Here is a 56064-nt window from a genome sequence, read left to right as displayed (position 1 = left end):
ACGCCCTGGCCTGGCACCGGGTGTTCGACGACCCGGAGGTGATGGAATTCCACGGCGGCCGCTCGGCGGAGTTCTCCGTGTACGAGGAGTTGACCGCCCGGCAGCGCCGGCACGACGCGGAGCTCGGCCACTGTCTGTGGACGGTGCTGGACGACGCCGGTGAGGTCCTCGGTTTCACGGGCGCCCAGCCGTGGCCGCACGAGTCGTTCGGCCCGGTGGGCGAGATCGAGATCGGCTGGCGGCTGGGCCGCGCCGCGTGGGGACACGGCTACGCGACCACCGCCGCCCGCACCACGCTGGAACGGCTGCGGGACGCAGGCGTACGGGAGGTCGTGGCGATGATCAACGAGCGGAACGAGCGCTCGATGGCGGTGGCCCGGCGGCTCGGCATGCGACAGGCCGAGACGTACACGACGCCGGTCTCCCGGCTGACGGCGTACTGCTTCCGACTGGAGCTGTGAGCCGGGCGGGGCCCCGCCCGCGCACGGTGAGCCGGCGGCCCCCGCCCACGAGCCGCGAGCGGGCGGCCCCCGGTCGAAGAACGCCCCTCAGTCGCGCACGCCCCGGTGCAGGGCGACCACACCGCCCGTGAGGTTGCGCCAGGCGACCTTCGACCAGCCGGCCTTCTGCAGACGGGCGGCGAGGCCGGCCTGGTCCGGCCAGGCGCGGATCGACTCGGCGAGGTAGACGTACGCGTCCGGGTTGCTGCACACCGTGCGGGCGACCGGCGGCAGCGCCCGCATCAGGTACTCGGTGTAGACCCGGCGGAAGGGCTCCCAGGTCGGTTGCGAGAACTCGCAGATCACGACCTTGCCTCCGGGCTTCGTCACCCGGTACAGCTCGCGCAGTGCCTCGTCGGTGTCCTGGATGTTGCGCAGCCCGAAGGAGATCGTGACCGCGTCGAAGGTCTCGTCCTTGAACGGGAGTTTCGTGCCGTCGCCCGCGGTGAACGGCATCCACGGGTGGCGCTCCTTGCCGACCCGGAGCATCCCGATGGAGAAGTCGCAGGGGACCACGTAGGCGCCGGCCTGCGCGAAGGGCTGCGAGGAGGTGGCGGTTCCGGCGGCCAGGTCGAGGATCTTCTGGGCCGGCCGGGCGTCCACGGCCTTCGCTACCTCCCTGCGCCAGAGCCGGGCCTGCCCGAGGGAGATCACATCGTTGGTGAGGTCGTAGTTCGCCGCCACGTCGTCGAACATCGAGGCGACTTCGTGCGGCTGCTTGTCCAGGGATGCTCGGGTCACCCTCCCATTCAAGCAGCCCCGCCACCGGCGCCTCCCGGCGGCTTGAAGCGGACTGTGACCTTTCCGGCCCGGCGGCACTCTGTAACGGGTGAGGCACCGAGGAACCGGAGAGGCGGGCCGATGCCCGTCCCCCCGTGACCGCGCGACAACTCCTCGAAGGCGTACGGGAATGCGTACGGGAAAGCGGGCGGGAAAGCGGTTCACCCTCCGGGGTGGCTGAGCACCGCTCACCACAAGATCACAGATACTGACGGGAATATGCACACGGACCATGCGCATCGAATACGGACCGCTGCCGCCACCCGCCGCCCGGCGGGCAGGGCAGCTCCCGCCCCGCCCCGCTCCCCCGGGCGCAGGCAGTCCCGGCAGCAGGACCGGCAGCGGACCCGGGTCCGCCGCAGACGCCGGCAGAGACGCTCGATGCTCCTCCTGGTGACGCTCGCGGGCGCGGTCGCCGCGGTGTTCCTCTCCTTCGACCCGCCGTGGCAGCGGGACACCGGCCCGGCTTCCGCCGCCGACCGGGACGCCTCCCCTTCGCCCGCCCCGCCCTCCCCCACGACAGCACCCGAGGCCCCGGCCCCTCCGGAGGCCGCCGCCTCACCGAGCGTGAAGCCGTCCGCAGCGCCGTCGGTGCCCGCGTCCGGGCCCGGCACCTTCACCGTCGCCCGTCAGGGCGTGACCCCCACGGGCAAGGGCCATGCCTACCGCGTCGAGGTCGAGGACGGAAGTGGGGTCGATCCCGACCGTGCCGCCCGGGACGTCGCCGACGTCCTCGCCGACCCGCGCGGCTGGAGCAAGGGAAAGGCCCGTTCCTTCCGCCAGGTCGCCGACGGTTCCGCCGGGCTGGTGATCCGTATAGGTACCCCGGGGACGACCGACCGGCTCTGCGGCGGCTACGGCCTGAACACCCGCGGTGAGCTGAACTGCCGCGGTTCCGAGAACGTCATGGTCAACCTGCGGCGCTGGCAGCTCGGTTCACCTCAGTTCGACGGCTCACTCGCCGACTACCGTGCGCTGATCGTCAATCACGAGGTCGGCCACTGGCTGGGCCACGGCCATGAGACCTGCCCGGGTCCCGGCCGCCCGGCCCCGGCGATGATGCAGCAGATCAAGGGCCTGAAGGGCTGTGTGTCGAACGCCTGGCCCTACACGACCGGCGGAGAGTACCTGGGCGGCCCCTCGGTCCCCTGACCTCCGCGCCCGGTGCCCGCTCAGCTCGCGCGGAAGACCAGCCGCCCGCCCAGAACGGTCGCGACACACGAGGCCGCCCCTGTCCCCGCCAGCTCCCCGGCATCCCGTACGCCGAACACGGCCAGGTCGGCCGGGTCCCCGACGGCCGGTGGCCGACCGGTGTGCGCCCGCAGCTCCGCCGGGTCGCGTACGCCCGCGAGCGGGTCGAGGCGGGGCGGCCGGTCCGCGCCCGCCGCGGCGGGCCGGCGGACCCGGAGCCCGGACCGGGACACCGCCAGGCGTACCGAGGGCCGGGTGAACTCCCCGGCGACGGCGGTCGTCCCGTGCCGCAGCATCCGCTGGAGCCCGCGCCGGGCGCTCGCGCCCCACCGGGCGTCGTCCGGCGCGAGTGCGGCGACCGCGTCACCGGTCAGCGGCTCCGTGCCCAGCTCGTCCGCCTCGCGTGGGTCCGGGTGGTAGGCCGTCTCCAGCAGAGCCGTCGCCCAGGGGTTGACCAGGCCCGGGGTGATCAGCCCGGACCAGCGCCGCACCCGGGCCCGCGGGAACGCCGCGGTCACGTCCGCGTACGGGCCCACCGCGACGACGGAGCCGCCGTCCACGGCCACGGAGTCCGCCCCTTCGGGGGCGCCCAGGACCGCGTCGGCGGCATGGATCGTCAGCACGGAGAGGCTAGTTGGCGTTGAGGAGCTTGAGCTCCGGGTGCGCCGTGCCGCCCGCGATCGCCGTGGAGGAGATGTGCGAGACGACGCGCTCGTCGACCGGGTCGTTCGCCGGGTCGTCGTGGACGACGAGGTGTTCGTACGTCGTGGCGCGCTGTGCGGGCACCCGGCCCGCCTTGCGGATCAGGTCGATGATCTCCATGCGGTTCGAGCGGTGCCTGGCACCGGCCGAGGAGACGACGTTCTCCTCCAGCATGATCGAACCGAGGTCGTCCGCCCCGTAGTGCAGGGAGAGCTGGCCGACCTCCTTGCCCGTGGTCAGCCAGGAACCCTGGATGTGGGCGACGTTGTCCAGGAACAGCCGGGAGATGGCGATCATCCGCAGGTACTCGAAGAGCGTGGCCTGCGTCTGGCCCTTCAGCTTGTTGTTCTCCGGCTGGTAGGTGTACGGGATGAAGGCGCGGAAGCCGCCCGTACGGTCCTGTACGTCGCGGATCATCCGCAGGTGCTCGATGCGCTCGGCGTTGGTCTCTCCGGTGCCCATCAGCATGGTGGAGGTGGACTCGACGCCGAGGCCGTGGGCGATCTCCATGATCTCCAGCCAGCGCTCGCCGGACTCCTTGAGCGGGGCGATCGCGGTGCGCGGCCTGGCGGGCAGCAACTCGGCGCCGGCGCCCGCGAAGGAGTCGAGACCGGCGGCGTGGATCCGCTGGATGGCCTCCTCGGCCGACACCTCGGAGATGCGGGCCATGTGCTCGATCTCGGAGGCGCCCAGCGAGTGGATGACCAGCTGCGGGAACGCCTTCTTGATCGCGGAGAAGTGCTCCTCGTAGTACTCGACGCCGTAGTCCGGGTGGTGACCGCCCTGGAACATGATCTGCGTGCCGCCGAGTTCGACCGTCTCCGCGCAGCGGCGCAGGATGTCGTCGAGGTCGCGGGACCAGCCCTTGGCCGTGTCCTTGGGTGCCGCGTAGAACGCGCAGAACTTGCAGGCCGTGACGCACACGTTCGTGTAGTTGATGTTGCGCTCGATGATGTACGTCGCGATGTGCTCCGTACCGGCGTAGCGGCGACGGCGCACGGCGTCCGCGGCTGCCCCCAGCGCGTGCAGCGGTGCCGACCGGTACAGGTCGAGCGCCTCCTGGGGGGAGATCCGCCCGCCTTCGGCGGCGCGGTCGAGGACGGGCTGAAGGTCGGCCTTCTCGGTCACCGGGCTGTCACCTTTCGGCGGTTTTTCTACGGATCCGCGGACCGATCCAGCGTACGCCAGCCCTTGCCGGTGTCAGCCGCCGGACCGGGTGAGTACCCCCTTCGGCGTGCCCGCCGCGTCCTCGTGGGACTGGTAGAGGAGGGTGCTGCCGGAGGTGAGGGTGAAGTCCAGGTCGGACTCGCTGCCCGTGCACAGGGTGGCGTCGGTGCTGTCCGGGTCGGTGCGTTCGCGGACCTCGATCGCCGTTGCCTCACCGGAGACGAGCCTGCCGATGCTCTTGCACACGACCTTCGTCCCGAGCACCTCCAGCGCGTACGTCAGCCGCACCACGTCCTGGCCCTTCTTCCCTTCGGTGAACACGGCGGTGACGTCGCCGTGCGGGAGGCCGCCGCGTTCGGTGACGGGGCCCTTCCAGGTGCCGGTGAACGCCTTGGGCAGCGTGCTCACCGCGCCGCTGCCGGCCGGGGGCGACTCCTCGGGCCGGGGCGTCGCCGACGGGCTCGGGCCGCCGGTGGCCGCCGGGGGCTGCGCGGCACCGTCGTTGCTGTGGGTGTCGTCGTCGCCGCTGCGGAAGAGGTCCCCCATCGTCCCGGCGCCCAGGGTCACCGCGGCGAGGGCGCCGGCGACGGCCAGCGCGACGGTGCAGCTCACCCGCCTGCCCCTGCGTTCCCCGGGCCGGGAATCGGCGTTCATGGTGACGGCGATACGGGCGCCCGATCCGTTCCCCTCGGCGGAGGAACCGGCGGAGGGACCGGCGGCCGGACCCGCGGACGGCGGTACGGAAGGCGGGGGCGGCAGCGGCGGACCGAACGTACCGAGCTCCGCGCTCCCCAGTGACGCGTTGCTGAACGGCACCGGACCCGACTGCACCGGAGCCTCCTGCGGCTCCAGGTCGAGCAGGGCCACCGCCGACCGGCTGACCTCGCGCACCAGGGAGCCGGGCAGCCATCCCGCCGCCACCAGCACGGCGGCCCCGCCCGGTGCCAGACTGCGCGCCAGCTCCGCCGGGGCCGGCCGGTCACCGGGGTCCTTGGCGAGGCACCCGGCCACCAGTTCGCGCAGTTCGCCCTCCAGCTCCCCCAGTTCGGGTGCCTCGTGCACCACCTTGTAGAGGAGTACGGCGGAGGAGTCGCCCACGAAGGGGGCACTGCCGGTCGCGGCGTACGCGAGGACCGCCCCCAGGGAGAAGACGTCGGCGGCGCCGGAGATGTCCAGGCCCCTGATCTGCTCCGGGGCCATGTATCCCGGCGAGCCGACCGAGACGCCGGTGGAGGTGAGGGAGACGGTGGCGCCGAGGGCACGGGCGATCCCGAAGTCGATCAGCCGCGGGCCGTCCAGGGCGAGCAGGACGTTGGACGGCTTCACGTCCCGGTGGATGAGGCCGTGCGCGTGCACCGCGTCGAGCGCCTCGCCGAGGCCGGCGCCCAGGGTCCGTACCGCGTGCTCCGGCAGGGGGCCGTGCCGGGTGACTGCGTCGGAGAGCGGCGGCCCGGCCACGTAGCCGGTCGCCACCCAGGGGATGGGCGCGTCCGGGTCGGCGTCCAGGACCGGGGCGGTCCACTGCGCGCCGAGCCGTCGTGCGGCGTCCACCTCGCGCCGGAACCGGGCACGGAACTGCTCGTCGAGGGCGAAGTGGGGGTGCACGACCTTGACCGCGACGGTACGTCCGCCCGCGCTGCGGCCCAGATAGACGCGGCCCATGCCGCCGACGCCGAGCCTGCCGAGCAGCCGGTAGGCACCGATCGCGTGCGGTTCGCCCGCTTCCAGCGGCTGCATATGGCGTCTCCCCGTGTGAATCCGCGTACCTCCGACCGCAGCCTAGGCCGCCGGGGTCACAGGGTCACGGGAAGCCTTCTGCCGATTTCGCCCCTAAGGGCACGAAGCATGGTTTTCGCCACTGCGAAAGGCGCAAATACATCGTTCACCGGCGTTCATCCGTGTTCACCGATGCGATACCGGAACGCACACCGGATGCGTTCCGGGCGCCATCCGCTATTCGGCGCCGGGATGTTGGTGACGGGCACCCGGCCATTCATCCGCTTTCACGGGAACGCGTCGGGAAGGGTTCGGGAACACATCGGGAAGGCGGCGGGAACACGCCGCGAACGCACCCGCGGCGGAATGCCCGATCCGCCGCCCACCGGGCGATAAACGGACGGCCCGGGGAAGGCGGCGTAAGGCACGCGGAATGGTTCGGGATTCATCTATTCCCGCACCATTCCCGATGCGCCGGGCACGGCCGTACGCCGGCCGTCGTCAGCCGCCGAGCAGCTCGACCGTCACGTCCGCCGGGAAGCCGGTCGTCGGGCCGGTCCGGCGGGCGAACTCACGCACCCCGGCCAGCTGGTCCGGGCCGAAGCGGAAGTCCAGCGTGGTGAAGTAGCGCTCCAGGACCTCGGCGTCGAAGGCCTCCCAGCGCGCCGCCTGCTCCGCCACCTTGGTGACCTCCTCCAGCGAGACGTCCCGCGAGGCCAGGAATGCCTCGTGGACCTTCTCCACATAGAGGGGGTGCGAGGCCAGGTAGTCCTTGCGGGCGGCCCAGACCGCGAAGACGAACGGCAGCCCCGTCCACTCCTTCCACATCTGGCCCAGGTCGTGGACCTGCAGCCCCAGCTTCGGGGCGTCGTGCAGATTGGCGCGCAGCGCCGCGTCGCCGATCAGCACCGCCGCGTCGGCCTCCTGCATCATCAGCCCGAGATCGGGCGGGCAGGTGAAGTAGTCGGGTGTGACGCCGTAGCGCTCGGCCAGCAGGAGCTGCGCCAGCCGTACGGAGGTGCGGGAGGTGGAGCCCAGTGCCACCCGTGCGCCGTCGAGCCGGTCGAGCGGCAGCTGGGACACGATCACGCACGACATCACGGGTCCGTCGCAGCCGACCGCGATGTCGGGGAGCGCGACCAGGTCGTCGGCGTTGCGCAGGAACTCGACGAGGGTGACGGGGCCGATGTCGAGATCGCCCCTGATCAGCTGCTCGCTGAGTCTCTCCGGGGTGTCCTTCGAGAGCTCCAGGTCGAGCAGGGTTCCGGTCCGCGCCAGGCCCCAGTAGAGGGGGAGGCAGTTCAGGAACTGGATGTGGCCGACGCGCGGCCTGCTGCGACGGTCGTCGCCTTCTACGGGAGAGACGGTTGAATTGTCCACATCGCGAGGCTAGACCCGTGCCCTCCGGCGGGCATCATCGGGGCGTCCGGACGGCCCCCCGGGGCCTTGTCCGTCAGCTCTCCGACGGGCCGATGAAACATCCGGGTGAAGTGATCTTTCCCTCTACCGCTCCCCCGAGACTGCGTGCTAGGCTCGCCCGCAAGTTGCAGTTTGGTTTCCCTTGCAGTACAGAGCCTGCGGAGCATGTAACCCGCAGGCTTTTGTAGTTTTCAGACTTGTTTGCAGGTTCTGGAGCAGGGCAACCCTTTGGCCCAAGGAGGGCTTATGGCTACCGGAACCGTCAAGTGGTTCAACGCTGAAAAGGGCTTCGGCTTCATCGCCCAGGACGGCGGCGGCCCGGATGTCTTCGTCCACTATTCCGCGATCAACGCGTCCGGGTTCCGCTCCCTCGAGGAGAACCAGGTCGTGAACTTCGACGTCACTCAGGGACCCAAGGGTCCGCAGGCTGAGAACGTCACCCCGGCCTAGTTGCCCGGGTCGGCCGATCGCGGCCGGCTATGCAGTACCCAAGGAGCCCCGTTCCCCCGCCCCGGCGGAGGAACGGGGCTCCTGCCTTTTTCCGGAACGCCGGAACGCCGGAACGCCGGAACACCGGAAGACCGGAACGCCGGAAGACCGGAACGCCGGAAGACCGGGAACGCCGAAGACCCGGGCACCGGAACAACGGGTGCTTGACCTTCACACCGTGTGAGGCCGTGCTGTGGGAGCCATCATGTTCACCATCGGAGACTTCGCCCGGTACGGGCGGGTGTCGGCCCGGATGCTGCGCCACTACGACGCCGTCGGGCTGCTGCACCCGGACCGTACCGACCCCGCCACCGGATACCGCTACTACGGCGCCGCCCAGTTGGCCCGCCTCAACCGCGTCATCGCGCTCAAGGACCTCGGCTTCACGCTCCAGCAGGTGCGGGCCGTCCTCGACGAGCAGGTGGGCACGGAGGAGCTGCGCGGGATGCTGCGCCTTCGGCGCGCGGAGCTGGAGGCCGCCATGGCCTCGGCGGCGGCCCGGCTGGCACAGGTCGAGGCGAGGCTCCGGTCCATCGAGAGCGAGGGACGCATGCCCACGGAAGACGTCGTGATCAAGCTGGTTCCGGCCGTCCGGGTCGCCGAGCTGACCGGCACCGCCGCGAGTTACCAGCCGCAGGACATCACTCCGGTGATCGGCCCGCTGTACGAGAGGCTGTTCGCGCTGCTCGGCACGGCGGGGGTCCGCCCGTCCGGACCGGGCGTCGCACGGTACGAGGACGACCCGGCCCGCGGCGGTGCGGTCACCGTGCACGCCGGTGTGACGGTCTCCGGACCGGAGGCACCGCCCGGACCGCTCGGCGACACCGGGATCACCGTGGCGGAACTGCCCGCGTTCCGGGCGGCGACGATCGTCCACCGGGGTCCGATGGACGGCGTCCTGGCGACCGAGCAGATCCTGGCCCACTGGATCGAGGTCCATGGACACCGGCCTGCGGGCTACTCCCGGGAGATCAGCCTGGAGTGCCCGCCGGACCAGGAGAGCTGGGTGACGGAGCTGCAGCAGCCGGTCACGGTCTGACACGGCGTCATCATCCGTACGGGCCCTCGCCCCCGAATCGTTGTCGAGGGCCCTGTGCGGAGGAACACCCAGTGCTGACGAGTCCGCCTATTACAAGGCAGACTGTTGAGCGCGGTACGAGGTAGGCGCAGAGCGGGATCAGCAGCACCGGCGGGGCAAGCAGGACAGGGGGCATCAATGGACCGTGACAACGGACCTGTGCGCGTGCCGGACCAGCGCGCACCACGGGAACGGACGGCCGGGAGCGAACTCCGCTTCGAGGTGCTCGGTCCGGTGCGCGCCCGGCGCGGCGGCCAGGTGCTCCCTTCCGGATCGCCGCAGCAACGGGCCCTGCTGGCAGCCCTGCTCCTGCGTGACGGCCGCACGGCCACCGCGGCCGAGCTCATCGACGCGCTGTGGGGCGACGACCCTCCGTCCCAGGCGCTGGCGACGGTCCGTACGTACGCCTCGCGGCTCCGCAAGACCCTCGGCCAGGACACGCTGGTCAGCGAGTCCGGGGGCTACGCGGTGCGCATCCACCGCGATGCCCTCGACCTCACCCATGCCCAGGACCTCGCCGCCGAGGCGGAGAAGGCCCGCAGCGGCGGGGACCGCTGCCAGGCCCGCACCCTGATCAACAAGCTCCTCGGACTGTGGGACGGCCAGGCGCTGGCCTCCGTCCCCGGTCCGTACGCTGACAACCAGCGCACCAGCCTGGAGGAGTGGCGCCTCCAGCTCACGGAGACCCGGCTCGACCTCGACCTGGAGGTCGGGTGCCACGCGGAGGCGGTCTCCGAACTGACCGCGCTCACCGCCGCGCACCCCCTGCGCGAACGGTTGCGCGAGCTGCTGATGGTCGCCCTGTACCGCAGTGGCCGACAGGCCGAGGCGCTCGCGGTGTACGCGGACACCCGCCGGCTGCTGGCCGAGGAGCTGGGTGTCGACCCGCGCCCCGAACTGGCCCAGCTCCAGCAGCGGATCCTCCAGGCCGACGAGGACCTGGCCCGCCCCGCGGACGAGCCGGCCCCGGCTCCCGCCCCGGTCCGCCCCGCCCAGCTCCCCGCCACCGTGCCGGACTTCACCGGCCGCGCCTCCTTCGTACGCGAGCTGGGCGACCGGGTGGCGACCTCCGAGGGCTCCGTCATGGCGGTCTCCGCACTGGCCGGCATCGGCGGCGTCGGCAAGACGACCCTGGCCGTGCACGTCGCCCACCAGGCCCGCCCGCACTTCCCGGACGGCCAGCTGTACGTGGACCTCCAGGGCGCGGGCGCCAGGGTCGCCGAACCCGAGACCGTCCTCGGCTCGTTCCTGCGTGCCCTGGGCACCCCGGACTCCGCGATCCCGGACTCCCTCGACGAGCGGGCCGCGCTCTACCGCTCCACCCTGGACGGCCGCCGCATCCTGATCCTCCTGGACAACGCCCACGACGCGGCCCAGATCCGCCCGCTGCTGCCCGGTACGGCGGGCTGCGCCGCCCTGGTGACCAGCCGCGTCCGCATGGTCGACCTGGCGGGCGCGCACCTGGTGGACCTGGACGTCATGTCCCCCGAGGAAGCCCTCCAGCTCTTCACCCGGATCGTCGGCGCGGAACGCGTCAACTCCGAGCGCGAGGCGGCCCTGGACGTCGTGGCGGCCTGCGGCTTCCTGCCGCTGGCCATCCGTATCGCCGCCTCCCGGCTGGCCGCCCGCCGCACCTGGACGGTCTCGGTCCTGGCCGCGAAGCTCGCGGACGAGCGCCGCCGGCTGGACGAGCTCCAGGCGGGCGACCTCGCGGTCAAGGCCACCTTCGAGCTCGGCTACGGCCAGCTGGAGCCCGCCCAGGCCCGCGCCTTCCGCCTCCTGGGCCTCGCGGACGGCCCGGACATCTCCCTCGCGGCCGCCGCCGCCCTCCTGAACCTGGAGACGCACACGGCGGAGGACCTGCTGGAGGCCCTGGTCGACACGTCCCTCCTGGAGTCGGCCGCACCCGGCCGCTACCGCTACCACGACCTGGTGCGCCTCTACGCGCGTGCGTGCGCGGAACGTGACGAACAGGCCCCGGCGGAGCGGGAGATGGCCCTGTCGCGGCTGCTGGACTTCTACCTGGCGACGGCGGCGGGGGTGTACGCGCTGGAGCGGCCGGGTGACCGACTCGCGGACCACCGGGAAGCCACTCAGTACGCAGGTCTCACCTTCGCCGACCGGCACGACGCGCAGGACTGGCTCTACACCGAAGCCAACTCCCTTCTTGCCTGCGTGCGTCAGTCCTCCGGTCGAGCCACGCTCCGCCGCGCGGTCGATCTGCTCTGGGCGGCCAAGGACCTGGCGGAGTCGGGGGCGAACTCCAAGCAGTACGAGACAGCGGCGACCGCCGTGCGTGATCTGGCACGCGGAATGGGTGACAACCGGGCGGAAGGGCGCGCCCTCACCACCCTGACCAACGTGCGGCTCGTGGCAGGACGGTTCGACCAGGCCAAGCAGGATGCCCAGCGTGCCATGGTGCTCGCGCGAGCGGCTGACGATCCGCTTCCGAACTGCTGGGCACCCAACGACCTGGGGATCATCGCGCTCTACCAGAACCGCCACGCCGAGGGGGAGGCGTACCTCCAGCAGGCCATAACGAACTTCCGGGCCGACGAGAACAGGCCCGGCGAGGCCAGCGCCCTGTGCAATCTCTCGCGTATCCATCTCGCGATGGGCCGTACGTCGAGTGCGGTGACACTGGCCCAGCAGGGCATCGACATCTACGACGGCCTGGGCCACGCGCTGCGTGGCGCCAACGGACGGTACGCGCTGGGGCTGGCGCTCACCGAGCTCGGACATCTCCCCGACGCTGCGGAGCGGCTCACGGAAGCTCTGGCCATCTTCCGTGACAGCAGGCAACGCCTCTGGGAAGGCATGACGCTCTTCCGTCTGGCCGAGGTGGACCTGGCGGCACACGTACCGGCGCAGGCAGCGGTCAAGGCCGAGCAGGCGCTCGCCGTCCTGCGTGGCATCGGCGGGGAGTGGCGGAGAGGCAACGTGCTCACGGTGCTCGGAAAGGCTCTGCGTGACATCGGCCAAGCCGGCCGTGCCCAGGTCTGCTGGCACGAGGCTCTGGTCATATACGAGGGTCTGGGTTCGTCCGAGGCAGGAGAGGTGCGCACGCTGCTGGCCCCGGTGGCCGCTGCCTGACTGCGCTGCGCAAGGCGTTCATCGTTCGTTTATCACGACCCGGCACTCTCGTCCTTGTCGATCCGTCGCGTCGGGGGGCAGGCGGGCCGGCACAGGCCGCAGGGATATGTTGAGCGGCCACGAAGGCCCGCCCGGGGACCCACGGGGGAGTTGCCGGGCGGGCCCGCCGAACGCAGATCAGCAATTCAGGGAGCTGAGGACGATGACTGACGCCAAGAAGAAGACCGTCGGCGCCAAGCCGCTCGACAACCACGCCACCGGCGAAGAGGTAACGACGCTGGACAACCACGCGACCGGTGGCGAGGCCAAGCTGCTCGACAACCACGCGACCGGTGGCGAGGCCAAGCTGCTCGACAACCACGCGACCGGTGGCGAGGCCAAGCTGCTCGACAACCACGCGACGAGCGAGCCGGCCAACTAGACCTCACCTGCACGGGGAGCGGCCGCGGCGGCGCGGAGGGGGCGCCGTCGCGGCCGCTGTACGTCCGTGTTCCGCTCGCCGGTCACACCGAGGTTCGATCGCTGCACACCGCAGGGGTACCGTCGTCGCCCCGTCGTGTGCACGCCATCTGAGCCGCCCGCGCACCGCAGGGCCCGAGCCGACCGGCTCGGGCCCTGTCCGTATGCCCCGTCACAACGCCCGCACCTCCGGCCGGCACAGCTTCCGCATGTCGTCCTCGTCCGAGGTGAGGGCCACGGCCCGCTGCCGGCCCGCGAGCGCCGCGTCGACGGCGCGCCTGCCGCCGTGCGTACCGACCGGAGTCAGTAGCGCGGCTCCGCCGTCACCAGGCAGCGCTTCACGCGGGAGACCGAGCGCGGGTTGTCCATGGGCACCTGGAAGATCTTGGACGCTCCGGCGTCGACCTCGACGTCGGCCTCACCCGTGTCGACGGTCAGGCCCTTGGCGTCGACGAACGTCACGTCCACCTCGTACACGCGCGTGACCGCCGCGGTCGAGCGGATCTCGACCGACGAGGAGGTCGTCGCACGGCGCTTGCCCTTCCTGGGCGACACGCAGCGGATCACGCGCAGGCCGGGCGACTCGGAGGCGGTCGAGCCGGGGGTGGCCGACTCGTACGAGGAGCCGCCGGACGAGCTCGACGAGCTGTCGTAGTCGTCATCGTCGTAGTCGTGGTAGCTGCCGTTGCTCTTCTTCGAGTTGGAGCAGCCGCCGCCGCTCGATCCGCTGCGGCTCTTGCCTCCGCTGCTGGAGGTCGAGAATCCGGTGAGCGCGAGCACCACCACGACCAGAACCGCTGCGAACCTGATCCGTCGCCGCATCATCGATGCAGCCCCCCTTGTTGTCGTCGGCTTCACGGCCGTCACGCAGCCGCGCGACACCGTAGCGCACAGCTTCTCCCGCACGACCCTCGGCCCGGTCATGGCCCTGTCACGGTCTGGTCATGGTCTCCGGATGGCAGGGATGAGGGGCCCGGCGTAGCGTCGAGCCGGGGAGCGGTGCAGTTCCGTGCGTGGCACGCAGGCCCGGGAGGCCGACATGATCCGCAATGTCCTCGGCTCGGTCGTCGCCCTGCTGGGCGCGGCGGCGGCCGTACAGAGCCCCTTCCGCAGCTGGTACGACGACCGCCTCGGGCGGGACTTCCGTGTCCAGCACCTCTTCGCGGGCATCAGCGACGTGTCGTCCGCCGTGCTGGGCTCGATCCTGCTGCCGTTCCTCTTCGCCGCCCTGGTCGCCCTGGTGGGCGTGGTGCTGCGTTCGCGCTGGGTCGTGGCCGTGGCGGGGCTGATCGTGCTCGGGTTCACCGTGCTGTGGATGGTCCGGCAGGGCCAGGCGGCGGGCAGTCTGACGGTCGACAGCGACGGGTCCGGGCTCGGGTGGGGCGTGGCGCAGGCGCTGGGCGGCGGGGTGCTGCTCCTGCTGGGAGCGCTGGTGATGTCCGGGCGGGGCGCCCGGACGAGGCGTACGGACGATCCGTACCCCGTGCCGACGAACGCCCATCCGGACACCTGGCCGCCGACGCAGGAGCCGGGGCCGTCGGTGCAGACGTCGCCGTGGCCGGAGCCGGAGGCCGATCCGTACACGGGGCCGGGCACGGGACCGCGTACGGATCCGGGTCCGCACGAAGGCCCGTACACGGGGCCGGGCACGGGTCACCACCGGGCCCCGCGGGCGGACGAGGACACGGCCGCGTACCCGGTGGTCCCGGACGAGGACCGCGACCGTTACCACCCGCCGCACCCCTGAGGCACGGTCAGGCGCGGGCGCGGTTCCCCGTGCCGGTGCCCTTCAGCGCGTCCAGCGCGTACACGCAGCGGTCCTTGCTGCACGCGTACACGACCCCCGCCTCCGCCACCGGTGAGCCCGTGATCTCGCCGCCGGTGGCGAGCTTCCAGCGCAGCTGGCCGCCTGCCGCGTCCAGCGTGTACAGCACGTGGTCGGCCGAGCCGAAGTGGACCCGGCCGTCCGCGACCACCGGTGCTCCGACCACTTCGCCGCCCGCCGCGAACCGCCACTTCGGCGTGCCGGTCACCGCGTCCAGCGTGTACAGCGCGCTGCCGCTGCCGACGTGCACGTTGCCCGCCGTGACCAGCACCGGCTCGATGGACTGCCGGGACTCCGTCGCGATCCGCCACCGGTCCTTGCCGGTCGACGCGTCCAGCGCGTACACGGTGCCGAGGTAGTCGGCGAGGTACACCCCGCCCCCCGTGACCGCGGGTCCGGGCGCGAAGGCGGGCGGCGAGAGGAAGACGGCCGGCGACTCGAAGTGCCAGCGCACCCGGCCCGAGACCGCGTCCACGGCCAGCACGCGGGTCCCCGCGGCGACGTACACGAAGCCGTCCGGCGCCGGGGTCACCCGTACGGGCACGCCGCCGCAGGAGGCCGCGTCACCGATCGGGTACGACCACCGCTCCATGCCCGTGCGGGCGTCCACGGCCCGCAGCCGGGCGTCCTGCCACAGGTACACCATGCCGTCGTGGAGGACCGGCCCGGCCTCCGGCGTCTCGAAGTCCGTCTGGACGCCCCCGGCCTCCCACAGCTTCTCGCCGCTGGACGCCTCCCACGCCTGTACGCCGCCGCCCCGCGTCCCGGTCACGACGGTGCCCCGGTCGGCCTTCAGGGAGTACACCCACGCGTCGGTCTGCAGCCGCCACCGCTCGGCCCCCGTCGCCGCGTCCAGCGCGTACAGGGACGGGCCGTCCGAGGCGTGGATCCTGCCCCCGTCGACGGCCATCGCCCAGGCCACGTCCCTGGTCTTGAACTGGCGCCGCCCGTTGCCCACGTCCAGGGCGTGGACCTCGAAGGACGTCACGTACAGCAGGTCGCCGACGACGACGGGTGTGCCCCACACGTCGTTCGACATGCGGAAACGCCACGGCCGCCAGCGCTCCGGCGCGGCGGGCGACGTCTCGGGGGACGGCATGGGCGCCGGCACCGGGGCCGTCGGGTGACCGGCGGTGCCGTTCAGCCCGGCCGGCGGGCGGACCCAGCCGGTCGCCGGGTCGGCGTGCGCGGCAGCGGCGCCCCGTACGTCCACCGGGCGCGGGCCGGGACCGATCGGCACCTTCGCCCCGGGCAGCCGCACCGGACCGCCGTCGGCCACCGGGGCGGGCGCGGTGCGCACGTCGCCGCGCCAGGCCCCGTCCGCGTCGGCGCCGGGCGGCGGCTGCGACGGTGGCGGCGGCACGGCCACCGGGGCGGCTACGGCGGCGATCGCGCGCCCGCCGCCGCGCCGCTGCTCGATCATCGCGGTGGCGAGGGTCGGCAGCCAGGCCGAGGCCGTACCGCTGTCGTCGCTGCCGGAGGCGAACAGATGGGGGGCCAGCTGGGCCTGCAGGTCCGCCGGGCTGGGCCGCCGCGTCGCGTCCATCTGCATGCAGGACTCGATCAGCGGTCTCAGGTCGTCGGGCAGCCCCTCCGTGTCGGGCCCTTCCCGCAGCAGCATGAACACGGTCTCGACCGGATTCGCCCCGTGGAAGGGCGCGTGCCCCGTCGCCGCGAAGACCAGCGTCGAGCCGAGCGAGAAGATGTCGCTGGCCCCTGTCACGCTGCGCGAGTCGCGGGCCTGCTCGGGAGACATGTACGCGGGCGTGCCCACCGCGACGTTCGTCATGGTCAGCCGGGTGTTGGAGACACCGGACGCGATCCCGAAGTCGATGACCCGCGGCCCGTCCTCGACCACGAGCACGTTGGACGGCTTCAGGTCACGGTGGACGAGGCCGGCCCCGTGGATCGACTGCAGGGCCTCGGCGATACCCGCGGCCAGCCAGCGCACGGCCTGTGTCGGCATCGGCCCGCACTCACTCACTATCTCCTCGAGCGAGGGCGCGGGGACGTAGGCGGTCGCCAGCCACGGCACGGCCGCCCGGGGGTCGGCGTCCACCACGGCGGCGGTGTAGAACCCGCTGACGGCGCGGGCGGCCTCCACCTCACGTGTGAAGCGGACCCGGAACAGCTGGTCCTCGGCCAGTTCCGTACGGACCGTCTTGATCGCCACCCGACGGCCCGACGCCGATCGTGCGAGATAGACCAGCCCCATGCCGCCGGCGCCGAGCCGTCCCAGCACCTCGAACGGGCCGATCCGCCTCGGGTCATGCTGCGTCAGCTGCTCCACTTGCCTGCCACCTCCCCGTACGGGCCTCAGGAACAGAAGCCCGCGAAATCCCGCCCTGTGCAGCGTCTCACCACTCGGCACCACTTGGCGGTGCGCACCCCGATTGTTGCTGGCTCGGGGCCCGGTTGCGAACCCGGGTGCGGATCGGGGTGGCTTGTGACACTCCATCCCTTTCAGGACAGCGCCCGGAACGGCTACGGGAGCAGCTCGGTCGGCTGCAGGACCGCGAAGGCGGCGCCCTGGTCGTCCTGGAGGACCGCCATCCGCCCGTACGGGATGTCGAAGGGCGGGGCCGAGATCCGGCCACCGAGGCGTACGGCGGTCTCGGCAGCCCGGACGCAGTCGGCCACGGCGAAGTAGCTGAGGAAGTAGCTGGGCAGCATCTCGGGGAACGCGTCCGTGATGACGCTGCGACCGCCGATCGCGGTGTCGGGTCCCGGCTCGGTACCCGCGGGGGACCACATGCGGAATTCGACCCCGGCCTCCGCCGCTCCCGGGTCGCCGCCCGGGGCCTCGCCGAGGTCCAGGTCCGTCCCCAGGAAGCCGAAGACCTCCTCGTAGAAGGGGTCCACGCGCTCCGGCTGCCGGGTGTAGACCTCGGTCCAGCAGAAGGCGCCGGGCTCGTTCCGCTTCTCGAAGCCGGCGCGGTCGCCCGCCTGCCAGAGGCCGAAGACCGCACCGCCGGGGTCGACCGCCTGGGCGAGGATGCCTGCCCTGCCGGCCCGCACCGGATCGGTGATCACCTGGCCGCCCGCCTCGCGGATCAGGGCGACGGTGGCGCGGATGTCGTCGGTGGAGAAGTAGACGCCCCACGTGGTCGGCATGCGGCCGTCCTGCTTGGCGGCGAGGGCGGCGACGAGCTTCCCGTCGCTGTACGCGTCGGCGAACGGCATGCCGTCCCCCGCCCGGAAGGTCCAGCCGAAGAGCCCGCCGTAGAAGCGCTTGCCCGCTTCGAGGTCGGCGAGCTGCACATCCACCCAGCACGGCACGGATTGCGCGAATGCGGCCATGGCCCCGGGTCCTTCCGTAGCGGTGACGCCCGTCACAGTCAACGTAGCGTCGGGTGCCGCGTGGCGCGCCCCGAGGCACTTCCACACACCCGAATAGAACATTCGCCCGAATCGTGAAGATTCAACGCCTCGGTGGACAAGAGTTGTCCACCGAAGTTATCCACAGGCTGTTGATAAGACGATCGCATCGAGACCCTTCCGTGGAGGGCCCACCGAGGATCGTCCGGGCCCTCACGAGGCCCCGGGGCCGGCCCCGGCCCCTTCCGGTAGCCGTCGTGAAGACCACCCGCGCGCCACCGGAAAAACCGCTGCTCACCCTGCCCCGACTGGGCCGTTCCCCATTTGCAGTCGGTCAGATCGCGCTCCGATCTGCCCTCGGTAAGCTGACGGCATGACAGGACAAGTGCGCACCGTCGACGGCCGCGTGGCCGGTCGGCGAGGTCAGGCGACGCGGCAGAAGCTGCTCGACTGCCTCAGCGAAATGCTCAGCGCCTCTCCCTACCGGGACGTCAAAGTCATCGACGTGGCCCGGAAGGCAGGGACTTCACCCGCGACGTTCTACCAGTATTTCCCCGACGTCGAGGGCGCCGTCCTCGAACTCGCCGAGGAAATGGCCAAGGAGGGCACGGAGCTGACCGAACTGGTCGCCGGACGCTCCTGGGTCGGCAAGGCAGGACGGCAGAGCGCCGAAGAACTCGTCGAGGGATTCCTCGACTTCTGGCGCCGCCACGACGCGATCCTCCGCGTCGTCGACCTCGGCGCGGCCGAGGGCGACAAGCGGTTCTACAAGATCCGCATGAAGATCCTCAGCTCGGTCACCGGCTCCCTGACGGACTCGATCAAGGAGCTCCAGGCCAAGGGCAAGGTCGACAAGGACGTCAGCCCGGCGGCGGTGGCCGGTTCCCTCGTCGTCATGATGTCCGGGGTCGCCTCCCACCAGAAGGGCTTCACCACCTGGGGTGTGAAGCAGGCCGAACTCCGCCCGAACCTCGCCCTGTTGGTACACCTGGGCATCACCGGCAAGAAGCCGGTCAGGTAGGCGCCTGCCAGGACTCCCGCATACGCCGGGTGCCGCACGGACATTCCGCGGTTCCCCACGTCCTGTCTCACCGACGGCGGACCACCCGCGTGGTCCGCCGCCGGCGTTCCCGGACACGCCCTCCGGCGCACACCTGTCTTCACACGCCTTCCCGCGTCCATTTCCCGCACATACCGGGCGAACGGCCGCGCGACGCTGTGGAATGGGCCCATGAGCGATGCGCAGAAGACGTTCCGCGACCTGCTCCACGCCCAGCGCGTCTGGGACGTCCCCCTCCCCCGCTTCGACCCGTCCACCGCGCCCGCCGGCCCCCTCGCCCTGTTCCACACCTGGTTCGCCGAGGCGGTGGCCGCCGGGCAGGCGGAGCCGCACACCCTGACCCTGGCGACCGTGGACGCCGAGGGCAGGCCCGACGTGCGGACGCTGATGCTGCACGACGCGGACGAGCGCGGCTGGCACTTCGCCACCCACTCCACCAGCGAGAAGGGCCGCCAGCTCGCGGCCCGCCCGCACGCGGCCCTCAACTTCTACTGGCCCGCCCAGGGCCTCCAGATCCGGGTCCGCGGCACGGTCACCCCCGTGGGCCGTGCGGAGAGCCTGGCCGATCTGCACGCCCGGTCGACCGGCGCGCTGGCCGCCGCGCTGACCGGCTCGCAGAGCGAGGTGCTGACCTCCTACGACGAACTCGTCCGGGCCTCCGGGGCCGCCTGGGAACGGGCCCGGGCCGAGCCGGACGCCGAGGTGGAGAGCTGGACGCGGTACGTGGTCGAGCCGCGCGAGGCGGAGTTCTTCCAGGGCGACGCACAGCGACGGCACGTACGGCTGCGCTACCGCCGGGAGGCCGGCGGCACCTGGACGCGGGAGCTGCTCTGGCCGTAGCCACCGCCCGGGGCTCCTGCCCGGTTCCGCCCGGGAAGGAGCACTGTGGGAGGCAGGTGAGCTGTTGGAGGCACCCACGCGGTCAACACCCTGCTCCAGGACGGTGGTTTCGGCCCGCATCTGCTGTGTTCACTGATCGGCTTCCGGAACGCGGACGGGCAGGCGCCGGCTCTGGTCCACCTCTGCAAGCGCGGCACGTCCTGTCCGTTCGCACCGGTGCCGGGCGTCGGGGAGCGGCGTGACAACCAACTGGGGCTGCGGGTCCGGGCGGTGCTGGGGACGGCCTCCGGGTGGAGAAGGACCTCGCCCCGTGGTTCCCGGTGCGGGCGCGCCAGGGTTGTGAACGACACCGCGCACAGTTGTGTGCGGCGCGGCCGGAAAGAGGCCCCCAGCACACAACAACCGCGCATCCGTAATCAATTCGCAACCGATTCCGGTCTTGACCGAGACCCATCAAGTTAACGCCGGATTACGCTCCGAAGCATGTCAGACAGCACCTCCACCCCCGGTGGCCCCGTTCTTCCCGCTTCCATCGACCGCACCGACGACCGGCCGGTCTATGTGATCGGCGGTGGTCCCGGCGGCCTCGCCGCCGCTGCGGCCCTGCGGGAACAGGGGGTACGGGCGGTGGTGCTGGAGAAGTCCGACGGCGTCGCGACGTCCTGGCGCGGCCACTACGACCGGCTGCACCTCCACACGATCCGGCGCTGGTCGTCGCTGCCGGGGCTGGCGATGCCCCGCAGGTTCGGGCGCTGGGTGTCGCGCGACGACATGGTGCGCTACCTGGAGAAGTACGCCGAGCACCATGAGCTGGAGGTCGTCACGGGTGTCGAGGTGTCCCGGATCGACCGGGCCGCCGACGGGTCGGGCTGGCAGCTGAGCGCGACCGGGGGCCGGGTGCTGACGGGCCGCGCGGTCGTCGTGGCCACCGGTTTCAACCACACCCCGCTGATCCCCGACTGGTCCGGCCGCGACGGCTTCACGGGTGAGCTGGCGCACGCCGCGGAGTACCGCGCCCCGGGCCCGTACGCCGGCAAGGACGTCCTCGTGGTCGGCATCGGCAACACGGGCGCGGAGATCGCCGTGGACCTGGTCGAGGGCGGCGCCTCCCGGGTGCGGATCGCGGTGCGCACCACCCCGCACATCGTGCGGCGCTCGACGGCGGGCTGGCCCGCGCAGGCGACCGCCGTCCTGGTCCGCAGACTGCCGGTCCGGCTGGTCGACCGCGCCGGGGGCCTGCTGGGCCGCATCGCGGTCCCCGACCTCTCCGCGCAGGGCCTGCCCCGCCCGGACACGGGCCTGTACTCCCGGGTCAAGGAGGGGGCGATCCCGGTCCAGGACGTCGGGCTGATCGATGCCGTGAAGCGCGGCCGGGTGGTCCCCGTGGCAGCCGTCGAGTCCTTCGACGAGGACACGGTGGTGCTCGCCGACGGGACCCGGATCACCCCGGACGCGGTGATCGCGGCGACGGGTTACCGGCGCGCCCTGGAGGGCCTGGTGGGGCACCTCGGCGTACTCGACGCGCGTGGCCGCCCGGTGGTGCACGGTGCCCGTACGCCGAAGCAGGCACCGGGCCTGTACTTCACCGGGTTCACCAACCCGATCAGCGGCATGCTCCGCGAAATGGCCCTGGACGCCCGGAAGATAGCCGGACGGCTGGCCGCGAAGGGCTGACGGCGGAGCGACGGCCCCGGCGGCCCGCGGCGGCCTCAGCTGCCGTCCCGTCGGCCGAGGATCCGGACGCCGCCGGCGTCCGGGTCGCCGAACAGGGCGTACAGCTGGGGCCGTTGCCCGGTTCCGCCGACCGTCCACGCGCCGGTCGGACAGTCCTCCCCGGGGACGTCGAGGTGATCGGCCCCTGGCCGCGCCGTCCTTGGGGGCGTACGACCAGGTACCCGTGCCGTCGCGGCGGCCCTCCTGTTCCCAGCCCTCGCACGGCACCCGGAGAGCTCCGCGCGGCCGTCCGCGCGGAGGCGGACCTCGGCCCGTCCGTCCTCGCTCGCCCAGACGCCGCGCATGGCCACCTCGGTGGGACGCGGGGGCTCGTACGCCCCGACGACGCCGGTACCGAGCGCGACGGCGCAGGCCACCGTCGTGATCACGGTGAGCAGGAATCCGGCGGGCAGCACCCGGAACCACACCTCGCCCCTGCCGTCGCCCGCCCCCGCTTCCGCTCGCCCCGGTGGAACCACGCGACGCCCAGCAGCGGCAGTGCGCCGCTCGCCGCGATCCACGCCCAGGAGTGGAGGAACGGGGCACCGGCCGCGGCCAGCGCCGTCGCGTACGCCGCTCCGAGCACGACCACGCCCTGCCACTGCCCCAGCGCGCCCTTCGTACGGCGGACCGCCGCGTGCGCCGCGAGATCGGACGGCATCGTCATGAGGAAGGTGTGCACCGATCCGAGGACCAGGAGGAGCGGCGGGCCCAGGACGAGCACGCACAGGAGTCCGAGGGGTGCGGCGGGCGGCCTCCCGTACGCGTCGGTCCGACCGAACTGCACCACCAGGCAGCCGGCGAGCAGCGCACCCGGCCGCGCGGCACAGACAGCGTCGCCACCGTTCCGTCGGACGCCACCGCCCCGGAAGAACCCGTTTTCCGCATCCGCCCCACCCGTCGCCGGGGAAGAGGAACGGTAGCGGGCCCGTCCGGGCGGGGATCAGGCGGGAACGCCCGGTGACTTGGGCCGGTCCGCCGGCCTCCGGCGGATGACCAGGGCCATCAGGGCCGCCGACGCGCACAGTGCCCCGGACGCGTACCAGACCACGTCGTACGAGCCGAACACATCGCGTGCGACACCGCCGAGGAACGCGACCAGGGCCGCGCCCACCTGGTGCGAGGCCAGGACCCAGCCGAAGACGATCGCGCTGTCCTCGCCGTAGTGCTCGCGGCACAGGGCCAGGGTCGGCGGGACCGTGGCGACCCAGTCCAGGCCGTAGAACACGATGAAGAAGATCATCGGCGGGTGCACCGCGGGAGCCATCAGCATCGGCAGGAACAGCAGCGAGATGCCGCGCAGCGCGTAGTAGACGGCGAGCAGTCTGCGGGCGTCGAAGCGGTCCGTGAGCCAGCCGCTGAAGATCGTGCCGATGATGTCGAAGACGCCGATGACGGCCAGGAGCGAGGCCGCCGCGGTGATCGCCATGCCGTGGTCATGGGCCGAGGGCACGAAGTGGGTGCGGATCAGACCGTTGGTGGAGGCACCGCAGATGGCGAACGAGCCCGCCAGCAGCCAGAACGGCCCCGTACGGGCCGCGTCGAGGAGGACGCGTACGGTGCGGGCCGCCGCACCCACCGCGGGCACCGGCTTCTCGGCGTACGTGCCGCCGTACGGGGCGAGGCCCACGTCCGCCGGGTGGTCGCGCATCAGCAGCCAGACGAACGGGACGACGACGAGAGCGGCCAGGGCGACGGTCACCGAGGCGGGGCGCCAGCCGTGTTCGTCGACGATCCAGGCGCAGAGCGGCAGGAACACCAGCTGGCCGGAGGCACCGGCCGCGGTGAGGATGCCGGTGACCAGGCCCCGGCGGGCGACGAACCATCGGTTGGTGACCGTCGCGGAGAAGGCCATCGCCATCGATCCGGTGCCCAGGCCGACGAGCAGGCCCCAGTAGAGCATCAGCTGCCAGGACGCCGTCATCCAGACGCTCGCCAGTGCCCCGGCGGCCACCGCGCTCAGCGCGACGACCACGACCCGGCGGATCCCGAACCGGTCCATCAGCGCGGCGGCGAACGGCGCGGTGAGCCCGTACAGCGCCATGTCGATGGAGACCGCGAGACCGATCTCCCCGCGCGACCAGCCGAACTCCGTGTGGAGGGGGTCGATGAGGAGGCCGGGCAGGGAGTTGAAGGCCGCACCGCCGATGATCGTCACGAAGGTGACGGCCGCGACGGTCCACGCCCGGTGGATCCGCGGACGGGAGGGCCGGCGGAGCGGGGCGGCGTCGACGGGGGCTGCCGCGGTTCCGGTTGTCGGGTTCTTCACGCGGACCAGCATCCTGGCGTGCGCCGACGGCTACGAGCAGCCGGACAGACACCCTTCGCAGGGATCGGGCCACGCCTCGCGGGGGTCAGGTGCGGGAGCGTGACCGGACCGCCGTGTGAACCACCGTCGTATGGACCGCCGCCGTGTGGACCGCCCAGGCGACGGCCGCTCCCACCACGTACCAGAACAGGTCAGGGGCGTTGAACGTCGAGCCCAGGACGAGCCGCGCCACCGTGCTCTGCCGGGACAGGTCCGCGGGTATCCCCGTCAGCTGGGCCAGCTCGACCGCCCAGCTGAACACCAGCGCGGCCCCGGCGGCCGTCAGCGGGCGCACCCTGGGTACCAGCAGGACGACCAGTGTGTGGATCAGCACCGTGTACGAGGCGGACCCCGCGTACTTGGCGAAGTCCCCGTCCGCCGTCGACCGGACGCCCAGCCCGGCCGCCACGGTCACGAGGGCCGCTGCCGCCGCCACCGCCCGGACGCGGGTGCCGGTCACCGGGGGAATGGATGTGCGAGCTGCCGACTTTTCATTCACAGCAGGGACATGTATCAGCTTAGAGTCGATGGCAGCCAACCCGAGGGGAACAGGAGTCCGCATGCCGCACCGCGTCGTCGTACTCGCCCTCGACGGGCTGCTCCCCTTCGAACTGGGCATTCCACAACGGATCTTCGGACGCTCGCTGAGCTCCGGCCCGGTCGACGGTGGCGGGAACCTGTACGAGGTGGTGACCTGTTCCGTCCGCCCGCCGGGCGCGGTCCGCACCGACGCCGACTTCAGCATCCTGGTCGAGCACGGGCCCGAGGCCCTGGCCACCGCCGACACGGTCGTCGTCCCCGCCTCGTACGAACTCGGTCCCGTCCGCACGGAGGGCCGGCTCACCGACGAGCTCGTCGCCGCGTTCGCGTACATCAGGCCGGGTACCCGGATGGTGTCCATCTGCACGGGCGGGTACGTCCTCGCCGCGGCCGGATATCTCGACGGCCGCCCCGCCACCACCCACTGGTGCTCCGCCGAGCACTTCCAGCGGCTCTTCCCGAAGGTCCGGGTCGACCCGGACGTCCTGTTCGTCGACGACGGGGACGTGCTGACCTCCGCGGGGGTGGCCGCCGGGATCGATCTCTGCCTCCACATCGTGCGCCGCGACCACGGCACCGCCGTCGCCAACGACGTCGCCCGCCGCACCGTCGTACCGCCGCACCGCGACGGCGGCCAGGCGCAGTACATCCAGCGGCCCGTCCCCGAGGCGCAGCTCGCCACCACGACCGGCGCGCGGGCCTGGGCGCTCGGCCGGCTGGAACAGCCGATCCAGCTGCGCGACCTGGCCCAGCAGGAGTCGATGAGCGTCCGCACGTTCACCCGCCGGTTCCGCGAGGAGGTCGGGATCAGCCCGGGGCAGTGGCTCACCCAGCAGCGGGTGGAGCGCGCCCGGCACCTGCTGGAGTCCACGGACCTGTCGATCGACCAGGTGGCGCGGGAGGCGGGGTTCGGGACGGCGACCTCCCTGCGCCAGCATGTGCAGGCGGCGCTCGGAGTGCCGCCCACGGCCTATCGGCGGACGTTCCGGTCGACGGCCGCCGGCCGGGGCGCCTAGGCCCGGGGAACCGCCGGTCGCAGGGTGGGCGCGGTCTTCAGGTCGCCCGGCTGCTCCTTGATCAGCGGGACCAGCACCGGGCCGCCCCGGTCGATCTCGCACCAGATCCGCTTCCCGGCGCCCTCCGGCTGCCAGCCCCAGCGGTCCGCCAGGCCGTCCACCAGCTCCAGACCGCGGCCGTTGGTGTCCTCACCCTCGGCGTGACGCGGCTGGGGCGGGCGGCAGCTGGTGTCGGCCACCTCGACCCGCACCGTCCCCGTCGATCCGGTGGGGCCGAACAGCATCCGCAGCACCGCCGGGCAGCCCGTGTGGACCACCGCGTTGGTGACGAGCTCCGAGATCAGCAGGACGATCGTCTCGGCGAGCGGCTCGTCCTCCATCCCGGACCCGATCAGCCGCGACCGCGCCCATCTGCGGGCCCGCCCCACTTCCGCGGGATCCGGCCCGACCTCCAGCTGAACCTGAAGCACCTGCACCGCTCACACCATCCGAACCGGCGGACACATCGCCTAGCGCCTCCTCAGGGTCACGGAACGTGACTCCCCTTCGGGACAGCATGGTTGACGTACAGTCACCGCAACAAGCGCTTCGGGCATATTCCATCGCGAAGGAGTACGTGTGGTCCATACTGTGCGACGCGCGTTGCGAGAGTCGAACAGGAGCGCACCGTCGCTCCGGGGACCGACTCCCCGGCAGGTCCGGTGCAGCTCCGCGGGTCGCGAGCAGAGCACCGCTCCCGGTCCGGAGCAGCCGCACGGGCCACATCCGGATCCTCCGGTTCCAGAACCACTCGCATCCGACGGAGCGTACCCGAGCAGGGCGTCCGACTCCGCCGGGTGACGGATTCACCCCGGGCAGACCCCCGGCCTTCCGCACCGCCCGGCTGCGCTGCGTCACCCGCACCGCCACCGCCCCATGCCTCCGGTCAGCCACGACGCCGCCCGGACAGCGGTGCGGGCCGGCCGGGGAGGACCCCGGACCGGCCCGCACGGCGGCGCGAACTGCTCGCGCCGTTGGGCGTGTTGTGCGACGGTGCTATGCGTCCGGTTCGATCACCGTGAAGTACGCGGCGACCGCGGCGACCGCGTCCGCTTCGGCGATCGTGCCGTCGCCGTCGGTGTCCAGGCTCCGGGCCGCGATGCTCGCGACGTCCTCCTCGGCCCCCAGGACCCGCAGGGCCCGCTCCACGGCGGCGACGGGGGCGACGGTGGATCCGTCGGCCTCCGTGCCGCCCGCCACGGCGATCGCCGCGCGCAGGAAGGGCCTGGCGATCTCCGCGAAGCGTCCGGGGCTGTCGCGCAGCCGCTTCACGGCTCCGCCCACGAACTCCTCACGGGTGACGCGCTGGTCCCCGTCCACGTCGGCGATGCCCGCCATGCCCTGCCAGAAGGCCTCGGCGCCCGTATAGAGAGCCTGGCCCTTGTCGCATCGGGCCGTTGTACCGAATTCGGCGAGCAGACGGGCCGCTGCGGCGTTGAAATCGGCGCGATCGATGTAGCCGTTGCCGTCCTGGTCGAAGGCGGCGAATCGGTGCGCGATCTTGCGCTCGTACTCTGCGCTGTCCATGCGGGGAGCGTACGGCGCCGATGGACGTCACGTGTCACTAACCCCGGTTGCCGGTAGCGGAACGGGGGGGCGACCCGAGGTGTTCAGGCGGTGAGCGGCCGGGATTCCTCGTCGGTGGCGGACTTCGCGTCGGGGTAGACCTCGAAGAGTCTGCGTACCCCCAGCGCCCCCAGCACCTTGTTGACGTGGGAGCCGTCCACCGCGCCGCGGGCCGGGAGGATCAGCCGCAGCCGGCCCCCGCAGGACTTCATGAGGCGGCGGGAGGCGATCAGCACACCGACGCCGCTGGAGTCGCAGAAGAGGACGCCGGAGAGGTCGAGGACCACGTCGTGCTGTCCCTCGGCCACCGCCCCGTGGACGGACTGGCGCACGACGGGTGAACTCACCAGGTCCAGTTCACCGTGTATCCGCAGCACGGTCCACTCGCCCTGCTCGCTCTCGTCCACCTTCAGCGTCACGCGACTGGGACCTCTCGTTCCGGGGAGTCCGGGGATCCGGAAGTTTCCGTTCCTCCTCGCGGCTGCCCCCTCGGCACCTCCGCGAAACACCGGTCCGCCTGTGGATGGGGCATGGGATTCATCCAGGATTGATCATCGATGACCCGTTTACCCGGTCAGGAAACGGCAAAGCGCAACGTGTTCCCTATCATTCAGCGCCACACGGGGGACGTACTTGGCGCAAAGGTGCGTGCTCGTCGGACCTCGCCCACTACATTCGGGATGATGAGGGGCACAGGGCTGGGGGCTGGATGGCGAAGGACGCACCACCGCGCTGGGACCGCCGGATGCAGCAGCGGCTGACGCGCGGCGAGGCGGCGGCCCTCGGTGAGCTCTACGACCGTTTCGCGCCGCTCGTGCACAGCCAGGCCCACCGCATGCTCGACGACGAGGACGCCGCGGACCTGGTGACCCGCGAGGTCTTCGGCTTCGTCTGGGAGAACCCCGGCACGTACGACCCCAAGCAGGGCTCGATGAGGTCCTGGGTGGCATGGCTCACCCACCGCCGGTCCGTGCAGTGGCTGTGCGGGACGCACGGCGGGGACGAGGCCGGCTCGGGCGACGGCTCCGGCGCGGACCACCGGGACGGCTCCGGCACGGACGGCTCCGGCGCGGACGCCCCGGGCGCTAACAGCCCCGGCACGGACGCCGGGGAGCTGGAGCACCTGGTGCGCAGGGCCACCGTCGCCGCACGCGCCGCCTACATCGTCTCCTCGATGCCCGCGCCCCTGCGCGCAGCGCTCGAACTCGCGTACATCCAGCGCCGGGACTACCGGCAGACCGCCGCCGACCTCGGCGTCACCGGCGAGGAGGCCCGGCGCCGGCTGCGGCTCGGGCTGCAGCTGCTCGCCACCGCGAACACCCGCCCGTCGGCGGGTTCCTCGCCTCCCGGATACGGACACACCCCGTGAGCGGCGGCACGGACGGCACCGGTCGTGACGACGGGCTCCCGGGCGCGCGGCGCATACCGGGACCACGGGCTCCCGCGGACGACCTCGCGTCCCTGCCGGCAGCGCCCGTCGCCCCGGTCCTGTCCCACGGGGTGCTCACCTCGCTGCTCGGCGCCTGGGCCCTGGCCGCCTGCACGGCCGAGGAGACCGCGGCGGTCGAGGAGCACCTCACCTCGTGCGCCCCCTGCGCGGACGAGGCACTGCGGCTGCGCGACGCCGTGGGGCTCCTGCACACCGATGGCACCCTGGATCTGGACCCGACGCTCCGGGCCCGGGTCCTGGAGAGCTGTCTGGGCCGCCGCCCGGCGAGGATCCCCGTCCCTTCCTGGGCCGCGCCGTACGACGCGGAGACCGCCAGGCTCGACGCGCTGCTCCGGGACATCGGCAGTTCCGAGTGGCATGCGCCGGTGCGGCTGAAGTGGTTCGAGGGCGAGCGGCAGGCCGGCCGCAAGACGACGGTCGCCGGGGTCATCGGGCATCTGATGGCCGTCGACGGCCTGGTCGCCACGGCTCTCGGTCTGGACGACCCGCTGGGGAGCGGCGACAAGCCCCTGTCGCCGACCGAGCGCACCGAAACGTACTGGTCAGCCGCTTACCGGCCACCCACCCGGGCCGTCCGGGAGCCGTGGCGCGAGCAGAGTCACACCCTCGTGCGCACGGTGTCGTTCGCGGGCCGGGGCGTGGCGGAGCTCTCCGTCCCGTACGGGGACTTCGCCCTCCCGTTGCAGGACTCCATGCTGGAGCGGGCCTTCGAGTGCTGGGTGCACGGCGGTGACATCGCGGACGCGGTGGACTACCCCTACGAGCCGCCCGCCGCCGCCCATCTGCACCGCATGATCGACCTCGCGGTCCGGCTGCTGCCGGCCACGCTCGCCGAGCGCCGCCGTGCCGGACTGGCGGGAGCGGCCCGCCATCTGGTCACGGCCGGAGCCCCGGGCCGCTCCCTGCACCTGGAGGTCGAGGGCCGGGGCGGCGGCAACTGGTACGTCGCGCTGGACTCACCGGCCGCGGTCGGCTCCCCCGACCACACGGTGGCGCAGGTCGCGCTCGACGGCGTGGAGTTCTGCCGGCTGGTCGCCGGGCACGTCCCACCGGTGGAAGCGGCGGCGGGGCAACAGGGCGACCGCGAGGCGATCAGCGACGTGCTGTTCGCCGCGGCCTCCCTCAGCAGGCTGTGACCACCGGGCGGACGACGGCAGGCTGCGACTCCCCCGGCGGCCGGCGAACTCCCCTGCCGGGCCGTGGCTCCGGCTACGCGAAGACCACGGTGCGGCGGCCGTTGAGCAGGATGCGCCGTTCGGCGTGCCACTTGACCGCGCGGGCCAGTGCCTGGCACTCCACGTCACGGCCGACGGCGACGAGCTGGTCCGGTGTGACGCCGTGCCCGACCCGCTCGACCTCCTGCTCGATGATCGGCCCCTCGTCGAGGTCGGCGGTCACGTAGTGCGCCGTCGCACCGATCAGCTTCACGCCGCGCGCGTGCGCCTGGTGGTACGGCTTCGCGCCCTTGAAGCTCGGCAGGAAGGAGTGGTGGATGTTGATGATCCGGCCGTTGAGCTGCTTGCACAGGTCGTCCGACAGCACCTGCATGTAGCGGGCCAGGACGACCAGCTCGACGTTCTCCCCGCGCACCAGCTCCAGCAGCTGTGCCTCCGCCTCCGCCTTGTTCTCCCGGTTCACCGGGATGTGCCGGAAGGGGATGCCGTACGAGGCGACGAGCTCGGCGAAGTCCGTGTGGTTGGAGACGACGGCGACGATCTCGACCGGCAGCGCGCCGATGCCGGACCTGAAGAGCAGGTCGTTGAGGCAGTGGCCGAACTTGCTGACCATCAGCACGACCCGCATCCGCTCGGACGAGCGGTGTATCTGCCAGTCCATCCGGAAGGAGTCGCCGATCGCGGCGAAGCCCGCCCGCAGCTTGTCCACGTCCACCGTGACGTCCGCCGAGAAGTGGACGCGCATGAAGAAGAGCCCGGTGTCGTGGTCGCCGAACTGCTGGCTGTCCTCGATGTTGCAGCCCGTCATGAAGAGATAGCTCGACACGGCGTGCACGATGCCCTGTTTGTCGGGGCAGGAGAGCGTGAGGACGTACTGCTCGGCGGTGGCGTCCGAGGCAGCGGCGGGACGGGATTCGGCAGGCTGCGGCGCGGTCATCCCCGTAGGGTGCCACAGGTGCCCGGTGTCAGGCCGATCCGGTCATGATGCGGAGCACGTCGAGCGATCGGGGCGGAATGTCCGGGTCCTCGGCGTCGTTCGTGGCGAGCATCACATGGGCCTCGCGGGCGGCCTGCACGGCCTCCGCCCAGCCGTGGTGCTCCAGGTAGGCGGATACGGGAGCGTCCGCACCGACCTGGTGCATGATGCGCAGCACGCGGAGGGCGGCGACGTCCACGAGGGCGGCCTCGGCGGAGTCGCGGAAGATCGTCCCCACGTATTTCTCGGCGGACCAGTTGTCCAGCCAGGTGTCCTCGACCAGGCGGTACACGGCGTCGGTGACGTCGCCGTACCCGGCCTGGCCGGTCAGCCAGCACTCGTGGTGGAAGACGGGGTCGGAGAGCATGTGCAGCGCCGAGCGCACGTTGCTGCGCCAGCGCCACCACGGCATGTCATTGAGCGGCATGCCGCCCATGGTGGAGGAGCGACGGCCGCGACGGGAAGAGTTCTCCGAACCTTGCTGCACGGTTGTCGATCGTACGTTCCCTCCGCCCGTCCGCGCACCGCCCCCCGTATTTCACCTTCACGTCACCGAGCGTTGAACGGAGCACACTGTGGCGTTACCCGTGGCGCGGAATAGTTCATGACCATGACCGGATGGCGACGCCTCACCCCTCTCCGCCCTTACAGAGTCCTCACAAGTACGGCGGCGGCCGGCGCATTGCTGATGACCGGTTGCGGTGTCATCCCTGGTGCCTCGGAGGGCTCCAGGGACACCGTCACCGTGATGACCTGGGCACCCGACACTCCAGGGGCTGCCGTGAACATGGCGGGCATGCCGGCCATGGCGCGGACCTACGCCAGCTGGATCAACGAGCAGGGCGGGATCGACGGGCACGAACTGCGCGTGCTCACCTGCAACGAGGACGACAGTGCGACCGGGGCGTCGAAGTGCGCGCGGCAGGCGGTCGACGAGGACGTCGTCGCGGTCGTCGGCTCGTACAGCAGGTACGGGCGGGCGTTCCTGGCCCCGCTGGAGGCCGCCGGAATCCCGTACATCGGCGGGTACGGTGCCTCCGCGGACGAGTTCACCAGCTATCTCTCCTACCCGGTCAACGGCGGCCAGTCGGCACTCCTCGCGGGCAACGGGAAGCAGCTGGCGGCCAGTTGCGACCGGGTCTCGCTGGTGCGGCCGAACACGCTGGTCGGGGACGGAATGCCGGGCCTCGTCGATCTGAGCCTCACCCGGGCCGACCGGCCCGCGTCGTTCGACATCAGGGCGCCCGAGGAGGCCACGTCGTACGAATCCCAGGCGGCCAAGGCGCTGGAGGAGGCGGGCGACGGCTGCGTGACCGCGGTGCTCGGCAAGGGCACGGAGACGTTCTTCGACTCGTTCCGCCGCCTCGAACCCGAGGACAGCGACGTACGCATCTCGTCCGTGCTCGGCAGCGTCGGGCAGCCGCTCATCGACCGTACGGGCGGCCGGAACAGCCCGTTCGAGGGGGCGTACATCACCGGCTGGTACCCGGAGTCGGGCGACGCCCGCTGGAAGCCGATGCGCCAGGTGATCCGGAAGCACGCGTTCGGCGACGACCGGATCGACCCCGAGGACACGGGTGTGCAGACCACCTGGATCGCGTACACCGCGCTCAAGGCGGTCATCGAGGCGCTGGACCAGGAGACGATCACGGCGGGCGCGGTGTCCGTCAGCCTCAACCGTGGCACCGAGGTGGACACCGGCGGGCTCACGCCGGTCCTGCGCTGGCGCTTCCAGGACACGGTGGGCTCGGCCGCGTATCCGCGCATCGTCAACGGCAAGGTGACGTTCCAGGTGGTCCGTGAGGGGCGCCTGGTCGCCGACAAGAAGGGCTTCGTCGATGTGACGGAGACCTTGGTGGACGCCCGTATCAGGGGCTGAACCGAGGGCTGATCCACCGCACGGAAACGGCCTCCGTCCCCCACCCGGGGACGGAGGCCGTTTCCGTGCGGTCAGAGCTCGGTCGGGGCGCGCTTGGTCAGCGCCCACTTCTCCGCGATGGAGTTCCACAGCCCCGAGGCCTTCTGCTTCTCCCGGGTGGCCACGCCGCTCGACGCGTTGGCCTTGGCCTTCTCGTCGGTCGACCTGGCCTTGCCGCCCTTGCAGACCTTCTTGTTGTTCTTGGCCTGGCCGGCCCAGGCCGCGTAGTGGTCGTCGGCCTCCGCCGAGGCCTGCCAGGCCGCGGTCAGCGCGGCCTTCAGCTCGGCGTTGGAGGGCAGTTGGTCGATGCTCAGCCCTTCGAGCCTGGTCACCAGATCGCGGCGCTGCGTGGCCGCGCCGCGCAGATCGGTGGCCGCCTGGTCCAGCGCCTGACAGTTCTCGATCCTGGCCACGGCGCTGATCACCGCCGCACGGCTGTTGTTGCTGTCGGCGAGCAGCTTGTCGAGCCCCTGGGCCTGCGCCTCGGCGGGGTCGGCCGCCTGGCCGGTGGCCTCACCCGTGGGTGAACTCTGCGCGGCCACCGGCTGCTTGTCGTCCCCGGACTTCTCGTCGCCGCCGCTCAGCAGGGCGCCCGCGCCCAGTCCGATGACGGCGCAGCCGACGACCACGGCGGCGATCAGCGGGATGTGCGAGGACCGTCTGCGCGGCGCCCCGCCGCCCTCGCGCTCGCCCTGCGCGCTCTGGACGCCCTGCAGCCCTGACTGGAACGGCTGGGCCCCCTGCGGCGGCTGCTGCCCGTGCGCGCCCTGGTGCTGCTGATACGGCGGCTGGTGCGGGGGCTGCTGGTGCTGCGGAGCCTGCTGGTGCTGCGGAGCCTGCTGGTGCGGGGGGCCGACCTGGGGCATCTGCTGCGTGGCGCCCGCGGGCCCCTCGTTGCGGAACAGGTTGTCGAACTCGGCGGGCGGCTGCCGGTCGCCGGGGGTTCCGGGCCGGATGCCGTACGGGGCGCCGCCTGGCACCGGGGGTATGTACTGGGTCGCGTCGGCGTCGGCCGCCTGCGCGGGCGGGGCCGACTGCCCGAGGTACCGGGTGGATTCCGCGGGGTGCTCGGGCGGCATCCCGCCGGGCACGGGGGCGATGTACTGCGTGGCGTCCGCGTCCCCGCCCGCTGCCATGCCGGGCACGGCCTCCGGCGGCAGGGGCTGGGCGTACGGCTGCTGCCCCTGCTGCTCGTACGGGGCCTGCGGGGCACCGTACGACTGCTGCGGGGGCTCATAGGGCTGCTGCTGGTCCTGCGGGGGCCCGTACGACTGCTGGGGCGGGTACCCGTACGCGTCCGGCCGGGGCTGCTCGGGCGGCAGCTGCCCCGGGGCGTGGCCGTCCTGGTGCGCGGCCGGCCCCCACCAGGGCCCACCCCACGGCTGCCCGCCTGCGGGGGCCGCAGGGTCGGCCGCCTGGCCGCCCGCGGTCCAGGGTGCGCCGCCCTCCGCGGGCAGCACGACACCTTCGTGCGTGGGCCGTACAGCAGGGAGCTGCTCGTCACCCTGTCCGCTCTGCGTCACCGGGACTCCTACATGTGAACCAACGGAATCGTCGCCTCACGCTACCGGGTGGCCACCGCCCCGCGCCAAGCGCCCGGGGGCGCTCACCACCCCTTCACACAGCGGGTAACACGCAGCGCCCTCCGACGCTGTTCGTGGTCAACTCATCGAATCGGCAGCTCAGGCGGCCTGGAGCTCCATCCGCGCACCGAACTCCCGGACCGCGGGCGTCTCCCCGAACGGCACGAGCCGCTGCTGGAGGTCATCAAGATATTCAGCACCCCGGCTGGACCGCACCGTGCCCAGCAGTTCCATCGCCCGCAGCCCCGTGTGGCACGCCTGCTCCACCTCGCGCTGCTGCACCTGCGCCGTGGCCAGCAGCACCAGGCCGATGCCGCGGCGCCGGGTCCGGGCCTGCGGGAGGGCCGCCAGGGCCTCCTTCGCCCGGCGCGCGGCCGGCTCCGCCTGCCCCAGGTCGCGGTGGCAGTGCGCGAGCTCGTCCGCCAGATAACCGGCGTCGAAGTGGGCGATCCAGGAAGGGTCGTCGCCGGTGTCCGCGTCGGCCTGTTCCAGGGCCGCCACCGCCCGGCCGGCCACCGCCTGGCACGTTCGGGCGTCCCCCATCAGCGCGTGGCCCCGGGCCTCCGCCGCGTGGAACATCGCCTCCGCGCGCGGTGTCACCCGCCCCCGCGCACCCTCCTGCGCGGCCCGCGCCAGCTGGGCGATCTCCCGTGGATTGCCGAGCTGGGCGGCGAGATGACTCATCGACGCGGCCAGCACATAACCCCCGTACGCCCGGTCGCCCGCGGCCTGGGCCAGGCGCAGCGCCTGGATGTAGTACCGCTGGGCCAGGCCCGGCTGACCGGTGTCGACAGCCATGTACCCGGCGAGCTCGGTGAGTCGGGCGGCGGCGCCGAACAGCTCCCGGCCCACCGATTCGCGGTACGCCCCGGAAAGCAGCCCGGACACCACACTGTTGAGGTAGTGGACCAGGACGGGCCGCACGTGCCCGCTGCCGAAGCGGTGGTCCAGGTCGACGAGCGCGGCCGTCATCGCGCGCACCGCCTCCACGTCCGGCATCCCGACCCGGGCCCCCGCGGTGCGTGCCACCTGCGGGTCGGCGCCCGTGATCAGCCAGTCGCGGCTGGGCTCGACCAGCGCGGACGCCGCCACAGCCGACCCGGACAGCAGGTCGCGCCGGCCGACGTCGCTGCGCCACAGCTCGCAGACCTGCTCGATCGCGCCGATCACGGTGGGCGCGAACTGCAGACCGACTGCGGAGGCCAGGTTCTTGCCGTTGGCCATGCCGATCTCGTCGATCGTGACCGTACGGCCGAGCTTGCGGCCGAGCGCCTCGGCGATGATTCCCGGCGCCCTGCCGCGTGGTTGCTGTCCGCGCAGCCAGCGGGCCACGGAGGTCTTGTCGTAACGGAGGTCGAGCCCCCGCTCGACTCCGACCATGTTGACGCGTCGGGCGAGGCCCGCGTTGGAACAGGCCGCCTCCTGGATGAGCGTCTGGAGTCGTTCGTTCGGCTGGCGGGCGACGAGAGGCCTGGCTGCCATGTTTCCCCCTGGGACCGCGGTGATCATTGGAAGGATCACTGCCCGGCATATGGACAAGAAATGCGCATATTCATCTGTATTGGGTACGAGCGGTGGCGAGTTGGCACAGTCCTGCAAGGGGTTACCCGCCGTTCGGTGCACTGCCTCTTGCGCGCCCCCGCCCATGCCTCCGTGCGCCCCGCGTGCAGGATCGATCCGCCGTTACCGGCGTCCGTAACCCCGGGTGGCGCCGGAAGTTGTTGTCGTCTGCCATCGAGACGTCAGCGGAGTGTGCCACTGGATGTCAGTGGTTCTGCCATGAGGTGTGTCAGTAGGTGCTGACGTCGTCGGCGTCGGTGAGGCGGAGTCCGTAGCGGACGTCGTCGGCCAGGACGGCGGTGCCGTCGCCGACGACGACCAGGAGCCCGGCGTCGAGCAGGCCCGCGACGGTGGCCGCGGTCGGCTCCTCGGGATCGGTGGAGACGGCGCCCTCATAGGACGCCTGGAACAGCACGGCCGCGTCCTGACTGCTGAGGACGTCGCGTTGGAGCGGCCGGTAGTGCGCGTCACTCGGGTGGCGCCACGGCTCGGTGTGGTTGGCGGGGTGGACCCAGTTCATCTGCCGCTCGGTGAGGACGTCCAGGCGCAGGCTGAGGGTGAAGTGGGCAGGGGCCGCGCGCCGCAGGGCGTACGGCCCGGCGAGGTGGGGGTAGGCCCAGGCGCGTTCGATGGCGTCGCTGACGCGGTCGAGGTCCCAGTTGAGGCACTCGGCGAGGAAGTCGGCGGTGAGCGGGCGGCCGGCGTGGGCGAGCGCGTTGAGGACGGCGACGGCGTCCGTGTCGGTGCCGGGGGCGGGCTCGGTGGGGAACTGGGCGTCGAAGTAGCGGGGGTGGTCGTAGACCTGGGCGGCGTACGGGGTGAGGTCGCCGGGGTGGAGATCGAGGCGGCGGGCGAGTTCGAGGACGACGTGCAGCGGCTGGTTGGGCAGGTCCGGGCGTTTCTGACGGGTTGGGGTTTTTGAGTGAGTTGTTGAAGATTCTGAAGGTTCGTCAGACCTGGGATTCTCCATCCGGTTGACTGGTCGGTAGTTCGCCGCAGTCGTGGGTGTAGAGCCAGGCCGTGGCCTTCTCGTAGAAGAGGCGGACCGCCACTGGCATCACAAGGTCGCGCATCCGCCGCGTGAGCGGGCCGGCCGTCTTGGCGTCGCGGTTGTCCGAGGCCGCCTTGGCCATCTTGGCCATGCGGGCCGAGCGAGCGGTCTCGTATGCCGAGAGGGCGGCCGCCGCCGAGGGCTCTGTAGCCAGTGACTGCGCCAGGACCAGTGCGTCCTCCAAGGCCATTGACGCGCCCTGCCCCGCACCGACGGGGTGTCCCGCGTCGCCGAGCAGCGCGATGCGGTCGTTGTGGCGGACCGGGACTGCGTCGAGTCTGTGCATCAGGGTGGGTCGGTGCAGTTCTGTGGTGGCCTCAAGGATCGCGGACGGCGCCTGTTCGTGCCGGTAGAGCGCGGCGAGGCGGCGCAGCCATTCCTCGTCGGTGAGGCTGAGCTCCGGCTGTGCGGGGCAGGAGACCTGGGCCGACCACCAGACCTTGCCCCCGGGGGCAGCGAGGTGGATGAAGGCGCCGTTGCGGGCGAAAGTCAGGTTGAAGACGCCGGGTTCGGTCGCGATGCCATCGGCGATGCCCGAGATGCTGTAGAGGCCGGCGTACTCGGGGGTGGGTGCGTCCGGGTCGAGCAGTGACCGGGTGGCCGACCAGATGCCGTCCGCGCCGATGAGCAGTGACGCCTCCGCCATCAGGCCACTCGCGAAGACCGCCCGTACGCCCTCTTCGATGGTGACCACATCCACCAGGCGCTCGCTGGTGACGATGACCGCCCCGGCCGCGAGTGCCTCCGCGCGCAGTGCCTCGACCAGCGCGCCCCGCATCAGGGTCACACTGTGCAGTTCGTCACTGCTCATCCGGCCCCGCGGGACATCCCCCAGCAGCTTGCCCGAGCTCGACCACATGCGCTGGTCCGGCATGTCGATCCCGGCCTGCTGGACCTGCTCCAGCACGCCGAGGGAGCGCAGCACCCGCAGTCCGTTGGACGCCAGGCTCAGGAACGAGCCCACCTGGCCTGCCGGTTCGGTGTACGCCTCGTACACCGTGACCTTCACGCCGAGCCGCCGCAGCGCGATCGCGCTCGCAGCTCCGGCCACTCCGCCGCCGATGACGATGACGTTCACGCATGCCCCCCTGAATCGGAATTCATTGAATCTAAATTCATCGAATGAGGGTTCACTATGATGACAGGGGAGGCCACATGTCAAGCCCGAGAAGGAGCCCCGCCGCCATGGGCGTACGCAAGGAGAAGGCCGCCGAGACCGAGGCGGCGCTGAAGGACGCGGCACGACGACTGTTCGCCGAGCGCGGCTATCTCGACACGAAGATCACCGACATCACCCGCGAAGCCGGACGCGCCACGGGCTCCTTCTACGCCCACTTCGCGGACAAGAACGCCCTGCTCGGGGCCCTGCTACAGGATTTGGACGCGCAGGCCGACGCGGAGATCGGCGCGGACGGGCACCCCGCCGATCACGATCTGACCGACCGCGAGCAGCTGCGCGAGCATTTGGCCGTGACCTGGCGGGTGATCCGTGACCATCTGCCGGTGGTCGTGGCCCTGGTGCAGACGAACTTCGCCGGCCCGCCCCGCGAGGGCCGCGCATGGGCCAACCTGACCGAGGAGACGAGCACCCTCCGCGAGCACTTGGACTGGCTCCGCCAGCGCGGCCACCAGCTCCCGGGCGACCCCGCGCTGGTCGCCGCGGCCATGGGAGCGATGATCTCGATGCTCGGGTTCGCGGTCATCACCGCAGGGGAAGACGGCCCGCAGGTCACCGACGAGGAGATCGTCGACACCCTCACCGCCCTGCTGCTGCACGGCCTGGCCGGCCCCGGGGCGGGCACGAGCTGACCGTCCAGTGGGCCCGTCGCCCCACCCCGACGAACCGGTGGCTGCCCGACGCGGAGGAGCTGATCAGCCCGCTCGCCTACGCCTGCGCACGTGAAGCGGCAGACGCCCGTACGCGCCTTTCGTAGGGTGGTCCCCACACGTGGGGCCATCGAAAGGCAGTGCCATGCCGGACCAGGCGGACAGCACGGGCGGGACGAGCGGGGCGGACGGTGCCTCCGTGGCGCCACCTGCCGTCCGGGTACAGGGACTGTGGAAGCGGTTCGGGGATCAGATAGCGGTCTCGGGGGTCGATCTGGAGTTGCCCGCAGGCAAGTTCATCGGTCTGGTCGGCCCCAACGGTGCGGGGAAGACGACCACGCTCTCCATGGTGACGGGGCTGCTCAGGCCGGACATGGGGAGCATCGAGGTCGGCGGTCACGACGTGTGGCGGGACCCGGTGGCGGTGAAGGCGCGGATCGGGGTCCTGCCGGAGGGGCTGCGGCTGTTCGATCGGCTCTCCGGGCGTGAACTCCTCGCCTACACCGGTCGGTTGCGGGGACTGCCGGGGGCCGAGGTGGACAAGCGGACCACCCAGCTGCTCGACGTCCTCGATCTGGCGGGGGCGCAGCACAAGCTGGTCGTGGACTACTCGACCGGGATGCGCAAGAAGATCGGTCTCGCGGCCGCGCTGCTGCACAATCCCGAAGTCCTCTTCCTCGACGAGCCGTTCGAGGGTGTGGATCCGGTGTCGGCGCAGACGATCCGCGGGGTTCTGGAGCGGTACACGCGCTCCGGGGCGACTGTGGTCTTCTCCAGCCATGTGATGGAGCTCGTCGAGTCGCTCTGCGACTGGGTGGCCGTCATGGCGGCGGGCCGGATCCGGGCCCGGGGCACCCTCGCGGAGGTACGTGGCGACGCGGCCTCGCTGCAGGACGCGTTCCTCGAACTGGTCGGGGCGGGCGCCCGGGACACCGGGGAGTCCCTGGACTGGCTGGGTGGCGCCCGATGACCGTCCTGGACAGCCCCGCGGGGCACGCCGTTCCGGCGGTCGGGGGTCAGGGCCTCGTGCCCGTCTTCGTACGGCTCAAGCTGACGCTGCTGCGCAACGGGCTGCGTCAGTCGTCCGGGCGACGTGCGGCCTACATCGCGTCCCTCGTCGTCACGCTGCTGCTCGCCGCGGGCCAGGTGGCCGGGCTGGTCGCGCTGCGTGGGCACGCACAGGCGGAGACGCTCGTGGTGCTGCTGACCGCGGTGGTGGCGCTCGGCTGGGCGGTGATGCCGCTGTTCTTCCCGAGCGGCGACGAGACCCTCGACCCGAGCCGGCTGGTCATGCTTCCGCTTCGGCCCCGCCCGCTGATCGGGGCGCTGCTGGTGTCCTCGCTGATCGGCATCGGGCCCCTCTTCACGCTCGCCCTGGCCATCGGTTCGGTGATCGCGGTGGCACGGGGTGCGGCGGCGGTGGTGGCCGCGGTCGTCGCCGTACCGCTGACGCTGCTGGTGTGTGTCGCGCTGGCCCGGTCCGTCGCCACGGCCAACGTCCGGTTGCTGACCTCCCGCAGGGGGCGCGATCTCGCGCTGCTCAGTGGGCTGGTGGTCGCGGTGGGCCTCCAGTTCGTCAGCTTCGGCGCGCAGCGTCTGGGGCGGGCGGGCGGCCTGTCCACGCTCGAACCGCTCGCGGACGTGGTCCGCTGGCTGCCGCCGGCCTCGGCGCTCGGCGCGGTGGGGTCCGCCTCCGAGGGGGCGTACGGGGCGGCCGTCGGGCAGGTGCTGCTCTCGGTGCTCGCGCTGGGGTCCTTGGTGTGGCTGTGGCAGCGGAGCCTGTCGAAGCTGATGACGTCGCCGGACGGCTCCACGATCGCCGCCGCCGCGGACCGCGGTGCCGGATCGGAACGTTCGGGACTCTTCGCGCTGCTGCCCGAGGGGCGTACGGGGGCGGCGACGGAGCGCAGTCTGCGGTACATCGCCCGGGACCCGAAGACGAAGGCGACGTGGGTGGCGGCGCTGGCGATCGGTCTGATCGTGCCGGTGCTCAACGCGGTGCAGGGGTCGGGCTCGGTCTATCTCGCCTGCTTCGCGGCCGGGATGCTCGGGATGCAGATGTACAACCAGTTCGGGCAGGACACCTCCGCGTTCTGGATGGTGGCGCTGTCGATCTCGTCCCCCCGGGACGCCTACGTCGAACTGCGGGCGCGGGCCCTGGCCCTGCTGCTGATCACCCTGCCCTACACGGTCCTGGTGACCGCGGTGACGGCGGCGGTGCTCGGGGACTGGGCGTCGCTCCCCGCGTCCATGGGGGTGTCCTTCGCCCTGCTCGGCGCGATGCTGGCGACGGGCGCGATGGCTTCGGCGCTGGTGCCGTACTCGATCCCGCAGGAGGGCGCGTTCAAGAACGTGGCGCCGGGCCAGGCGGGGCTCGCCTGGATCTCCATCCTCGGCGGGCTGGTGGCGTCCGCCCTGCTGTGCGCGCCCGTGATCTGGCTGACCGTCTGGCTGCATGTGGCGGATCTGCGGGGCTGGTTGTGGCTGCTGCTTCCGGTGGGAGCGGTGTACGGGGCGTTCGTCGGGTGGCTGGGGGTACGGCTCGCCGCGCCCCGTGCGGCGGCCCGGCTCCCGGAGATCCTGGCGGCGGTCAGCAAGGGCTGAGGGGGCGTGGGGCGCCGGTCCGCGAAGGCTGAGGACCGAGGGGGCCGGGGGCTACGGGATCGCGGGATCGGGGGCCGACGGGTCCCGGTCGTCCCGGTCACCCTTGCCGCCCGTCTCCCCGTCGTCCCGGTGGTCCTCGGTGAGCTGGTCCAGGAACGGCTCCACGGCGGTGCGCCAGCCCTCCGGCTGGTCGTAGTGGACGAGATGACCGGCGTCGGCCACCTCCGCGTACTGCCCGCGCGGCAGGACGCGGACCATCTCCTGGGCCTCCGCCCGGCCCAGCTCGCCGTCGATCCCGCGCAGGACCAGGGTGGGGCACCGCACCTGCGCCAGCTCCTCCCAGTGGGCGTCGTAGACCCAGGTGGCCCGGGAACGGAGCATCTGCGCGCGGGAGAAGACGGGCCGCCAGCCGTCGGCCCGCTCGGCCATGACCTCGGCGAAGAACTCGCCGCGGGACGGATTGGGCCGCTCCACCCAGGGGTCGTCCTCGCCGAACCACTTCCGCACGTCGGCGAGGGTCGCGAAGGGGACCGGCCATGCGTGGAACCAGTCCTCCCATTCGCGCTGCGAGGCGGCCCCGAGCGCGGAGGCCCGCATGTCGCAGATGATCAGGGCCTTCACGAGGTCCGGACGCTTCGCGGCGAGCTGCCAGGCGGTGAGTGCTCCCATCGAATGCCCGATGAGGACGACGGGGGCGAGGCCGAGCTGTTCGATCGCGGCCTCGGCGTCGGCCACGTACGCGTCCCGGGTGTACGGGCCCTCGGCCGGCTTGTCGCTGCGGCCGTGGCCGCGCTGGTCGAGGCCGACCGGGCGGTGCCGCTCGGAGAGCCAGCGGGCGGTGGAGGCCCAGTGCGCGGACCGGCCCATCAGCCCGTGCAGCAATAAGACCCCGGGGGCGCGCTCCGCCTCCGCGCGCCCTTTGGGCGAGTCGGCGAACTCCCAGGCCGCGAGGCGTAAGCCGTCGGATCCGGTCACATCAATGCGCCGCACCATAGGTTCTGGCACCCCCTTCTGGTTCTCGATCACCGTGTGGTCGCCTCCGCCAGACTATCGAACCTTTATTCGAACAGCGGGGTTCGGCTCGCAACATCCCACGTTCGAGTGACACCGCTCCAGGATTGACGGACGTCGCCGAGGGGAGACCTTCTCCGGGAAGCGGATCACTCGGGGACAGGGGTCCGCGGGGACTGACCTCGAGAGCTCGGGGCTCCAGGTCAGCGCAGGGGAGGACCGGCCCCGGCACCTTCGGGCGCCGGGGCCGCCCCCTGTTCCGGAACAGATCGGTCCACGCGCACGCGGGACCCCGGGGGCATCTCGCCGGCTCCGTACGGCGTGGCTCCGGGCGACGTCCCGCCGACTCCGGACAGCGTCCTGGCCGCTCCGGGCGTCCTGACCGCCCCGGGCGGCGTCCTGCCCGCTCCAGGCGGCGCCCTGCCCGCCCCGTACGGCGTCTCGCCCGCTCCAGGCGGCGTCTCGCCCACCCCGTACGGCGATGAGGGCGGCCGGGATCCCGGCAGTCACCTCTCGGTGCACATGCCAGTACGACGGGCGCATTCCCTGCTCCCTCCCCGACCGCGAGGCAGACCCTGCCGGCACCCTCAGGTCATATGCCTGGCAACAGCCTGGCACGCGATTCGCCCGGCCGCTGCGATTCCGGACGGAAAACAGAAAGCGGGCGTAACCGGTTCACTTCTGCACGTGCATCTGCACCGGTGCCTGCAACTGCACCCAGGCACCGGTGACCGCATCCGCGCTGGTCAGCGCTTCGCGACGAAGACGTGCGAGGCGACCTCGTTGTCCAGCTCCGCCGCCTCTCCGCTGGAACCGACCAGCACGCCGCCGGCCGACTCGGTCACGCTGACGACCGAACCGGGCTGCACGCCCGCTCGTCGCAGCGCGTACATCAGCTGTGCGTCGGTCTGGATCGGCTCACCGATCCGGCGCACCACCACGGTCTTGCCCTCCGCGCCCGGGTCGAGCTCGGCCAGGCTCACCATGCTGTCGTCCAGGAAGGGATCGGCCTCGGCCTTCTCACCGAGCTCCTCCAGCCCCGGGATCGGGTTGCCGTACGGAGACTCCGTCGGGTGCCGCAGCAGCTCCAGGACGCGGCGCTCCACGGCCTCACTCATCACGTGCTCCCAGCGACAGGCCTCGGCGTGGACCTGCTCCCACTCCAGGCCGATCACGTCGACCAGCAGGCACTCGGCGAGCCGGTGCTTGCGCATCACCCGTGTCGCGAGGCGTCGTCCCTCCTCGGTCAGCTCCAGGTGGCGGTCGCCCGCGACCTGGACCAGCCCGTCCCGCTCCATGCGCGCCACCGTCTGGCTGACCGTCGGACCGCTCTGGTCCAGCCGTTCGGCGATCCGGGCGCGCATCGGGACCACGCCTTCCTCTTCGAGCTCGAGGATGGTGCGGAGGTACATCTCCGTTGTGTCGATCAGTCCGGACATACGTGCCCCTCGATGCTGTGACATGAAAATCGTCGTGCGATGGCCCTCCACCAATTCTGACGCATACGGCCGACAACCGTGCCGCGCCGTCGGAAGCATCTCCACGGGAGCGGTGCCGGCGGTTGACAGGTCACTGGTCCAGACCGCAACGTGAGCCGCGGCACAGACTCCCCACCCCCGTAGGAAAGGCCTCCTCGATGAGCGACAGCAAGCTCGCCGGTCAGTTCTTCGACGCCGCGATCGGCCTGCTGGAGCGTGTACGTGACGAGGAGGCGGGATCCGTCGCGGCCGCGGGCGCCGCCATCGCCGACACGGTCGCCGCGGGCGGCCGGCTGTTCGCCTTCGGCGCCGGGCACTCCTCGCTGGCCGCGCAGGACGTCGTCTACCGGGCGGGCGGGCTCGCCCTGATGAACCTGCTCGCCGTGCCCGGCACGCTCGGCGTCGACGTCATGCCGGCCACGCTCGGCTCCGCGCTGGAGCGGGTGGACGGGCTCGCCGGAGCGGTGCTCGACTCCAGCCCCGCGAAGTCCGGCGACCTCCTCGTGATCATCTCCCTGTCCGGGCGCAACGCGCTGCCCGTGGAGATGGCGCAGAACGCGCGGGCGCTCGGGCTGACGGTCATCGGGGTCACGTCGGTCGCGTACGCGACGGGCACCCGGTCGCGGCACGCCTCGGGGGGATTCCTGCGGGACCACTGCGACATCGTGCTCGACAGCAAGATCGCGATCGGCGACGCGGAGCTGACGGCTGAGGGCGTCGAGGCGCCGTTCGCGCCCGCGTCGACGGTGGTCACCAGTGCGCTGATGCAGGCGATGATGGCCACCGCGGCGGAGGAACTGGTCACCCGGGGGATCGAGCCGCCGTTGCTGCGGTCGGGGAATGTGGACGGCGGGCATGAGTGGAACGGGCGGGTGATGCGGGAGTACGGGGACCGGATCTTCTACCGGCACTGAGTCCTGGGGCGGGCCCCCTGCCCTCAAGCGCCGGACGGGCTGGGATTGCGTCCGTGACCGCCCGACGCGACCGCACCCCGGACCGCCTGCACGGTTCCGTCCTCAACTGCCGGACGGGCCGGATCTGCCGGGCGGGTCGGGGGTGGCCGGGCGGGCGTGGTGGCCGAAGCCTGTTGTCAGGTGGGCCAGGTCTATCGCCGAGGCGACCCGGACCGCCACGCTCTCCGCGTACATCGCGTCCGGGCGTTCGAACGCGCTGCGGTTCGCCGCGCGCAGGAACGTCACCACGCCCAGCGTCCGCCCCCGGCTCCGCAGCACCGCGCACAGGGCGTGCACCGAGTCGCGGGGCCACTGGCGCTCCACCGCCCATGCCTCGCCCGTCCCGGTCCGCGCGCTGGCCCGGACCGACCCCGTGCGCTCCACCGCCTGCAGGGCCGGGTGTCCCGCCCCGTACCGCGCCGGGATCGCGCCCCCGGACACCGGCAGGCAGGGGCCCGGCGCGTCGGCCGGGGTCGCGGCGGCCCGTACCAGCCGCTCCCCCGCCAGCAGGTCCACCACGACGTGGTCGGCGAACCCGGCCAGGGCGTAGTCCAGCGAGGAGGTCGCCGCCTCCACGGGGTCCTCGCACTCGGCGGCCTGCCGGGCCGCCCGGTGCAGCTGGTTCGACCGGAAGCGCACCCGGTCCGCCTCCTGCTCCGCGAGCTTCGCCGCCGTCACGTCCCGGAACAGCCAGCCGACGCCCAGTGGAACCGGTTCCTCGGCGAGCGGCGAGGCCAGCCGCAGGAACCCGCTGCGCCAGCAGCGCCGCCGGTCGCCGTCCGCCGTCCGCAGCGTCACCCACAGCTCCGTGGGAGCGGACGGGGCGCCTTCCGCGAGCACGTGCTGCAGCGCGCCCTCCAGGTCTTCCACCCCCTGCACGACGAGCTCACCCAGCGGACGCCCCAGCAGCGCCGTACGCCCGCCGCCCAGCGCCCGTGCCGCGTAGGAGTTGACGACGGTGGGCCGCAGATCGACGTCGACCAGGACCACGCCCCACGACGCGTCCTCGAACAGCGCCTCGCTCAGCGCGATGGACCGCTCCAGGTCGATCTGCGCGTGCACCTCGCTGAACGCGCAGTACACCCCGGCCGGCTTCCCGTCCTCGCCGCGCACGCCCGACGACTGGGTCCGTACGAGCACCCGCCCGCCGTCCTTGCGCAGCAGCGCGAATTCGTGGACCTGCCGGCCGGGGGCCTCCATCGCGGCCATCAGCCGCCCCTGCACGTCCCCGGCGTCGGCGCTCCGTACCGCCCATCCGGCGAACCCCGTCCGCCCGACGGCCTCCGCCGCGGACCAGCCGAGGATCCGTTCGGCCTCGCGGTTCCAGTGGGTGATCGCGCCGTGCGCGTCGAACGCGCAGAGCGCGGCGTCCATCCCGTCGAGCAGCGCCGCGAGCAACCGGGACCCCGGGACCGCTCCCGGGGGCTCGCGCCCCGGGTCCTCGTCGGGCCCGATCGCGTCCGTGGTGCCGCTGCTCCTGGAAGCACTCACTCCGTACCTCCCGCAGGACGTATTCCGCATTGCCGCACGTCAGACCATTGAACTCGAACGTGAGCCACCGCACAGCCACTTCCCGGAAATCCGGCGGCCATCCGATCTCCGATAAATGACTTGTGCGCCCCGGGGAGGGTTCCTAGGCTGTGGTCACACGTTGAAAGGAGGTGATCCGAAAAGTGCAGTCTTATCGGATTCGTGAGGTGGCTGCGGGCTGACAGCCCGTCGTCGCACACCGTGCACCTCGGCAGGCTGTTCTGCCGAAACCCAAGCAGTCACCGACCCGCAGGCTCGCCGGTAAGTCCGGCCGGCTCCTCCGCAAGGAGGGACCAGAGCCTGCGGGTTTCTGCGTGTCCGGGGCCGGTGGCCCCGGCCGTCAGTACTGCTCGGACTGGCCGCCGTCGATCGGGACGACCGTCGCGTTGATGAAGCCCGACTCCTCGGAGAGCAGGAACGCCACCAGGTGGCCGACCTCCTCCGGCCTGCCGAAACGCTTCATCGGGTTGCCGCTGACGAAGGCCGCGCCGGCCTGCTCCCAGTTGTCCTCGTCGATCTGCTTGAGCGAGGCCTCGACCATCGGGGTCATGATGGCTCCGGGCGCGATCGCCTTGACCGAGACGCCGAACTGCCCGTACTCCACACCGGAGTTCCGGGTGAGGCCGACGACGCCGTGCTTGGCCGCCGCGTAACCGGACTGGTTGCCCACGCCCCGTATGCCGCCGACGGAGGCCGTGTTCACGACGGAGCCGGAGCCCTGGCCCTTCATGACGGGGAGCACGTACTTGAGGCCGAGGAACACCCCGCGGAGGTTGATCGACACGACACGGTCGAATTCGTCCGTACCGAAGTCCTGCGTGAGGTTCTGCCTGCCCTCGATGCCGGCGTTGTTGAAGAAGCCGTCGATACGCCCGAACGCCTCGACCGTGGCGGAGACGTACCGCTGCGAGTCGGCCTCGGAGCTGACGTCGGCGGTGATCCGAAGGACCTCCGTGCCGGGTGCGGCCTTCTCGACCTCGGCCGCCGTGTCCGCGAGGCCCTGCTCGCTGACGTCGACGAGGGCCAGCTTGGCGCCTTCCGACGCGACCCGCACGGCCGCCGCGCGGCCGAGACCGGAGCCACCGCCGGTGATGAGGACGACCTTGCCGCTGAACCGGTTTTCCATGATGAACCTCCACGCTGAGATATGCCGAGTGGCACTAGACTAGACAGTACGTACAGTCTAAATATTCCGGCTGTGTCCGCCCGTCCCGTACCCGGAGGTCCCATGGCCGACCACCCCGCCGCATCACGCCCCCGGCGCGGCCCCCGCCGCGATCCGGAGGCCCACGAGGCCGTCCTGACCGCCGCCCGCGAGCTGGTGGCCGAGCTGGGCTACAAGGGTGTGACGATGGACCGCATCGCCTCGCGTGCCGGGGTGGCCCGGATGACGGTCTACCGCTGGTGGCCGAACAAGGCGGCGGTGATCACCGAGGCGGTCGCCGACAGGCTGGCTCCGGGCCCGGCCCCCGACACCGGTGACGTGCGGGAGGACGCGCTGCTCTGGCTGCGCGGCCTGGTGCGCACCCTGACCCTGCTCGGCGACCCCAGCGTGGTGACGGGTGCGCTGACCGAGCGCGGGGAACCCGGGCGGGCCGAGCTGCGGGATCTCCTCAAGGCGCACGCCGAACCGGCCGGGAAGCTGATGCGGAACGGCGTGGCCCGGGGCGGGCTGCCGGACGGGCTGCCGTTGGACGCGATCGTGGACAGCTGGATCGGTTACGTCGTGTACCGGACGGTGTTCCTGGGGCAGGAGATCACCGAGGCCGACCTCCTCGGTCTCGTACGCCTGCTGCCGCCGCCTCCCGGACCGGCCGGCGCATCGGGCGGGGAGGCGGGCTGACGGGTCACGGGCAGAGGCGCTCCACGCTCCAGTCCGCGCCCTCGCGCACGTACCGCAGCCGGTCGTGCAGCCGGTTCTCGTGGCCCTGCCAGAATTCGATCGTCTCCGGTACGACGCGGAAGCCGCCCCACTGCGGGGGCGCGGGGACCTTCTCGCCCTCCGGGTAGCGGTCGGCCAGCTCCTCGTAGCGCCGTACCAGCTCCTCGCGTGAGCCGACCACCGCGGACTGCTCGCTCGCCCAGGCGCCCAGCTGGGAGCCGTGCGGGCGGGTGCGGAAGTAGGCGACCGTCTCCTCGCGGCCGACGCGGGCCGCGGCGCCTGTGACGATGACCTGGCGGGCCAGCGGGTGCCAGGGGAAGAGCAGCGAGACGTACGGGTTCGCGGTCAGTTCGCGGCCTTTGCGGGAGCCGTAGTTGGTGAAGAAGACGAAGCCGCGGTCGTCGTAGTGCTTCAGCAGCACCGTGCGGGAGGACGGCCGGCCCTCGGGCGTGGCCGTGGACACCACCATCGCGTTCGGCTCGTGGAGCGCCCCGCCCGCGGCGACCTGCCGGAACCAGTGCGCGAACTGGTCCATGGGGTCGGCGGCGAGGTCCTTCTCGGTGAAGTCCTCGGAACGGTACTGCTCGCGCATCGCGGCCGGATCGGTGGTGCAATCGGAAGCAGAGGCGTGAGAGGAGGCGGAAGCGGAGGACGGAGTGGCATCAGCTGTGGGCACGAAGGCCATCCTGCCGCAGCGGGCCGGTGCCCCCGGGGAGGGGGCCCGACCCTCCGGCCGGGCGACGGGAGGCTGTGCCGGACGTCACCCTTCCCCGTGTCGTGGGAAGCCGCCAATATCGTGGGCAGGCCCGTGTGGCCCGCAGACACCACCCGCCGAGCCGAGGGAGCCGCCCGATGTCCGACTTCGTACCCGGACTTGAAGGAGTCGTCGCGTTCGAGACGGAGATCGCCGAGCCCGACAAGGAAGGCGGCTCGCTCCGCTACCGAGGTGTCGACATCGAGGACCTCGTGGGCCATGTGTCGTTCGGCAACGTCTGGGGTCTGCTGGTCGACGGGGCGTTCAATCCCGGTCTGCCGCCCGCCGAACCGTTCCCCATCCCCGTGCACTCCGGCGACATCCGTGTCGACGTGCAGTCCGCGCTCGCCATGCTGGCGCCCGTGTGGGGTCTCAGACCACTGCTCGACATCGACGCGGAGACGGCGCGCGACGACCTGGCGCGGGCGGCCGTGATGGCCTTGTCGTACGTCGCCCAGTCGGCGCGCGGCCAGGGCCTGCCGATGGTCCCGCAGAGCGAGATCGACAAGGCGACGTCCGTGGTGGAGCGGTTCATGATCCGCTGGCGCGGTGAGCCGGACCCCAAGCACGTCAAGGCCGTCGACGCCTACTGGACGTCGGCCGCCGAGCACGGCATGAACGCCTCGACGTTCACCGCCCGCGTGATCGCGTCGACCGGCGCGGACGTGGCCGCGGCGCTGTCCGGCGCGGTGGGCGCGATGTCGGGTCCGCTGCACGGCGGCGCCCCGTCCCGGGTCCTCGGCATGATCGAGGAGATCGAGCGGACCGGCGACGCCACGGCGTACGTGAAGCATGCCCTGGACAGGGGCGAGCGGCTGATGGGCTTCGGGCACCGGGTGTACCGGGCCGAGGACCCGCGCGCCCGCGTCCTGCGGCGTACGGCGCGTGAGCTGGCCGCGCCGCGCTTCGAGGTGGCCGAGGCGCTGGAGAAGGCCGCGCTGGAGGAGCTGCACGCCCGGCGCCCGGACCGGGTGCTGGCGACGAACGTCGAGTTCTGGGCGGCGATCGTGCTGGACTTCGCCGAGGTCCCGGCGCACATGTTCACGTCGATGTTCAGCTGCGCCCGTACGGCGGGCTGGTCGGCGCACATCCTGGAGCAGAAGCGCACGGGCCGCCTGGTGCGCCCCTCGGCGACGTACATCGGCCCCGGCACGCGTGACCCGCGGGAGATCGCGGGGTACGAGCAGCTGGGGGACCTGGGGAACTGAGCTGCGCGGGCGGGCGCGGACCACGCCCGCCCGGTCGCTGTGAGGCAGCCTCCGGACTCACTCATGGGGGAACTGGGCGGTGGCCGTCCGCCGGCTCTCAGCGACTCGCCGCACCTCGCGGAGCGACTCCGCCAGGCGGCACGCCAGATAGTGCACCTGGTCGCCGGTCGATGGGTGGCACAAATCCAGCTACAGCGGTGGCGACCAGGGCGAATGCCTCGAAGTGGCTCGCGGCTACGACACCGTTCCCGTGCGGGACAGCGAGGCCGCACACGGCCCGGCCGTGATCGTGTCCACGGCAAGCTGGTCGGCCTTCATCGGCGCCGTCAGGAGCGGATCCCTCGACGCCTGACCACCGCTCAGCCGAGAAACCCGGTGCGCAGGGCCGGATCGCGGAGCAGGTCCAGCACCTCGTCCTCGCCGCTGAACAGCATCTCGGCGGCCGGGTAGGCCGCCTGGTGGAACATGGAAGCCAGTACGTCGGCCAACGGGCGGTCCCACGCGATGCGGACCGTGAGGCGGGCCTTGTCCGTCTGGCCCTTGTCGGCCGCCACGCGCCACTGTTCCAGGAAGAGCACTGCGGTTCTGTACGCGTCGTGGCGCCCCTTCACCAGTGCCCCACGGGCGTTGAGCCCGAACACGTCGATGCTGGACTCGCCTTGCGGAGTCAGTCCCCTGTACAGGCCGGTTCCGAGGACCAGGTGAAGGTGGTCCAGGGGATCCTGGATCGTCGGATCGATGAGGAGGGGGTTCCCTGCCTCGTCGCGGGGGAACACGTGGCGCTTGTGGTGGCTGTTGCAGACGGTGCAGGCGAGCAGATGGTTTTCCCACTCGAAGGTCCGTAAGGGCGCTGCGGACAGCGGCTCGAAGTGGTCGATGTCCGAGCCCTGGTTGTCGCCGCAGTACATGCAGCGTTCGTGGCCCGGTGCCATGTCCCCCAGCGTGGCGAAGAGCGCCGGGTGGACATGCCGGCGCACCGTCGTGTGCTTCCACAGGTAGCGCGCCTTGTCCGCCGGCTCCCCTGAGTCCCTGATCTCCCCGGTGTGGCCGTCCATGCGCGTCACGGTGTCCTGGGGCAGATCCAGACGCTTCAGCCGGATCATCGCGGCGGGTCCTTCTGCTCGTCGTCAGCCAGGTCCTTGAGGCGGGCGGACATCTCGTCCAGCCGGGCTGTCGGGGAACTGGTGAGCAGCCGCTTGAGCTGCCTGTGCCGGTCGGCCGTCTCCGCATCGGCGTGGCCGCGGAGCATCTCCATCTCCAGGGCCACCAGTTCGCCCCGCTTACGCTCCGCCCGCTCGGAGTACGGGGTGTCCAGGCCGAAGAGGTCCGACAGCACCGCGTCGTCCCCGCTGCCGTAGACCACGCGTTCGTACAGGTCCTCCCCGACGACCTCCGGGCGGTCCTCCTCGTCGACCCCGGGCAGCCGGACGAGTCCGCCCGGGTCTGCGGACTGGCAGACGTAGGGGCTGTGCGTGGTGACGATGAACTGGATGTTCGGGAAGTGCGTGGTCAGCCACGAGCCGATACGGCGTTGCCAGGAGACGTGGAGGTGGGCGTCGATCTCGTCGATGATGACGATGCCCGGCACCCGGTTGAAGAGCAGTCCTTCGCCTGCGTCCGCCACGAGCGCGTCACCGAACGTGTCGTGGATCTGCTTGAGGATGTCGACGACGAGCGCGGCCACCGTCCGGAAGCCGTCGCTCATCTCGCGCAGGGGGAAGCGGATGCCGTCCCGCTCCACCCAGAGGCCCTCGGAGTCGACATCGATGACGCGGTACCCGTCGGGCAGGAGTCCGTCCTGAAGGATCGCGAGAGCCATGTTCTTCAGTACGGCAGCTCCGGCCCGGCCCTCCAGCGCCCGGAGGTGCTGTTCGATGAGCCAGGCGACTCCTTCGGCGAGCGAGGCGTCCTCGTGGAAGAGGCTCGCCAGCCGCGCCACCGGTCCGGAGGCGAGCATCAGCCGCTGGACCTCCCCCGATCCGCCCGCCATCCTGCGGAAGGGCCCGTACGCGGCGCAGAACCAGCCGACGGGGTTGTCCGCCCAGGGCCCGCGGCGGGCGTTGCTGCTGACGGCCGCGGTGTAGGTGATCTCTTCCAGTGAAGGCTGCGCCCCGCGTCTGCCGGACGACCTCCCGTCCGGTCCGCTGTCCGGCGGAACGGTCCACAGGAGCCCGGCCTCGAACGGACCGGCGGGCGGGCGGCCGTGCGTGAACCGGTCGTACTCCGCGTCCCTGGTGATCTCCAGCTCGACACTGCCCCCGCCGGTACCGTGCGCCACCCAGTTGTCGAACCCGGGAACCAGGCCACGAGCGACCACCGGGCCACTCAGCGCGAGTGCGATCGCCCGCAGCAGGGTCGTCTTCCCGGCACCGTTCCGCCCCGCCAGGACCGTCCACCCGGCGTGGGTTCCGTCCGGGCGGGTCAGGCGCAGGTCGACCTGGCGCGGGCCGTTGAACGACTTGATGTCCTGTACGGAAACCCGGCTGACGTACATGGGTACGGTGTCCGTTCGGTCGGCGTGGGCAGGTGGCAGCGGGCCGTGGGACGCGACCTGGTCCGCATCGTAGCGAGGCCTCCCGGACGGCTCCCGCTCCCCGGCCGGGGCTCGGATCTCGCGTCCCGGGTTCCGAGCGCCGGGAACGCCCGGTTCACTCTCCCGAGGGAACGCAAACGCGGCTCCGCCCGAAGCCTGAGCTTCGGGATCCGGGCGTCGGGATGCGGGCTCCGGGATTCGAGCGCCTTCTGTAACCGGTAAGGAAAAGAAGGGGTTTGGAAAACCTCCCTGCCCATCCGCACCCGTCACGGCCAGCAAGTATGACTAATGGTGACCGGCTTGCAGCGAAGGGTCACGGCTGCTTACGGTTCGACTCGACCAGACGAACGACCCCGACGCGGTGTTAGCAGCACCAGGCCGGGGTCTCACCGCACGATCGCACCCTAGGACGATCCCGTGGCTACCCAGCACCCTAGTCCCGCCCCCAGTGCGCCCGCACTCTCCCGCCCGTACCCGATGGCCAAGCCCGGCTACGGCAAGCGGTCCATGCCGGACCAACCCCCCTCACGCGCCGACGACTTCGCGCTCCTGCCCGCCCGCGAGCGGTACATCGCCGGATTCGTCGACCACCTTCCCGACGGCGCGCTCATGGATGTGAAGGGCCTGGCGAAGCAGCTGCCGCTCCACGGCCAGCAGGCGGTCGCTTCGGCCCTGAAGGCCCTTTCCGTCGCCGGGTACCTGCGGCGCGTACGGTGCCTGGTCGGTGAGGGCGAGCAGGTCCGCTGGGTCTTCCGGACCTTCTGGTCCCGTACCGCCCGCGACAACGAGTGGTGGGCCTCCCACCTCGTCGCCGAGGGCCGCGAAGCGGCGCCGTCCGCCGCCGCGCCCCCGCCGCCCCGGGTCCCAGTGGAGGACCCCGCGCAGCCCGCAGCACCGGCACCGGCACCGGCCGTACCGCAGCAGCGGGCTCCGGAGCCGTACGGCCCGGCTCAGGCGTGCCCGGCACCGACCGGCCCCACGGCGGACGGCCCGTCACCCGCCTACCTGGCCCTGGCTCAGCTCGGCCGCACCGATCCCCGCCTGGCGCTGTCCGCCGCCGACTGCGCGGTCCTGGAGGCGCGGGCCGCCGAGTGGCTGGCCCGGGGCGTGAACGCCGACTACCTGACGCAGGCACTCACCGCCGGGCTCCCCGCCCAGGTCGGCTCACCCGTCGGGTTCCTCCGGCGACGCCTCCACGACAGGATCCCGCCGCGCGTGTCCCCGGCCGCCGCACCGCCCACGCCCGGCGAACCTGTCCACCGCACCATGCCGGAATGCGTCAAGTGCGGTACGCCCGGCCGCCCGGAAGCCCTCCCCGACGGCCTCTGCCGCTCCTGCCACCGGCCCGATCCGTCGGAACCCGTGGCGGCTCCGGCCGGAGGCCTCGGTGAGTCGGACGTGCGCGCCCGTGCGGGTCATGTCCGCGAGCTGCTGCTCAGGTCCCGCTGAGCGGGGTCGGAAGCCGGAAGCCGGACCGCCCGAAGCGGTCGTTCCCATTCCGGCACGCCGATATCCAGTCATTCTCCGGCCGCGTGACCGACTCGCCCCAGGTCGGTGAAACCCGTTGCGGCTTCGCGGATTTCGGCGGGAACGGCACTCACGGGGGCCTCCATCGATGCACCCAGGCTCGCCAATCCTGTTGATCATCACGCTGCGGTAAATGATCACTACGGATAGCTTTCGCGGGTGATCCGCCATCAGATTCAGCGCACCGAGACCCCGCTCGCCGAGCTCACTGACATCCTCTTCGCGAATCGACTCGAGTCGACCCACGAACGATGGAGGAAACTGTTCAGCTCCGCCCCGTTCCGGTTCCAGGAGGGACTGACGCACCAGGAGCGCATAGCTCTGTCCTACGAACGTCTCCGGCTGGTCAACATGGCCGTGGACGGCCCGCAGAACCTGGTGACCGACCCCGTCGCGCTCACGGCGCTCCACGAGTGGGCGGGCATCGTCGATCCCGGCATGGCGACCGTCGCGAGCATCCACTACAACCTCTTCCTCGGCAGCCTGCTGGACCATGACCGCGCGGGACGTGATCTGTCCGAGTACGTCCGGGGGGACCGGATCGGTACCTTCCTGTGCACCGAGCTGGCCCACGGCAACGACGCCGCGCAGATGGAGACCACGGCCACGCTCGACCGCACGTCCGGCTGCTTCGTCCTGCACACCCCGACGCCGGGTGCGGCCAAGTACATGCCCAACACCGGTCCCACGGGGGGCGCGAAGAGCGCCGTCGTCGCGGCGCGCCTGATCATCGACGGTGAGGACAACGGTGTCTTCCTGTTCCTCACCCCGCTGAGCGACGAGGAGGGCCACCCGCTGCCGGGGGTGGAGGTGAGCCCGCTGCCCCAGGCCGCCAGCAGCCCCGTCGACCACTGCACCACGGTCTTCAGCAGCGTCCGGCTCCCCCTCGACGCCCTCCTGCAGGGCGACCACGGGCGCCTCGGCCCGGAAGGGGAGTTCAGCAGTTCCCTGGGGAGTCCCCGCAAGCGGTTCCTGCGGTCCATCGGGCGCGTCACGGCGGGGAAGCTGTGCATGAGCGCGTACAGCCTGGGCGTGACGCGCCACGCGCTGGCCGTCGCCATGCGCCATGCGCACTCCCGGGTCACGTCCGGCATGACCAGCGGCCAGAAGGTGCCGCTGATAGCGCACCGCAGTCACCACGCCCCACTGCTCGACGCCGTCGCGACCACGTACGCGGCCACGCTGCTGCACCGGTCCGTCGTGCGGGAGTGGACGTGGGCCGAGGACACCGACCGTGAGGCGAACGAGCGTCTGACGGCCGTCGCCAAGGGGTGGATCACCTGGCAGGCCCGCGCGGTCATGACCGAGTGCCGGGAGCGGTGCGGCGCCCAGGGGCTGCTCCTGGCCAACGGCATAGCGGGGCAGCTCGCGGCCAACGAGGGGACGATCACGGCCGAGGGCGACAACAAGGTCATCTGGGTGAAGGCCGCGGGCGAGATGCTCCTGGGCGGGTTCTCGCCGAAGCCGCCCAGCGAGATCGCCCCGGAGCACCGTGCGCTGACGGACCCCGAGCACCTGCAGGACCTGATGGCCGACCTGGAGCGCATATGGCACGCCCGCGCCCGCAAGCGGCTCCGGGAGCGGGCGGCCTCGCCCATGGCGCGATGGAACGCGGCCGTCACACCGGCTCTGCACCTGGTCGACAGCCACGTCCACCGGCTGGCCGGCGAGGCACTGCTGACCGCGGTCGGCCAGGCCGCCTCTCCGCAGGCCCGTGGGCTCCTCGGTGATCTGCACAGCCTGTTCGCCCTGCGCCAGGTCGCCGCGCACAGCGGAGACCTCCTGGCCGAGGGGCGGCTGACGGCCGCCCAGGTCCAGGAGCTCCCCGACGTGGTCGAGACCGTCGTCGCCGCGCTCGAACCGCACGCGCTCACACTCACCGACGCCTTCGCGGTGCCCGACGCGCTCCTGGACACCTACCCCATGCTCGGGGCCTGAACGGGAGGACACGGGACCGGCACCGTTCGCGGGAAGCCCGCCGGCCGTCGCACGCCACCGACAGCCGGGGGCCCGGAGCCCCCTGGCGGGTCCGGTCAGAAGTAGAGCGCCCTGTGCATCGCGTACGTGAATCTGTCGCCCGCGCTCAGGGTCCGCACCATCCGGTCGCAGAAGGTCTCGTACTCCTCCTCCTGCGTCCCGTCCAGGGAGATCGCCGTCACCGGCCCGGTGGGTGCCGCCTGCCGCAGTGACCCCAGGAGGCGGGGAGGGGCCTGGATCTGCAGGAT

The 56064-nt window shown here is 71.9% G+C and carries 51 protein-coding genes and 3 pseudogenes (2 of these 54 running past the window's edge); 25 read left to right on the top strand and 29 right to left on the bottom strand.

What is annotated here, in order from left to right:
- Positions 1-461: the 3' portion of a GNAT family N-acetyltransferase gene (locus tag OG524_RS21370; RefSeq protein ID WP_405389241.1), read on the top strand. Its footprint begins 58 nt before the window's first position; 461 of the gene's 519 nt are visible here — the last part of the coding sequence; its start codon lies beyond the left edge, outside the window; its stop codon occupies positions 459-461.
- An 87-nt stretch (positions 462-548) separates the two neighbouring features.
- Here OG524_RS21370 and OG524_RS21365 read toward each other — a convergent pair whose 3' ends face one another.
- Positions 549-1241: a demethylmenaquinone methyltransferase gene (locus tag OG524_RS21365; RefSeq protein ID WP_405811518.1), complete on the bottom strand. Its 693-nt coding sequence runs from the start codon at positions 1239-1241 to the stop codon at positions 549-551.
- Between the two features lie 258 nt (positions 1242-1499).
- On the opposite strand from OG524_RS21365, the gene OG524_RS21360 reads away from it, so the two are divergent.
- Positions 1500-2432: a DUF3152 domain-containing protein gene (locus OG524_RS21360; RefSeq protein ID WP_405389243.1), complete on the top strand. Its 933-nt coding sequence runs from the start codon at positions 1500-1502 to the stop codon at positions 2430-2432.
- 20 nt (positions 2433-2452) lie between these two features.
- Here OG524_RS21360 and OG524_RS21355 read toward each other — a convergent pair whose 3' ends face one another.
- The 4 genes from OG524_RS21355 to OG524_RS21340 all read right to left on the bottom strand — a co-directional run bounded on the left by OG524_RS21355 (position 2453) and on the right by OG524_RS21340 (position 7436).
- On the bottom strand, positions 2453-3094 hold the full coding sequence (locus OG524_RS21355; protein ID WP_405389244.1) for an imidazolonepropionase-like domain-containing protein: 642 nt from the start codon (positions 3092-3094) through the stop codon (positions 2453-2455).
- A gap of 7 nt (positions 3095-3101) precedes the next feature.
- On the bottom strand, positions 3102-4301 hold the full coding sequence (gene mqnC, locus OG524_RS21350; protein WP_405389245.1) for a cyclic dehypoxanthinyl futalosine synthase: 1200 nt from the start codon (positions 4299-4301) through the stop codon (positions 3102-3104).
- A gap of 72 nt (positions 4302-4373) precedes the next feature.
- Positions 4374-6077, bottom strand: coding sequence for a serine/threonine-protein kinase (locus OG524_RS21345; protein ID WP_405811517.1), 1704 nt, complete (start codon positions 6075-6077; stop codon positions 4374-4376).
- Positions 6078-6557: 480 nt separating this feature from the next.
- The gene (locus tag OG524_RS21340) at positions 6558-7436 is read right to left on the bottom strand and encodes a menaquinone biosynthetic enzyme MqnA/MqnD family protein (protein WP_405389247.1); all 879 of its coding nucleotides are present in this window, start codon (positions 7434-7436) and stop codon (positions 6558-6560) included.
- A 285-nt stretch (positions 7437-7721) separates the two neighbouring features.
- Here OG524_RS21340 and OG524_RS21335 point away from each other — a divergent pair, with 285 nt between their 5' ends.
- The 4 genes from OG524_RS21335 to OG524_RS21320 all read left to right on the top strand — a co-directional run bounded on the left by OG524_RS21335 (position 7722) and on the right by OG524_RS21320 (position 12556).
- On the top strand, positions 7722-7925 hold the full coding sequence (locus tag OG524_RS21335) for a cold-shock protein (protein WP_003967102.1): 204 nt from the start codon (positions 7722-7724) through the stop codon (positions 7923-7925).
- A gap of 244 nt (positions 7926-8169) precedes the next feature.
- Positions 8170-9003 (top strand): MerR family transcriptional regulator, encoded by an 834-nt coding sequence (locus tag OG524_RS21330; RefSeq protein WP_405389248.1) that lies wholly within the window; start codon positions 8170-8172, stop codon positions 9001-9003.
- 177 nt (positions 9004-9180) lie between these two features.
- Positions 9181-12135, top strand: a complete 2955-nt coding sequence (locus OG524_RS21325) for an AfsR/SARP family transcriptional regulator (protein WP_405811516.1) — start codon at positions 9181-9183, stop codon at positions 12133-12135.
- Positions 12136-12337: 202 nt separating this feature from the next.
- Entirely contained in the window at positions 12338-12556 is a 219-nt protein-coding gene (locus OG524_RS21320; RefSeq protein WP_405811515.1) for a hypothetical protein, read from the top strand.
- 341 nt (positions 12557-12897) lie between these two features.
- Here OG524_RS21320 and OG524_RS21315 read toward each other — a convergent pair whose 3' ends face one another.
- Positions 12898-13419 carry a hypothetical protein gene (locus OG524_RS21315; RefSeq protein ID WP_405811514.1) on the bottom strand — a complete coding sequence of 174 codons (522 nt, stop codon included), beginning with the start codon at positions 13417-13419 and terminating at the stop codon, positions 12898-12900.
- Positions 13420-13633: 214 nt separating this feature from the next.
- Between OG524_RS21315 and OG524_RS21310 the strand changes: the two genes are divergently transcribed.
- Positions 13634-14341, top strand: coding sequence for a hypothetical protein (locus tag OG524_RS21310; protein ID WP_405389252.1), 708 nt, complete (start codon positions 13634-13636; stop codon positions 14339-14341).
- A gap of 7 nt (positions 14342-14348) precedes the next feature.
- Here OG524_RS21310 and OG524_RS21305 read toward each other — a convergent pair whose 3' ends face one another.
- Positions 14349-16709, bottom strand: a complete 2361-nt coding sequence (locus tag OG524_RS21305) for a PQQ-binding-like beta-propeller repeat protein (protein ID WP_405389253.1) — start codon at positions 16707-16709, stop codon at positions 14349-14351.
- 194 nt (positions 16710-16903) lie between these two features.
- The gene (locus OG524_RS21300) at positions 16904-17719 is read right to left on the bottom strand and encodes a VOC family protein (protein ID WP_405389254.1); all 816 of its coding nucleotides are present in this window, start codon (positions 17717-17719) and stop codon (positions 16904-16906) included.
- Between the two features lie 391 nt (positions 17720-18110).
- On the opposite strand from OG524_RS21300, the gene OG524_RS21295 reads away from it, so the two are divergent.
- From OG524_RS21295 to OG524_RS21280, 4 genes and pseudogenes are all read left to right on the top strand, one after another.
- Positions 18111-18758 (top strand): TetR family transcriptional regulator, encoded by a 648-nt coding sequence (locus tag OG524_RS21295; RefSeq protein WP_405389255.1) that lies wholly within the window; start codon positions 18111-18113, stop codon positions 18756-18758.
- A 210-nt stretch (positions 18759-18968) separates the two neighbouring features.
- A complete protein-coding gene (locus OG524_RS21290) occupies positions 18969-19637 on the top strand; it encodes a pyridoxal 5'-phosphate synthase (protein ID WP_405811513.1) in 669 nt (222 codons plus the stop codon).
- A gap of 63 nt (positions 19638-19700) precedes the next feature.
- Positions 19701-19980, top strand: a pseudogene (locus tag OG524_RS21285) (hypothetical protein); the annotation flags it as partial.
- A gap of 140 nt (positions 19981-20120) precedes the next feature.
- A complete protein-coding gene (locus OG524_RS21280; protein ID WP_405389257.1) occupies positions 20121-21311 on the top strand; it encodes a flavin-containing monooxygenase in 1191 nt (396 codons plus the stop codon).
- A 35-nt stretch (positions 21312-21346) separates the two neighbouring features.
- Here OG524_RS21280 and OG524_RS21275 read toward each other — a convergent pair whose 3' ends face one another.
- The 4 genes from OG524_RS21275 to OG524_RS21260 form a co-directional block, all read right to left on the bottom strand.
- Positions 21347-21766: a hypothetical protein gene (locus tag OG524_RS21275; protein WP_405389258.1), complete on the bottom strand. Its 420-nt coding sequence runs from the start codon at positions 21764-21766 to the stop codon at positions 21347-21349.
- The gene (locus tag OG524_RS21270; protein WP_405389259.1) at positions 21736-22140 is read right to left on the bottom strand and encodes a hypothetical protein; all 405 of its coding nucleotides are present in this window, start codon (positions 22138-22140) and stop codon (positions 21736-21738) included. Before OG524_RS21270 ends, OG524_RS21275 begins: the two co-directional genes overlap by 31 nt.
- 153 nt (positions 22141-22293) lie before the next feature.
- On the bottom strand, positions 22294-23631 hold the full coding sequence (locus OG524_RS21265; protein WP_405811512.1) for an MFS transporter: 1338 nt from the start codon (positions 23629-23631) through the stop codon (positions 22294-22296).
- A gap of 73 nt (positions 23632-23704) precedes the next feature.
- Positions 23705-24118, bottom strand: a complete 414-nt coding sequence (locus tag OG524_RS21260) for a DUF2809 domain-containing protein (protein ID WP_405811511.1) — start codon at positions 24116-24118, stop codon at positions 23705-23707.
- Between the two features lie 100 nt (positions 24119-24218).
- Between OG524_RS21260 and OG524_RS21255 the strand changes: the two genes are divergently transcribed.
- Complete coding sequence (locus OG524_RS21255; RefSeq protein WP_405811510.1) at positions 24219-25214, top strand: GlxA family transcriptional regulator; 996 nt, start codon at positions 24219-24221, stop codon at positions 25212-25214.
- On the opposite strand, the gene OG524_RS21250 is transcribed toward OG524_RS21255, so the two are convergent.
- From OG524_RS21250 to OG524_RS21240, 3 genes are all read right to left on the bottom strand, one after another.
- Positions 25211-25690, bottom strand: coding sequence for an ATP-binding protein (locus tag OG524_RS21250; protein WP_405389263.1), 480 nt, complete (start codon positions 25688-25690; stop codon positions 25211-25213). The two genes, OG524_RS21255 and OG524_RS21250, sit on opposite strands and share 4 nt — an antisense overlap.
- 559 nt (positions 25691-26249) lie before the next feature.
- Positions 26250-26780 (bottom strand): EF-hand domain-containing protein, encoded by a 531-nt coding sequence (locus OG524_RS21245; protein WP_405389264.1) that lies wholly within the window; start codon positions 26778-26780, stop codon positions 26250-26252.
- An 83-nt stretch (positions 26781-26863) separates the two neighbouring features.
- Positions 26864-27238, bottom strand: coding sequence for an STAS domain-containing protein (locus OG524_RS21240; RefSeq protein ID WP_405389265.1), 375 nt, complete (start codon positions 27236-27238; stop codon positions 26864-26866).
- Positions 27239-27528: 290 nt separating this feature from the next.
- Here OG524_RS21240 and OG524_RS21235 point away from each other — a divergent pair, with 290 nt between their 5' ends.
- The gene (locus OG524_RS21235) at positions 27529-28188 is read left to right on the top strand and encodes an RNA polymerase sigma factor (RefSeq protein ID WP_405389266.1); all 660 of its coding nucleotides are present in this window, start codon (positions 27529-27531) and stop codon (positions 28186-28188) included.
- The gene (locus OG524_RS21230; protein ID WP_405389267.1) at positions 28185-29405 is read left to right on the top strand and encodes a zf-HC2 domain-containing protein; all 1221 of its coding nucleotides are present in this window, start codon (positions 28185-28187) and stop codon (positions 29403-29405) included. The genes OG524_RS21235 and OG524_RS21230 overlap by 4 nt, the downstream gene beginning before the upstream one ends.
- A 73-nt stretch (positions 29406-29478) precedes the next feature.
- Here OG524_RS21230 and purU read toward each other — a convergent pair whose 3' ends face one another.
- Positions 29479-30381: a formyltetrahydrofolate deformylase gene (purU, locus tag OG524_RS21225; RefSeq protein WP_405389268.1), complete on the bottom strand. Its 903-nt coding sequence runs from the start codon at positions 30379-30381 to the stop codon at positions 29479-29481.
- Between the two features lie 28 nt (positions 30382-30409).
- Entirely contained in the window at positions 30410-30856 is a 447-nt protein-coding gene (locus tag OG524_RS21220) for an SCO4402 family protein (protein WP_384497651.1), read from the bottom strand.
- Positions 30857-31030: 174 nt separating this feature from the next.
- Between OG524_RS21220 and OG524_RS21215 the strand changes: the two genes are divergently transcribed.
- Positions 31031-32299, top strand: a complete 1269-nt coding sequence (locus OG524_RS21215; RefSeq protein ID WP_405393134.1) for an ABC transporter substrate-binding protein — start codon at positions 31031-31033, stop codon at positions 32297-32299.
- Positions 32300-32370: 71 nt separating this feature from the next.
- On the opposite strand, the gene OG524_RS21210 is transcribed toward OG524_RS21215, so the two are convergent.
- From OG524_RS21210 to OG524_RS21195, 4 genes are all read right to left on the bottom strand, one after another.
- Positions 32371-33861 (bottom strand): hypothetical protein, encoded by a 1491-nt coding sequence (locus OG524_RS21210; protein ID WP_405811509.1) that lies wholly within the window; start codon positions 33859-33861, stop codon positions 32371-32373.
- 159 nt (positions 33862-34020) lie between these two features.
- Positions 34021-35403 carry a transcriptional regulator gene (locus OG524_RS21205; RefSeq protein WP_405389270.1) on the bottom strand — a complete coding sequence of 461 codons (1383 nt, stop codon included), beginning with the start codon at positions 35401-35403 and terminating at the stop codon, positions 34021-34023.
- Between the two features lie 307 nt (positions 35404-35710).
- A complete protein-coding gene (locus OG524_RS21200; RefSeq protein WP_405811508.1) occupies positions 35711-36451 on the bottom strand; it encodes a hypothetical protein in 741 nt (246 codons plus the stop codon).
- Positions 36432-37610 (bottom strand): FAD-dependent oxidoreductase, encoded by a 1179-nt coding sequence (locus OG524_RS21195; protein WP_405389272.1) that lies wholly within the window; start codon positions 37608-37610, stop codon positions 36432-36434. The genes OG524_RS21200 and OG524_RS21195 overlap by 20 nt, the downstream gene beginning before the upstream one ends.
- A gap of 107 nt (positions 37611-37717) precedes the next feature.
- Between OG524_RS21195 and OG524_RS21190 the strand changes: the two genes are divergently transcribed.
- The 4 genes and pseudogenes from OG524_RS21190 to OG524_RS21175 all read left to right on the top strand — a co-directional run bounded on the left by OG524_RS21190 (position 37718) and on the right by OG524_RS21175 (position 40963).
- The gene (locus OG524_RS21190) at positions 37718-38341 is read left to right on the top strand and encodes a TetR/AcrR family transcriptional regulator (RefSeq protein ID WP_405389273.1); all 624 of its coding nucleotides are present in this window, start codon (positions 37718-37720) and stop codon (positions 38339-38341) included.
- Positions 38338-38466 (top strand): annotated as a pseudogene (locus OG524_RS21185) (DNA primase); the annotation flags it as partial. The gene OG524_RS21190 and the pseudogene OG524_RS21185, both read left to right, overlap by 4 nt.
- A gap of 38 nt (positions 38467-38504) precedes the next feature.
- The gene (locus tag OG524_RS21180) at positions 38505-39329 is read left to right on the top strand and encodes an ABC transporter ATP-binding protein (protein ID WP_405389274.1); all 825 of its coding nucleotides are present in this window, start codon (positions 38505-38507) and stop codon (positions 39327-39329) included.
- Positions 39326-40963 carry a transporter gene (locus OG524_RS21175; RefSeq protein ID WP_405811507.1) on the top strand — a complete coding sequence of 546 codons (1638 nt, stop codon included), beginning with the start codon at positions 39326-39328 and terminating at the stop codon, positions 40961-40963. The genes OG524_RS21180 and OG524_RS21175 overlap by 4 nt, the downstream gene beginning before the upstream one ends.
- Before the next feature lie 51 nt (positions 40964-41014).
- On the opposite strand, the gene OG524_RS21170 is transcribed toward OG524_RS21175, so the two are convergent.
- Both OG524_RS21170 and OG524_RS21165 read right to left on the bottom strand, forming a co-directional pair.
- Positions 41015-41956, bottom strand: a complete 942-nt coding sequence (locus OG524_RS21170; protein ID WP_405389276.1) for an alpha/beta fold hydrolase — start codon at positions 41954-41956, stop codon at positions 41015-41017.
- A gap of 764 nt (positions 41957-42720) precedes the next feature.
- Positions 42721-43413, bottom strand: coding sequence for a metal-dependent transcriptional regulator (locus OG524_RS21165; RefSeq protein WP_405389277.1), 693 nt, complete (start codon positions 43411-43413; stop codon positions 42721-42723).
- A 197-nt stretch (positions 43414-43610) separates the two neighbouring features.
- Here OG524_RS21165 and OG524_RS21160 point away from each other — a divergent pair, with 197 nt between their 5' ends.
- On the top strand, positions 43611-44366 hold the full coding sequence (locus OG524_RS21160; protein ID WP_405389278.1) for an SIS domain-containing protein: 756 nt from the start codon (positions 43611-43613) through the stop codon (positions 44364-44366).
- A 102-nt stretch (positions 44367-44468) separates the two neighbouring features.
- On the opposite strand, the gene OG524_RS21155 is transcribed toward OG524_RS21160, so the two are convergent.
- Positions 44469-45896 (bottom strand): PAS domain-containing protein, encoded by a 1428-nt coding sequence (locus tag OG524_RS21155; protein WP_405811506.1) that lies wholly within the window; start codon positions 45894-45896, stop codon positions 44469-44471.
- A gap of 379 nt (positions 45897-46275) precedes the next feature.
- Entirely contained in the window at positions 46276-47061 is a 786-nt protein-coding gene (locus OG524_RS21150; RefSeq protein ID WP_405389280.1) for an SDR family oxidoreductase, read from the bottom strand.
- A 102-nt stretch (positions 47062-47163) separates the two neighbouring features.
- Between OG524_RS21150 and OG524_RS21145 the strand changes: the two genes are divergently transcribed.
- On the top strand, positions 47164-47778 hold the full coding sequence (locus tag OG524_RS21145) for a TetR/AcrR family transcriptional regulator (RefSeq protein WP_405811505.1): 615 nt from the start codon (positions 47164-47166) through the stop codon (positions 47776-47778).
- Positions 47779-47782: 4 nt separating this feature from the next.
- Here OG524_RS21145 and pdxH read toward each other — a convergent pair whose 3' ends face one another.
- A complete protein-coding gene (pdxH, locus tag OG524_RS21140) occupies positions 47783-48409 on the bottom strand; it encodes a pyridoxamine 5'-phosphate oxidase (protein ID WP_405389282.1) in 627 nt (208 codons plus the stop codon).
- Between the two features lie 260 nt (positions 48410-48669).
- Between pdxH and OG524_RS21135 the strand changes: the two genes are divergently transcribed.
- A complete protein-coding gene (locus OG524_RS21135; RefSeq protein WP_405389283.1) occupies positions 48670-49779 on the top strand; it encodes a citrate synthase 2 in 1110 nt (369 codons plus the stop codon).
- Between the two features lie 184 nt (positions 49780-49963).
- A pseudogene (locus OG524_RS21130) lies at positions 49964-50131 on the top strand (DUF397 domain-containing protein); the annotation flags it as partial.
- Between the two features lie 7 nt (positions 50132-50138).
- Here the strand turns inward: OG524_RS21130 and OG524_RS21125 are convergent.
- Positions 50139-50882, bottom strand: coding sequence for an HNH endonuclease (locus OG524_RS21125; protein WP_405389284.1), 744 nt, complete (start codon positions 50880-50882; stop codon positions 50139-50141).
- A complete protein-coding gene (locus OG524_RS21120) occupies positions 50879-52273 on the bottom strand; it encodes an AAA family ATPase (protein ID WP_405389285.1) in 1395 nt (464 codons plus the stop codon). Before OG524_RS21120 ends, OG524_RS21125 begins: the two co-directional genes overlap by 4 nt.
- Before the next feature lie 516 nt (positions 52274-52789).
- On the opposite strand from OG524_RS21120, the gene OG524_RS21115 reads away from it, so the two are divergent.
- Both OG524_RS21115 and OG524_RS21110 read left to right on the top strand, forming a co-directional pair.
- Positions 52790-53761, top strand: coding sequence for a MarR family transcriptional regulator (locus tag OG524_RS21115; protein WP_405389286.1), 972 nt, complete (start codon positions 52790-52792; stop codon positions 53759-53761).
- A gap of 237 nt (positions 53762-53998) precedes the next feature.
- A complete protein-coding gene (locus OG524_RS21110) occupies positions 53999-55777 on the top strand; it encodes an acyl-CoA dehydrogenase (protein WP_405811504.1) in 1779 nt (592 codons plus the stop codon).
- A 95-nt stretch (positions 55778-55872) separates the two neighbouring features.
- Here OG524_RS21110 and OG524_RS21105 read toward each other — a convergent pair whose 3' ends face one another.
- Positions 55873-56064: the 3' end of a hypothetical protein gene (locus OG524_RS21105; RefSeq protein ID WP_405389288.1), read on the bottom strand. 438 nt of this gene lie beyond the right edge of the window; 192 of the gene's 630 nt are visible here — the last part of the coding sequence; its start codon lies beyond the right edge, outside the window — the gene reads right to left on this strand; its stop codon occupies positions 55873-55875.

The organism is Streptomyces sp. NBC_01520, assembly GCF_045040375.1.
GTDB lineage: Bacteria > Actinomycetota > Actinomycetes > Streptomycetales > Streptomycetaceae > Streptomyces.
This window is presented reverse-complemented; position numbering and strand designations above follow the sequence as displayed.

What these genes read in the sequence shown, in the direction of transcription:
- OG524_RS21255 (WP_405811510.1), top strand. Translation starts at nt 24,219, where the DNA reads ATGCCGCACCGCGTCGTCGTACTCGCCCTCGACGGGCTGCTCCCCTTC.
- OG524_RS21135 (WP_405389283.1), top strand. Translation starts at nt 48,670, where the DNA reads ATGTCCGACTTCGTACCCGGACTTGAAGGAGTCGTCGCGTTCGAGACG.
- OG524_RS21290 (WP_405811513.1), top strand. Translation starts at nt 18,969, where the DNA reads ATGAGCGATGCGCAGAAGACGTTCCGCGACCTGCTCCACGCCCAGCGC.
- OG524_RS21145 (WP_405811505.1), top strand. Translation starts at nt 47,164, where the DNA reads ATGGCCGACCACCCCGCCGCATCACGCCCCCGGCGCGGCCCCCGCCGC.
- OG524_RS21360 (WP_405389243.1), top strand. Translation starts at nt 1,500, where the DNA reads ATGCACACGGACCATGCGCATCGAATACGGACCGCTGCCGCCACCCGC.
- OG524_RS21205 (WP_405389270.1), bottom strand. Translation starts at nt 35,403, where the DNA reads ATGGCAGCCAGGCCTCTCGTCGCCCGCCAGCCGAACGAACGACTCCAG.
- OG524_RS21160 (WP_405389278.1), top strand. Translation starts at nt 43,611, where the DNA reads ATGAGCGACAGCAAGCTCGCCGGTCAGTTCTTCGACGCCGCGATCGGC.
- OG524_RS21150 (WP_405389280.1), bottom strand. Translation starts at nt 47,061, where the DNA reads ATGGAAAACCGGTTCAGCGGCAAGGTCGTCCTCATCACCGGCGGTGGC.
- OG524_RS21175 (WP_405811507.1), top strand. Translation starts at nt 39,326, where the DNA reads ATGACCGTCCTGGACAGCCCCGCGGGGCACGCCGTTCCGGCGGTCGGG.
- OG524_RS21280 (WP_405389257.1), top strand. Translation starts at nt 20,121, where the DNA reads ATGTCAGACAGCACCTCCACCCCCGGTGGCCCCGTTCTTCCCGCTTCC.
- OG524_RS21245 (WP_405389264.1), bottom strand. Translation starts at nt 26,780, where the DNA reads ATGGACAGCGCAGAGTACGAGCGCAAGATCGCGCACCGATTCGCCGCC.
- OG524_RS21330 (WP_405389248.1), top strand. Translation starts at nt 8,170, where the DNA reads ATGTTCACCATCGGAGACTTCGCCCGGTACGGGCGGGTGTCGGCCCGG.
- OG524_RS21295 (WP_405389255.1), top strand. Translation starts at nt 18,111, where the DNA reads ATGACAGGACAAGTGCGCACCGTCGACGGCCGCGTGGCCGGTCGGCGA.
- OG524_RS21190 (WP_405389273.1), top strand. Translation starts at nt 37,718, where the DNA reads ATGGGCGTACGCAAGGAGAAGGCCGCCGAGACCGAGGCGGCGCTGAAG.
- OG524_RS21320 (WP_405811515.1), top strand. Translation starts at nt 12,338, where the DNA reads ATGACTGACGCCAAGAAGAAGACCGTCGGCGCCAAGCCGCTCGACAAC.
- OG524_RS21125 (WP_405389284.1), bottom strand. Translation starts at nt 50,882, where the DNA reads ATGATCCGGCTGAAGCGTCTGGATCTGCCCCAGGACACCGTGACGCGC.
- OG524_RS21115 (WP_405389286.1), top strand. Translation starts at nt 52,790, where the DNA reads ATGGCCAAGCCCGGCTACGGCAAGCGGTCCATGCCGGACCAACCCCCC.
- OG524_RS21345 (WP_405811517.1), bottom strand. Translation starts at nt 6,077, where the DNA reads ATGCAGCCGCTGGAAGCGGGCGAACCGCACGCGATCGGTGCCTACCGG.
- OG524_RS21120 (WP_405389285.1), bottom strand. Translation starts at nt 52,273, where the DNA reads ATGTACGTCAGCCGGGTTTCCGTACAGGACATCAAGTCGTTCAACGGC.
- purU (WP_405389268.1), bottom strand. Translation starts at nt 30,381, where the DNA reads ATGACCGCGCCGCAGCCTGCCGAATCCCGTCCCGCCGCTGCCTCGGAC.
- OG524_RS21220 (WP_384497651.1), bottom strand. Translation starts at nt 30,856, where the DNA reads ATGGGCGGCATGCCGCTCAATGACATGCCGTGGTGGCGCTGGCGCAGC.
- OG524_RS21200 (WP_405811508.1), bottom strand. Translation starts at nt 36,451, where the DNA reads ATGGAGAATCCCAGGTCTGACGAACCTTCAGAATCTTCAACAACTCAC.
- OG524_RS21315 (WP_405811514.1), bottom strand. Translation starts at nt 13,419, where the DNA reads ATGATGCGGCGACGGATCAGGTTCGCAGCGGTTCTGGTCGTGGTGGTG.
- OG524_RS21170 (WP_405389276.1), bottom strand. Translation starts at nt 41,956, where the DNA reads ATGGTGCGGCGCATTGATGTGACCGGATCCGACGGCTTACGCCTCGCG.
- pdxH (WP_405389282.1), bottom strand. Translation starts at nt 48,409, where the DNA reads ATGCGCGAGCAGTACCGTTCCGAGGACTTCACCGAGAAGGACCTCGCC.
- OG524_RS21325 (WP_405811516.1), top strand. Translation starts at nt 9,181, where the DNA reads ATGGACCGTGACAACGGACCTGTGCGCGTGCCGGACCAGCGCGCACCA.
- OG524_RS21265 (WP_405811512.1), bottom strand. Translation starts at nt 23,631, where the DNA reads ATGCTGGTCCGCGTGAAGAACCCGACAACCGGAACCGCGGCAGCCCCC.
- OG524_RS21180 (WP_405389274.1), top strand. Translation starts at nt 38,505, where the DNA reads ATGCCGGACCAGGCGGACAGCACGGGCGGGACGAGCGGGGCGGACGGT.
- OG524_RS21215 (WP_405393134.1), top strand. Translation starts at nt 31,031, where the DNA reads ATGACCGGATGGCGACGCCTCACCCCTCTCCGCCCTTACAGAGTCCTC.
- OG524_RS21235 (WP_405389266.1), top strand. Translation starts at nt 27,529, where the DNA reads ATGGCGAAGGACGCACCACCGCGCTGGGACCGCCGGATGCAGCAGCGG.
- OG524_RS21310 (WP_405389252.1), top strand. Translation starts at nt 13,634, where the DNA reads ATGATCCGCAATGTCCTCGGCTCGGTCGTCGCCCTGCTGGGCGCGGCG.
- OG524_RS21300 (WP_405389254.1), bottom strand. Translation starts at nt 17,719, where the DNA reads ATGGCCGCATTCGCGCAATCCGTGCCGTGCTGGGTGGATGTGCAGCTC.
- OG524_RS21335 (WP_003967102.1), top strand. Translation starts at nt 7,722, where the DNA reads ATGGCTACCGGAACCGTCAAGTGGTTCAACGCTGAAAAGGGCTTCGGC.
- OG524_RS21165 (WP_405389277.1), bottom strand. Translation starts at nt 43,413, where the DNA reads ATGTCCGGACTGATCGACACAACGGAGATGTACCTCCGCACCATCCTC.